The following is a 57,671-nucleotide window of genomic DNA, read 5'->3' as shown; positions in this document are numbered from 1 at the left end:
AGGCATAAACCCATTTATAAATAGCATTCCAAATTAATGTTCCGTCATCTCGGTAAGGGTAAATTGGTAGCTGGTTAGCATTATTAACACCCCGACTATTTAAAGTATCAGGAAATGCTACCTCATGAAAATTAAACAAATAACTTTGTGCTGCTTTAATTGCTAATTGTTGTTCAGATTCAATAGTACCAGCTAACAGTGAGTCTATAATCCCCTTTGGAGCTATTAAAGATTTATGAGCGCCATAATTTATGAGGACAGTACCCTGAAGATGAGGTTTGAGGAGTTGTTTGATTAAGTGATTATTGGGTAAATGATTAGTTGCAACAATAAAAGGCTCAATAACTAAATGTGTCCGGCCTAGATGACTTACCAACTCGTGATAGTTGCTATCTGCCATCTGCACAATGTTCTTAGCAGTCATCCAAGTTCCTGTTTCCAGAGGTGTAAATATAGACTGCTGACAACTAATTGCTATAGGTAGTAGATAACGAGATGAACTACTCACCGGCGGTACAGCAAATAGTGCAATGGGAGCAGCAGCATATTTTTGTGCTTGAGGAAAACTACCATCTACTAAGTTATTTAATAAATCATAGTCTGCTAAATAAAGCCGACCTTCTTTTATTGCTGCTTCTAGAGAATCGGTGAACCCTGCTATTTTGTTGACAATTTCTTGGTATTTTTCGCCAGTAATTGGTAAGCGCGGATCTAATTGTTTAATTTGCTTGAGCATAACTGGGTTAGGGCCAGCTACCTGCATATAAGCAAAAACTAAATCTTCTTGGAATTTATTAGCAATTTCTGGTTTGGATATAACTCTAAATTGGTTGTCGAAATCCTCAAGACCATTTTCAGAGTTTTTAGATGTTTCTACAGAAGTTTCTGCAATTGGAGTTTGATGTTCAGCTAATTCTAATAATTTGGCATTGTATTTGATAATTTCTTTAAAAAATGCTTTGGTAGATTCTTTATTCGATTTGGCTACTACTGGCTGAGGATTTTTATTTAATAAATCTGTAAACTGTTTTTCAACTTTTACTACTTTTATATCTTTATTGGCTTGTTCAAAAAGTCTTTGCTGGAGATAGGGATGAATTTGCTCATCAAGGTTTAAATTATCATCAATTTGTTTTAATGTTAATAATAAATCGGAAATATAACTATTTAAATAATCATCTGAATCTTCAAGATTGCTAATTGTACTGATGTTGTTGTTGATGTTTTTTAAAGAACTCAGCTTGCCATCTAAAAATAATTTATCAGTTTGGTTGTCACTATTAGGAGTATTTTTGGCGTTGCTATGAGTAGATTTAGAGGTGTTATTGAGATTAAGAATAGTGATGACAGTTAATAATAAACCCAGCCATTGAGCGCTGGGAAGTTCATCTTTAGGTAATAAAGGAAAATTGATTATTGGTAATTCAGGAATATCCGTCATAGCCAAAGGCTCTAGATAATTATAGTTATATTCATATCTGTTACATTGTGTAGGGATAAAACGATTTAATATTTTATAGAGAAATACAAGTGTATTCTTAAAAGTAAACATATTTTCTCCTCTCTTCAAGTGATAATCATTTATTTTTAGACAACCACCTAATTTGTCAAGAGTTTCTTAATTTTTGTAAATCAAGACTAGATTGTCCTGTCAGTATGTTTAGCATATTTAATTTTAATTACCATTTTATTTATGATGTTTTAATAATTACATTAATTTTTGTATAAAAATAAGACTTACGCATCAATTAGGAAATGTAGGGGTAATTCATGAATTACCCCTACGGTAAATCATGACTTTCACTACCTTTTGGGGTAAGTCCTGAAGAAGATATATTTGTCTCAGACTTTATTCAAAGCATATTGCTTAAACCGCTCCAAATCCGCTTGGATTGTGGACTCTACCACCTTTCCCAAAAACAAATTATCCATGAGTTTACCCAGAAATCCAGGAATAGCGTAGGCAACGGTCATTTTGACAACGCTGCTAGTATGGCGATCATAAAAGCGAATTGCACCCTGATTTGGTAAACCATCAACTGATTCCCATTGGATAATTTGGTTAGGAATAATTTTGAGAATGCGAGATTTCCAGGTAAAATCCCAACCACCAGTACTCAATTTCCACAGAGATATCTCTGGATCATCTGGTAAAATTTTCACCGAATCAATCCACTTCATCCAACGAGGCATTTGCTCTAAATCAGACCAGAGGCTCCATACTAATTCTATAGGAACCTCAACTTCTACCTGCACACTATGCTCTAACCATTCAGCCATTAGATTTTAGATTTTAGATTTTAGATTTTAGATTTTAGATTAATTGGTGATTGGTGATTGGTGAATAATTATTCTCTGTCACCTGTCACCTGTCACCTGTCACCTGTCACCTGTCAACTGTCACCTGTCAACTGTCACCTGTCACCTGTCACCTGTCACCTGTCAACTGTCACCTGTCAACTGTCACCTGTCAACTGTCAACTGTCACCTGTCACCTGTCAACTGTCAACTGTCACCTGTCACCTGTCACCTGTCACCTGTCACCTGTCAACTGTCACCTATTTCTTCACATTTTCCAGAATCACCTTAGCCGCACGTCCTCCAGAAATAGTTGCACCTTCCATGCTGTCAATATAATCTTGCTGAGTATAACTACCTGCTAGGAAGAAATTAGGTATAGGTGTTTTTTGGTCTGGACGGTAAGCGTCCATTCCTGGTGCTTCCCGGTAGAGAGACTGAGCCAGTTTTACCACGCTGTACCAAGTCATGTTTAAATCTCTGGAGGAAGGGAATAGTTCATGGACTTGTTTAAGGACGTGTTGTGCGATCGCATCATTACTTTGTTTAATAAAAGGATCTCCTGGTGTCAATACCAGTTGCAACAACGAACCTTCTCCAGGACGATAATAATCTGCGGGGCTAGTCAAAGCTAAATCAGCAAAACAGGAAAAATCTGCATCTGCGGTATATAACAAATTATCTATCCCAGCCGCATGATTTAATTGTTTCCGCTTGTGGTCATCTTCCAGTTCTGTCACCCAACCATCAAAGCGTAGCTGTACTGTAGCGACTGGGACAGCATCAAGTTTATAAATATTATCAAATTCTGACCATTTGCGCCATGCTTGGGGTAAAACGCGCTGAATTCCCGGTACATCACAAGCACAAAGATAAGCATCAGCGGTGATCACTTCTTCTGTCTCACCTTGGGCAACTAATATACCTGTAACGTGGGTTTCTTCATTGGACTCAGCAAACTGAATTTCCCGCACTTGCCGACGGGTATATATTTTAGTGCCTCTAGCTTCTAAATATTCAACAATTGGTTTGTGTAAATATTCATGTGGTGAACCTTCCAGCATCCGCAGAATTGAAGCCTCAGTTCTGACTGCGAAAAACTGGAAAATTGTCAACATACAACGGGCAGAAATATTGTCACAATCTATAAAACCAAGGGCGTAAGCGATGGGGTTCCATAGACGTTTGATGCTGCCTTTACTACCCCCATGACTATAAAACCAGTCGGAAAAGCTGATTTTGTCTAATTTGCGGATAGTTTTCATTGCCCCATCAAAGTCTATTAAACCTTGGACTATGGGGCTAGTTCCGAGTGCGATCGCATTTTGGAATTTATCCTGAAGTGAAAGTTGGGAAGTTGTAAAAAATGCCTTTAACCCATTAAAGGGCGCACCTGTAATAAAACGGAAATCTAAAGCCCCAGTACGCCCACCTTTATTGATAAAAGTATGACTATGTTCTTTTAGACGTAAATTGTCTCCGGCTCCCACCTTCTCCATTAACTCAAATAGATTGTAGTAGCAGCCGAAAAATACGTGTAACCCCATTTCAACATGGTTGCCATCACCATCTACCCAACTGCCGACTTTTCCACCTATAAATGGGCGAGATTCAAAAATTTGCACCTCACAACCAGCATCAGCTAAATCTACAGCAGCGGCCAGTCCAGCCAGTCCCGCACCTACAATTGCAACACGCATTCCCTCGTTCCTTTATGGCTTAAGCCACACGGCGCTATCAGTTTCTTTACAAATTGTAACTGCCTTGGTGTCGGAATTTGCTATTTAGCTGGAAACAAGAGGCAGGAGGCAGAAGACAGGAGACAGGAGAATTTTAGATTTTGGATTGAACAATCTAAAATAAAAATAGTCGCTACCCTGCGTCCGCTTCGCTAATGAAAACCCGAAATTAAACGGGCAGGAGCCAGAAGAAAGATCAATACCTTCTCCATTTTCTCCATTTTCTCCATCTTCCCTATCTACCCATCTCTCCTATTTCCTCAGCTTTTCTCCTTAGAGTCTTCAGAAAGAGGTAAACTTCTAATCAGTTCTCGAATGATATCAGTGGCTGGTCTACCTGTTTGTTGGCAATATTTTTCTAGCTTTTCTGCTTCCTGTGTTGCTAGGTTAACAGTTATACGTTTAACGGCCCATTTTTTATTTGTCATTATCATGCAGGTTGCTGTTTATTAATGGATTGATAAAGAATTCGATTGCAAAAGTAAAAAACGATAGTATCAGAATTTGCTTCCAGGAAATAGCAAAGTTCTTAATATCATTAAGAATTTTCGATAAAGAATTTTTGCTTCTTCAAGGTATAGATAATACACTACTAATTATTTTCAACTCTCCATTAATTATGCAGCAATAAACATCTTCGGTAATTGTAGAAAACCACAGATTAAACCTGGACTCATGAACTCAGTGCTAATGAGGTATTTACCTGTGGTAACTACATCAAGTATTATTCAAATTCCAGTTCCGGCATCAGTTGGAGAGTACCGATACCCAAATCTTCGGGAAGTAGCGATCGCGCTTCAAACAAAGCCATCATATCTTTTAACTGAGGATTCCCACGGGAAGCGCCTGTCAGTCCTTTAGAAATAATCAAACCGCAATAGCCTTGAGTATTTTTGCAGCGTTGATTCCATTTTTTCCTGGCTTCAACATGAATGGGATCATTATCTAGAAATTCCCCAAATAGGAATAATTCTTGATTATTCGTTTGTAACAAACCCAAGTCATAGCGATCGCCATCAAAGGGATCAGCCCCTGGATTAAAACAAATAGCTTTCAGTCCCTCAGCTGCCTCAATCTTTGCAATCACAGTTTTTGCCTTAGGACGAGAAGTTTGAATCAAAATCACGGGTAATCCATCCCCAACTTGATTGATCACATCTGTTGGATGATAATCTACTTCCCGACGCAAGGACTCTAAAATCTCCCAAGAAATCACACCTAAACTGAGGAAAGAGTCTTCTGGAATCAAGTCATCTCGCAAGGAATGGAAGGCTGTGGAATCAATATCATCTTCATCTGCGATATCAAAACCTGCCATTTCCTCCAACTCTGCTGCCAATTCTGGCATAGTAGAGACAGTCACAGAAACTGATTTAGTATCTTCATCTGGATGGGGTAAGGAAATGCGATAACGCCGATTAATGGCAGGAAAGTCATCTTCATAGAACTGGTGACGGTGATCACGAACAAAACGGAGCAAGCTTTCTAGAGCCACAAAAACTACAAGTGCTTCCTCGTCGTACAAAACAGACCGTAATCCTTCTAAAGGATGAATATTGCCAAAGGTAGGTTCAATTTCCGATAGCGCTAATTCTGCTAAATCTTCATCCTCATCTTCATCTTCGTCGGTTTGCTCAAAGGTAAGAAACAAACAATCTTGCTTCAGGAAAGCTTCTTCTAAACCTTGTCCAGATTCTTCATCTCTTAAAACATCTGCACGAAACCGTTTGAGAGAATCTTCTGAGCGATAAAACAAAATTCCATATTCCATCCCCAGCATTCCCATCACTGAAGCATAAATTGTCCCTACATCCCACTTATTAATCTCTATGGATAATATTTGTTGTTCTTCTATAAATTTCCAAGGTGCTGCTTCCCAAGTTGCAAAAGCCTTCTCTCTCAATATTTGTGCATACTGGGGAGGTAAATCGGGGATTTGGCTATCGAGAATATCCGCAAAGGAGCGAAATAGTTCATCAATTAAAGGTAATTCTGGTGTGTAGTCAATGGCAATATCCAAATCTTGCAATACCCCACGCAGATAAAATTGAATTTCCCGATCTTTCACCACAATTCTTTGCGGTCTAGCGGGTTTAGCTGGACTGTGTGGATGTTCCATGGCTCGCATTAAGGTACGAACTATAGCTTCTGGCCCTAGTTCTGGAGATACCACATCCATACCTCTGACAATACCTTGAGAACCATCTACCCAGAGAATGCATTCTCCCTTGGATTCGTCTGATTCACTGGGTTGGGTTTGTGATGACGATAACGGACGGCGATCGCCCTCCCATATAGAAGGAATTTGGGTTAATTTCTTCAACCGACGACTGGTAGAGCGATTAAAACTTGTCATAGAGTAAAGTTAATCAAAAAAGCTATTTATGAAGAAGTAAATTGTGGGTAGTGGTGAGTAAATAAGTGCTGAGTAACGAGTACTGAGTAAGGAGTCACTCCATAGTTAAAACTAGGAGAATAATTTTTTCTTTTTCCATCCCTGAAGGCAGGGACTTCACAGCCAGAGGATGAGTACAATTAATTTTCCTTTTTTACTCAGGACTCAGCACTCCTGAAAAGTGGTTGTTACTCAGACGGCTCCAAAACTGAAAAAATAAAAATACTCCAAATACACCGAATCTCTCAATTCTAGAATAAAAACCTTTCTCTGCTGTTGACGAAGTGTTGAGAATTTAACGTCTGTACTTGTTAATGCAGTTAGAATGGAATAATACTTGAAGGAGCAACCCAGGGGCTATTAACAGCATATACCTGGTAATCGTGATAATAATTAAGGAGTGACAATAGCAAATGACACAAGCAACTGATATTCAACAACGCGGCATTCTGTTGAGCGAGTCAGCATTGCGCCAGGTAAAATCGCTCCAAGGTAAGCAAGGGCAGGATTTATGTTTACGCGTAGGAGTCCGTCAAGGTGGTTGCTCTGGGATGTCTTACATGATGGATTTTGAAGACACTAGTAAGATCACCGCCCAGGATGATGTTTTTGATTATGATGGTTTCAAGATTGTGTGCGATCGCAAAAGTTTATTATATCTCTATGGGTTAATGCTCGATTATAGTGATGCCATGATTGGCGGTGGCTTCCAATTCACTAACCCCAATGCCTCCCAAACCTGTGGTTGCGGGAAATCTTTCGGGGTGTAATATAGTCAATGGTCAGATGTTAGAGGTCAATTGTCGTTTGTAAATGACTAATGACCAATAACCAATGACCAATCACCAATGACCAATGACCAATGACTATTAAAATTGAAGAACTGTTTGATACAGGTTTAGAACGTTATAAAGCTGGAGAATCGGTAGAATCGCTCATCCCTGTATTTAAAGAAGTGTGCGATCGCTCTCCCAAAGCTAGTTCCGCTTGGATTTGTCTTTCCTGGCTATACTTACTCGACAACAAAGCCAACTTAGCTTACAAAGCTGCAAATAAAGCAGTAAAGTTAAATCCCCAAGACCCACAAGCCAGAATTAATCTCGCTTTAGCCATGCTGGAAACAGGTCAAAAAGGTCTGCGCGAACACATTGACTTTGCACAACAGTTGATTTTTGTCAATGAAGAATGGCAAACGGAAGTTAAAAATAGCATTGAAGATGGCTTAACTAGAAAACCAGATTGGCAGAGTTTGGTAAAAGTCAAAAAATGGCTGTTTGAAGAATAATTTGTAATTTGTAATTCGTAATTCGTAATTCGTACTTAATGAGGAATTACGAATTATAATGATTAATTCTCAAAGCTTATAGAAGATGAAAGACAAACTATTAAATTGGCTCAACTTAGTTTTAGTCGCAGATGTATTCCTGGTAATTTTAGGTTTTATCTGGTTTGCCGTGGCAGTTATTGGTAATGCCTCTGGAATCAACCTCGGTTTAGATTTATGGCATAAACTGTGGATACCGCTATTTAACCCCGCTATTGGCATCCTCATGGGTGGTGCAATTCTCAGCGGAATAACCAGTTGGGTTTCTAAGAAATTTATGAAAAATGAGTCATAGCAGGGAATAGGGAATAGGGAATAGGGAATAGGGAATAGGGAATATGATTTAATTACCAATCACCAATCACCAATTACCCATTACCAATCTAAAATCCAAAATTGAATTACGAATTATTTGAGGATTTGCGTCAATGCTGATGGCAAATTCGGATATTGATACTCAAAACCTGCTGCTTGAGTGCGTTTAGGTAAGACTTTTTGACCCTCTAAAACCACAATTGCCCCGTCTCCCAACATCGCTTCTAAAGCAAAAGAAGGAACAGGCAACCATGACGGACGATTCATCACCTGTCCCATAGTTGCACTTAAATCTGTCATTCGCACAGGATTGGGAGCAGTTGCATTATATACACCGTCTATATTTGTCTTAGTTAAAGCTTGCAGAATTAAGTTAACAATATCATCTATGTGAATCCATGAAAACCACTGCCGACCACTACCAATAGGGCCACCTGCAAAAAGTTTGAAGGGAGTAATCATTTTCCCCAAAGCACCACCATGACCTAAAACAATACCAAAACGCAAAATTACCAAGCGCACACCAGCATTTGTTACCTTTTGTGCCTCTGCTTCCCATTCTTGGCAGACTTGAGCCAAAAAATCTTGACCTGAAGGGCTATTTTCGTCAAAAGTAGCAGTTTCACTAGTACCGTAATAGCCAATAGCCGAAGCATTCACTAACACACTTGGTTTAGGGTTAGCCTTAGCTATAGCTTCGACAATTTTTTGTGTACCCAGTTTGCGGCTATTGAGGATTTCCTGCTTACGTTGTGGTGTCCAACGTTCTTCAGCAATGGGTTCTCCTGCCAGATTAACCACACCATCACAACCAGCAATAGCATCTTGCCAAGCACCAGATACACCTGGTGTATAGCCCATAATTTCGAGATTTGGGAAAGTCTGAGCAGGAAAAACTTTGTGGGCAGAGTTAGTATTCCGACTTAACACCACTACTCTATGACCTTCATTATGCAGTCGTTCTACTAAACGACTACCGACAAATCCTGTTGCACCAGTAATTGCTACTTTCATGTTTGACTTAAGCTAAAGCACTATTGTACAGTCTTGGCTTTTACCTCAATTTAACGCTTTCTCAGCCTGTACTGTCTTCTGTTAAGTTAACCACTTAAATTTTACTCTTCCCTGTCACCTGTCACCTGTCAACTGTCACCTATTACCTGTATTTTGAGAATTAACTCGCGTGTTCCCAGTCGCTGAGTAATTCGCGATTTTGCTTTTTGGCATTGCTTTTGCGAACTGGCACTTTAGGAGTGCCAATATCAACAGCAGGAAAAGACTGTTTCATCTTCTTGGTAGATTTATTTTCTTGTGTGTTAGTCATGGCTAGATAGAGTTGATAAAAACTTCAGTTCTAATTTATAAGATCAATTTGCACAAACAATTTCCGGAAAAAAGATTGTGTTTTTAATGGAAAATTAATCAATCTCTAGAATGTGGAAAAATTGTAGGATTGACTACAGAAAAACCTTGCCGCTTGGGTTTTGTATTTGCTAACTCAACTTGAAAATTTATTTTGTCACTTACCTCCCCACTTCTGGCTTCCAGAGTCCAATTGCCGGGTTGTAAATGCCAAAATAATGCATTAGTTGATTGTGTAGATAACTGCCTACCATTTAGCCACCACTCTATAGGCAGATTAGATTTGCTAACCAGTTTAAATTCTAGTTTTTGCTGATATTTCTCATCAGGATAAACTACAAATAAATCCCCATTATGAGGAGATAAAATCCTAAATTTATCAGCATGAGAATTTGATTGTGGTTGTCTTGCTAACCATTCATCATACTCAGGTGGTAAATGGAAATCAGCAGGATTTTCGTAGGCAATTTTATCTGCTGGCGAAAAATATTCCTGCACTATCGAAGTACAGTCAGGTTTAGGTTTTAAACCAGAATTAGCACAAACGGGTAATTGGATTAACCCATCTGGCAGTGGAAAATCTGTCGGTGTTTGATATTGGTGCAGATGTAACATGATTCTGTTCCACAAAGGTGCAGCACCTGTCACACCTGAAACTTGACGCATCGGTTCGCCGTTGAAATTACCTACCCAAGTAGCAACAGTATAATCAGTGCTGAAGCCAACTGTCCAGGTATCACGATAATTTGATGAAGTGCCAGTTTTAACAGCCGCAGGGAAAGGCAAATTTAACACCGAGTCTACACCAAAAGCTGTAGCACGAGCATAGCGATCGCTCAACATATCAATAATTAACTGCCAATTTGCGGAATTGGGGACTGGGGACTGGGGACTGGGGACTGGGAAATTATTTAAAATAGTCACTAAAGGCGTGCTTTTCCCCAACCTTGCCATAGTCACATAAGCCCTAGCGAGTTCCCATAAACTCACCTCTGCACTACCCAAAGTCAAACCCAAACCGTAATATTCAGCACTTTGATTTAAATGTGCAAACCCCAACTCATGCAACCGGTTTAAGAAAGTTTCTACACCCACCTTTTCCAACACCTTTACCGCAGGTACATTTAAAGAATTTGCTAAAGCAACTCTTACCCGCACCGGACCGAGAAAACTGTTAGTATAATCTGTAGGGCTATATAATTTCGCCCCCGGAATCGCGTAATGAGAAGGAACATCTGCCAAAATCGAATTAGGTTTAATAACACCTTTTTCCAAAGCTAATTCATACACAAACGGCTTGAGAGTCGAACCAGGTTGACGCAACGCTTGTACTCCATCATTTCGTCCTAATTTCACTTCATTAAAATAATCAGGCGAACCGACGTAAGCTAAAACCTCCCCAGAGTAGTTGTCAATTATCACAGCAGCTGCATCATGGACATTGTTATCAGCAAGAGAATCAATAACCTGTTGTACCTGTGCTTCCACAAACTGCTGTAAAGGTCGATTTATCGTAGTCTGAATAGGAGAAGATTCCATTTCTCCTCCCTGTTTACCGTGATATAAATCCAGTCCCCCTCCTCGCTTGCGGGAAAATAAATTCACTCCCTGTTTACCGTGATATAAATCCAGTCCCCCTCCTCGCTTGCGGGGAGGGGTTAGGGGTGGGGTGTTCTGTGTTGCTAACCAAAACAAAAAATGCGGTGCAGCAATAATTCCCTGTTCACGAGATTGAAAAACCACCTTTTCCGTATATATGCGTTCTGCTACTGCTTCAGTAATATATTTATCCTGCACCATTTGATTTAAAACATATTTCTGCCTTTTCTTTAATCTTTCCCAATGTTCATAAGGATTAAAATAAGTAGGATTATTAGGAATTGCCGCTAAAAGAGAAGATTGGGCTAAATTTAAATCACTTGCAGAAATAGAAAAATAAGTCCGTGCTGCTGCTTCCACACCATAAATATTTCCTCCCATAGGTAGACGATTAATATAAGCAGAGAGAATTTCATCTTTATTCATTCCCGCAACTAATCGCCAAGATAGCCAAATTTCAGATAATTTACTTGATAAAGTCCGGGGAGAATTATCCAACATTCGCGCTAATTGCATGGTAATTGTGGAAGCACCAGAAACAATTTTTTTCGATTGAATAGCTTCCTTCATAGCGCGGATAATTGCTTTCATATCCAACGCCCCATGTTGATAAAAGCTGCCATCTTCAGCCGCTAAAATGGCTTTGATAAATTGAGGTGAAACTTGATTTAATGATATAACTGCGGTATGTTCTTGATCATGAGTGAGTAATGTTCCCAATGGCAAACCATTACGATCTGTAAACTGCATCGCTAAATGCTTTTGGGCAATATCTATACTATGAATTGGCGCAAAATAAGGCAGTAATCTCACCATAAGACAGAAAATGATTACAGCCAGAATAATTTTAATAGTTTTGGATTTGCGCTTTAGCTTTAATTTATATCTATCGAGATAACGAAAATAGGATTTTGTCTCACGCAGAGGAGGACACTTGTTTGGGCGGGTTTCCCGACTTGTGCAAAGTGTCCGTAACGCAGAGACACAGAGAGTAAGAGTTTTGAGGATACGAGTGTTGAATTTCATAATTTGAGGTTTCAAGTTATGTAAAAGAGATTTCGTAAAAAAATCAATATTTCAGAAATGTTAAGAATTGTATGGTTTGTTGGAAATAATTACACCAGATTAGGTATCTATGTAAACAAGCAAGGTGGGCATTTGAATTTATTTAATATGATGATTAGAACATTCTTTAAATTCTTATTTATCATTACCTTTATATTAGGTATAGCTGGCTGTAATTTTGTGGGTATCACACCCGGTAAGGAAAAATTACCTACTGTTGCGTCACTTACACCACCAAAATTACCCGAATGGATAGAACAAATCAGTCCTTTGGGAGATGCAAATACTCTTAGTCAAATTCGTATTCGTTTTAAAGATGCTTTAATTCCCGTTGAGAGTCTTGATAGTCCAGAACAAGAAAATTTATTAACTAAATTTGCCATTTGGCCTCCTTTACCGGGGAAGTTTCGCTTTTTAACACCGCGCATGGTAGGATTTCAAGCTGATAAAGCATTACCCAAAGCCATAAGATTACAAGTTACTCTCAAAGCTGGGTTAGGAGATTTAAAAAATCATCGTTTAGATCAAGATTTAGCTTGGACTTTCAATACTGAATCAATTAAACTCACCAATTTACCAGGTGTTAACCCCATTGAAAAAGCAGAAATTGAACCAATTGATTTAAAACCTAAATTACAATTTACATCCAATTTGGAATTAGATTTAGATTCTGTTCAAAAGCATTTACAGTTAATTCCTAATGGTAAAAATCAAGGGGTAAGGCTAAAGGTAGAATTAGCAAAATCAGAAAAACCAGAAAATTTAGATCCTTTAGAAAAATTTGACCCTTCAGCTAAAAATTGGATTTATGATATTACTCCCCAGGGAAATTTAGAAAAAGCCACATCTTACCTTTTAACATTTTCTCCTGGTATCCTTCCAGCTTATGGAAATATTCCCAGTGATAAAGAGTTTGTTAGTAAGTTAGCGACTTATTCACCATTAGCATTTCAGGGAATTAAACCCTACGGACTACCAGACTCAGGAGGAACCTATGGTAGATTTGTTAAAGGTAGTCCCCAGATAGAATTTAATAACATCTTGTTACCAGATTCTGCCAAAGAGAATATTAAAATCAATCCAGCACCCAAAGACATTGATAGAGTTTTGCAAATCTATGATGAAGATAGAATTGTTAGTGTTAATCCCTACGCTTTAGAACCGGATACTAATTATACAATTACTATTAACAAAAATGTCAAAGATAAATTTGGGCAAACTTTAGGTAAACCTGTTTCTATTAAATATGATTCTGGTGATTTAGCCGGAGATATTTGGGTTCCTTCTGATTTACATATTTTCCCTAAAGATAAAGATTTACAGTTAAATATTAATACAGTCAATCTACCAGAATCTAAATATCAAGCAAATTATCGTGTAATTAAACCCACAGATTTAGTTTATACGAATAATGCCAATGATTTATTACCCAAACCTGACAAATGGGAAAGCTTCAAAGTATCTGGTAGAAAAAATCAGTCAGTTAATGTCACTGTTCCCCTGAAAGCAAGATTAGGTGATAATCAGGGAATGTTAGCTTATGGAGTGCAAGCACGTACTAATAAATATCAAGAAAATAATAAACAATTATGGAGAGAAGCAACGACTTATGGAATGGTGCAATTAACTAACTTAGGTGTATTTTCTCAATGGTTTCCAGAGTCGGGGTTAATTCGGGTTCATCATCTTAGTAATGGTTCACCAGTTAAAGCGGCAAATATTGAAATTTATCAATCAAAATTATATGAAAAAACTGGTACTCAACCGGTACCTTGTGCAACGGGTGAAACTGATGTAAATGGGACTTTTAAAATTGATAATGATGAATTAAAAGATTGCTATTCTCAGGATGAAAAATTACCAAAATTATTAGTAATTGCCCGTGAAAATAAAGATTGGGCTTTTGCAAGAACTCAAGAGTATAGCGGTAGTTACGGTTATGGTATTGATGCTGGTTGGGAAGATGGTAAACCGATATCACGAGGGGTAATTTTTTCCGATAGACAGTTATATCAACCTGGAGAAAAAGCGGCATTTACTGCTTTTGCAGATTATTTAAAAACAGGTGAAATTCAGCAAGATAAAAATGCTGAATACAAATTAACTTTGGTAAGTCCCAATGGACAAAAATCTGATTTAGGTACACAAAACACAAATGAATTTGGTACATTTTCTCTAGAATTACCTATTCAAAAAACTCAACCTTTAGGCTATTACAAAATCGAAGCTAAAGGGAAAAATGGACGAGAAATATCTGGTGAATTTCGAGTAGCTGAGTTTAAACCACCTAATTTCAAAGTTGATTTGCAGCTTAATAAAGAATTTGCCCTTATTAATGACAAAATAGCAGCGAAGGTAGCTAGTAATTATTTATTTGGTTCACCTGTGGAAGGGGGAGAAGCTAAATATTTTATTACTCGTCAGCAGACTAATTTTATTCCCAAAGGTTGGGAGGAGTTTAGTTTTGGGAGACAGTGGTTTTGGCCTGAAGAAACTCCAACTCTCTCTAGCGATGTTTTACAAACTAATACTCAGTTAGATGCTAATGGTAAAAGTAGTCAAACAGTAACAATAGCCAAAGATTTACCTTACCCAATGACTTATCGGGTAGATGTTCAAATCGCTGATGTTTCTAATTTATCAGTTGCTAATTCTCAAACTTTTACAGCTTTACCTAGTAATAGACTTATTGGTTTGAAAAGTAATTTTGTAGCTGACGCTGGTAAGATTTTTCCGGTAGAAATTATTGTTACTGACGCGACAGGAAAACCTTTAGAAAATGAACGGGTAAATTTGGAGTTACAACAAATAAAATATAGTAGTGTTACTCAAATAGTTGAAGGTAGCCGAACTTCGAAAAATCAAGTTGAATATAAAACAGTTTCCAAAACAGAAATTAAATCTGCTAATATTCCGCAAACAGTAAATTTACAACCAACCGAATCAGGTTCATACCGTATTCGGGCTAATTTTAGCGATAGTAGAGATGAAATCACAGCTACAGATTTACAAATTTGGGTAACTGGTGTAAATCCCGTGTTCTGGGGTGAAAGAGAAAAAGATAAGTTGGAAGTTAAATTAAATAAGCAAGAGTTTAAAGTTGGAGAAACTGCTACTGCTTTAATCCAATCTCCCTACCCAGAAGGAGAATTATATTTTGCAGTAATTAAAGATAAACCTCTCTATCAGCAAGTTACCAAAATTAAGGGAGGTGCGCCACAAATTCAATTTATAATTACACCAGAAATGTTACCCAATGCTGCTGTGGAAGCGGTGTTAGTCAGACAAGGTAAATCACTCAATCAAGTGGAACCAGAAAATTTAGAAAATTTGGCAAGAATTGGTTTTTCACCTTTTAAAGTTAACTTGGGAGATAAGTATTTAAAGGTGGAAGTTAAGCCAAATCAAACTTCTTTAGAACCTGGAAATGAAGAAACTGTAGGACTAGAATTAAAAGATCATCAAGGAAACGCTACGCAAGGACAATTTACTGTCATGGTGGTGAATGAAGCAGTGTTACAACTTGCTGGTTATCGTCCACCAAATTTGATAGATACTGTTTATGCAGAACAACCAATTTCTACCCGTTTTAGTGATAATCGTCCAGATGTTGTTTTACAAAATCAAAGTTTAGATAAACCTAAAGGTTGGGGTTATGGTGGTGGGTTATCTAGTGCTTTAGCAAATACTCGCATTCGCCAAGATTTTCAAGCTTTAGCTTATTACAATGGTTCTGTAATTACTGATGTTAATGGTCAGGCTAAAATCACTTTTAAATTACCAGATGATTTGACTACGTGGCGGGTTATGGTGGTGGCTACGGACGGAAATCTGCGTTTTGGTAACGGAGAAGCGACATTTATCACCACAAAGCCATTAATAACTAATGCTATTCTCCCACAATTTGCTCGGTCAGGCGATCGCATTCTGGGAGGTTTATCCGTCACTAATACCACCGGAAACACTGGAAATTTAAGCATAAACGGTGAACTTAGCGGTTCTCTCCAATTCGCAGAAAATGACCCTAAAACTAAAACCTTGCAAACACCAGTCGAGTCAGCAACCCAAGCATATCGTTTTCCAATGGTTGTGGGTAGTGCAAGTGATGGAAATGTGACATTTAGAACGCAGTTGAATAATACCACAGATGCTTTTTTAGTTCCTTTAGAAATTAAGCCGTTAGAAATTACAGAACAAGTTGTAGAAACTGGTGTTAGTGAAAAACAGGTAAAAATTCCTCTGAATGTTGATAAAAATACCCTCTCGGAAACAGGAGGTTTAGATATTCAATTAGCTAGTACCTTAATTCCCGAAATTAAAGCACCCGTAAAACAAGTTTTAACCGACAATGATTTACCATTTGCAGAACCAGCAGCGAGTCAGTTATTAATTGCTGCAAATCTGCAAACTCTCACACAACAATATAATCAAACATTTGCAGAATTTAATCCCCAACAACAAGCTAACTTAGCAATTGAACAACTGCAAAAACTGCAAATTGCTGATGGTGGTTTTGCGGCTTTTCCAGGACAAGAAAAATCTGATCCTTGGGTTTCTGCTTATGCTGCGGAATCTCTAACAAAAGCTAATCAGGCTTACCCAGGGTTAATTATTTCTAAAATCCTCTCTCAACTAAAAACTTATTTACAGAAAGTTCTTGTCAACCCTGGACAATATGAGTTTTGTAAATCAAAACTCTGTAAATCTCAACTGCAACTTAATTCCTTAATCGCCTTATCACAATTAGGAGACAAACGCAATAGCTTCTTATCAGATATTTATCAACAACGTGATGCTTTTGATGTTGTCACCCAAATCAAATTAGCACGATATTTATACCAGTTTCCTGAATGGGAAAATGAAGCACAAATCATCCGAGTTCAGTTACAAAAAAATATTTATGAAACTGGACGTAATGCAGTTGTGAATTTACCCCCTAGCTGGAGTTGGATGAATTCACAGACCACAACACAAGCCCAAGCTTTACGCTTATTTATTGACCAAAAAGCCAATGTAGAAATCATTGATAAATTATTTCAAAGTCTGCTGAATCTTCGTAGAGAAGGAACATGGCAAACAACTTATAACAATGCCCAAGCCTTAACCGCTTTAGTAGAATATATTCAGCTACAATCAACACCACCTGATTTTTTAACTACCGTAAAATTAGCAGGTAAGAAGTTAGGCGAAACCAGATTTAATGGTTATGAAAATCCTAGCTTACAAGTAAATGTAGCAATGGATAAATTACCTCGTGGTCGTCATGATTTAATTTTGCAAAAATCTGGAAAAGGTAACTTACATTATTTAGTTACTTACAGTTATCGCTTGCAAGGAAATCAACCAGGAAGATTTAACGGTTTACGAGTAACGCGAGAAATTAGCAAAGTCAATGAAGAAAAAGTTATTCAAAAAACAGGAATGTATGCTATTGATAAACCCTTGACCTTAAAACCAGGAGAAGTATTTGATATTGGTTTAGAAATAATTACAGATCATCCTGTAGATCATCTCGTCATTAAAGATCCATTACCCGCAGGTTTTGAAGCAGTAGATGAGAGTTTCCAAACTGCGACACCAGCATTACAAGCAAAAGCCGATAACTGGCAATTAGGATATAAAACCATCTATAAAGATAGAATTATTTCCTATGCAGATCATCTCGAAGCAGGAGTTTACAGTTTACATTATTTAGTCCGTTCTGTTACCCCCGGAACATTCATTTGGCCAGGTGCAGAAGCACAACTTCAATATGCACCAGAAGAGTTTGGACGTAGTGCAGATTCGATTTTGGTGTTGGAGGAGAATAAATAATTATTTGTAGCTCTAGCTTTAAGTAAAATTATTAACTGGTCTATTGTTCTTACTGTTGAAATCGCTAAGAGTATTTATATACAAAGATTTTTGCCCAGGCAAAAGTCTAGCAATCATCCATTTTTAGTATAAGTTGCTCGAATACGAATAATTGTTGTACGCGATTGCGTAAATCCTGCAAAGAAGAAAAATGTTTGTGAAGTTTTATTTAAGAAATTGTTTTAACAAAAAAATTAGGTAAGAATTATTACACTTTAAATTGTAAAAAGGCACTTTTATTAAGTGATTATTCTTAATAGTACCTGAAATTAGGCATCTTTTAATACAAATTAAATACGTAAATAAAGAACTTAATTAAATTCTACACTATTGCACTTGACTGTAATTTTGTTATTATAGGTATTAAGTATATGTAAGTAAGAACTGTTGTGCAGGTTTATTAATTTGACGTTAAGTTGGTAATTGCTAATGAAAAATGAAGATAAAGTTAATCAAACAGCTATAGGCGGCAATAATGTTAAACAAGTAGGTGGTAACAATACAGAAACTAATGGGAATATTTTCATAGGAATCTTTTTTGTAGTAATTTTAGCTCTTGGTGGTTTAGCTTTTGCACTTACTATTGGATTAAATCAGGGCGGGCAAACGCCTAAAACAGAACAAAAATCTCCAACACCTTAATAATAAAAATTTAACACATAGCGGTGTGCAGTTCTGTGATAGCCATTTACATGGCTGGAATCCAGTATAGAAAAGGTTTTATCTGTTTCTCAATCAAGCGAACACCACTACAAGTATATCTTAAATTAAAAATAGTTTTAGGTAGTGTTATGGATCAGAGAAGTATAGCTGGTAGGTCTTCTGTACAAGTTGGACAAGATTTCATTCAAAAAATTTTTGATTTGAGCGTATCAAATCAAAATTTTTCACAATTTAATATATTAAATCAAGATGATTCTGAAATAAAATCATATTTGTCTTACTGGGAAAAATTAAATTCAGAGCAGAAAATCAATCTAGTGTTACACTGTAGACAGTATATTAAAGAAACCTATAAGCCCAAAACTCTCAAAAAAGATAAAGAAATTTCTCTTTCAAGTAACATATCCCTTGCTTTATTTATACTCTTGTTTTTACTTACTCAGTACCGAGGTTATAGAGATTTATTACTAAAAAATGAATATATAGTTTCTAGTAATATTGTATCTACTTATTGCAAAGTAAGTAAAGATATGTTATTACCATTACCCACTTGCATCACCTTGAATAAAGAAAACAAGCCATCACAAGACTTAGAAAAAAGGTTTAAAAATGATTTTGGAAAATATAAAAGCTCTTGGATTGAATTCACTGTATCTTGTTTAATAATTCCGTGGATAATAAGTACATTAGTATTTAAAATACTAAATTATCCTTTTAGTATTTTAGAACAGTCTAGACAAAAGAAAGAAAAAGAGAGATTAGAACAAGAAAATGATTTGTTAATCAGAGAGAAAAGAGCCAAAGAACAGACGTATAATATATTATTTAATCTTCTAAACGAAACTGAAAAAAATTATCTTAATAATTTAGAATCATATTTGAAATTAGAAAAAATAAAAGATCAATCATTGAAAATTTCTGGAATCATAAGGAAATTTAATCCTTATATGCTTGATAGTTTTGACATAAAACATATAATACGGTTTATTCCACTGATCTATCCTGAAGCGACCGAAGAGTCAAAAATAGAGATAATCGCTTGCATATTTCCAGATATAGACCATAAAAGTGTATTAAAAGCTGTAAAAGAATGTGATGAGATAAACAATATGACTAAATTTATTATGCAGATTATGGGTATAAAAAACATTGCACAAATTAAAGGTGAAAATAACAAGAAGTAAAAAAATAAAAAAGGTATTTTATTATACATAGCACTGGAAAAAGCCTATTGCAAGATATTGTGTGCTGGAGTTATACCGAGAGTCAGAATATATTTTTACCGACATTCACCAAGCATTACTGCTGCAATTGTATGGTTAAAATAAAGTTATCTTTTGACAAATGATGCTACTAAACGCTAAAAGTACATTTTTACTATTTTCAGAAAAATTTACTGATAAATAAAAATTAATCGCACACAAAAATCACAATACAAAATTATTACTTCCACAAGAGAACAGGGAAAAAAAGCACTTTCTGTATTAACCGAGGTATTTCTGAGAACTATGTAGCAAAAGTATCATAAAAAAATTACAAAATCTTCTATAAAAAATCAGCAAATGCGTGCTAAGGTTTTAATCTCGTTGTCTTCCCTTAGTGCCTCTCACCATGCATCTGCATTATTTACACCCCCAACATCTTGAAGAATTAGTCAAGAGTAGTAGTATAGATTTACACCTGGCGCGACTAAATTTTAGATCGCTTCAAGGTGTCAATGCCTATGATTACTTACTAATTTCAGAACAACTCCCCCGCACCAATACTGGCATGATCAAAAGCGGTTGGTTACAGCGTTACAACCATATTACAGAAGGTGGTTGGTGGTGTTCTGGACGAGATCCTCTAAATAATTGGCAAATGATGGAATGGGGATGTTTTAAACCAACCCAACCCCGACAAAATCAAAATGGTAAGTCGATTAAATATGAACATCCTCCCAGCACACCAACGCGGGTTTTTTGTCTGCGGGTGAATTTGCAAATTTGGCAGCAAGTTTCCCAACGTTACAATTTAGCTATGCCCAACAATATCACCATTGCTGCTGATGGGGAAGCAGAAGGTTTTTGGCAATGGGTGATGGAATGTAATATATCTATAATTATTTGTGAAGGTGTCAAAAAAGCAGCCGCTTTGTTAACACAAGGTTATGCAGCTATTGCTATTCCTGGAATTACTAGCGGTTATCGAGTTGTTAAAGATAACTTTGGCAAAGTTACCCGTCGTCAATTAATACCTGATTTAGCACTTTTTGCTACAACAAAGCGCAGTTTTTATATATGCTTTGATTTTGAAACCCAAGCTAAAAAAATTGCTGCTGTCAATAATGCTATTGCCCAACTTGGTGGTTTATTGCAACAACAAGAATGTCCTGTAAAAGTTGTGGAACTTCCAGGTAGGGAAAAAGGTGTTGATGAGTTTATTGTTGCTAAAGGTGCAGCTAATTTTGAAAGAATTTATCGTCAAAGCTTAGATTTAGAAGTTTATCTTGCTCAAACTAAACCCCACACTGAGTTAACAATTCCCGCTGCACTTACTGTCAACCTTCCTTATTTAGGAGAACTACCTTTTCCTACTTCTGGCTTGGTGGGAGTGAAGTCAGCGAAAGGTACAGGTAAAACAACAGGACTGCAAACTATTGTCAATCAAGCTAAAAGTCGTAATCAATCTGTTTTATTAATTACACACCGCATTCTTTTAGGGCGGTTTTTATGTGAAAGAATTGGGATTCAATGGGGAATTAGCCATGAAGCATGGAATCTAGAAGAAGAACCAAAATTACCAATTATAAATTATCCTTTACCAATAAATAAATCTTTTGGCTTATGCGTTGATTCTATTTGGAAACTTAATCCAGAAGATTGGCATGGCGCGATAGTAATTTTAGATGAGGTTGAGCAATCTTTATGGCATTTACTAAACAGTAATACTTGTAAACAAAAACGGGTTAAAATTCTCAGAATATTTCAACAATTAATTTCTACAGTTCTCACTACTGGGGGGTTAGTAATTGCCCAAGATGCAGATTTATCAGATGTTTCGCTAGAATATTTACAAGTTCTCTCAGGAACTAAAATCACGCCTTGGGTAGTTGTTAATCAGTGGAAACCATATAAAGGTTGGGATGTAACTTTTTATGATTCACCGAACCCTACACCGTTAATTCATCAATTGGAATTAGATTTAATTGCTGGACGTAAATGCTATGTAACTACTGATAGCCGCACTGGACGTTATAGTTGTGAAACGATTGAAGGTTATCTAAAACAGCGTTTACAGAAATTAAGAAAGCAATTTCCTGAGACTTTGGTAGTGAGTAGCCATACGACTAATACACCTGGTCATGCAGCAGTTGATTTTATTGGTGCTATTAATCAAAAAATTACTGATTATGGAACTGTTTTTGTTACTCCTAGTTTAGGAACAGGAATTAGTATTGATGTTCAACATTTTGATCGTGTTTATGGGATTTTTCAAGGAGTGATTCCTGATTCAGAAGCACGTCAAGCATTAGCAAGAGTGCGTGATGATGTTCCCCGTGTTGTCTGGTGTGCTAAACGTGGGATTGGTTTAATTGGTAGTGGGAGTACAAATTATCGGTTGCTATCTCATTGGTATCAGGAAAATCAGAAAGAAAATTTAGCTTTGCTGAGTCCTTTACATAAAATAGATGTAGATTTACCTTTGGTTTATGACCCGATTCATTTACGAACTTGGGCTAAATTATCTGCCAGGGTAAATGCGTCTATTCGTCTCTATCGTCAATCTATGCAAGAAGGTTTGATTGATGATGGGCATAAAATTATGATGCGGAGTAATGCTGTTCAAAATAATATTCTGCGGGATTTGCGGTTAGCTTTCTTTGCAACTGATGCTAGTGATGTGGAGAACCGGAAGAGGTTGATTATAGAAATTGTGAAGGTACAGAAAGATTGGTCAAATAGTCGTCAAAAGGCTAAAGATATTAAACGCAAAATTAAGGAAATTAAGCAGCAGAATCAATTATTAGCAGCAAATGCTGTTGCAACAGCCAGGGATATTGATTATGTAGAATATGAGCAGTTATTAACTAAACATTCTCTCAGTAATGAGGAACGACACCAAATCAATAAATATATTCTCAGACATAGGTATGGGATTGAAGTGACTCCTTTGTTGAAGTTGCTGGATGATAAAGGATACTATGGACAGTTGTTAACGCATTATTATTTGACTCATGAAAGTGAATATTTTCATGTGAAAGATAAGCAAGAATGGCATCAACAATTATCTTGGGGTGAGGGCAAGGTTTTTTTACCAGATTTAAGGACTTATACTCTCAAAGTTGAAGCAATGCGAGCTTTAGGTATGCTTGAGTTTCTGGAAGGTGAAAGAGTTTTTGATGAAAATGATGCTGATATTATTTGGTTAAAAACTGTAGCTGTTCAGAATAGTAAACATATTAAGAGGGCTTTGGGTATTGACTTATCAAGTAATCAGGAAATGGTTTCTGGGATTAAAATAATTGGTAAGCTTTTAGGTTTGTTGGGTTTAAAGTTGCAGCAGGTAAATGATGTTTATAAAATTGATTTAGAAACTCTGAATGATGGTAGGCAAAGAATTTTTGCGGTTTGGCAGCAACGAGATGAATTGATGTTAAATCATGTGAAAGGGGTTGATTTTGTTTTAGAATCTAAATCGTTGGCTCTACAAATGTAGAGTTTTGGTAGTTTCTCTGTTCTAGACCTGAATCATTAGGAATTAGGACTAAGGCTGCGTGTCACACCAAACATCTATTTTATGGTGCGTCAGATATCCAATATTTGTTTATTTGCAAAATTTATGAGGTCTGACGCACCCTACAAAGCCATATAATTTCTAAAAATCGTTAATTAATCATAGATAGGACTGACGCAAAAACTGACGCAAAATATCTCTCAAACTCTCATTTCTCCGTGTCCTCTGCGCCTCTGTGGTATGCCTAACAGCACGCTGCGCGAACGTTATTCCGTAATTCTTGCGTAAATCCTAATAGAGTGAAAAAAGAGGCTTAATAACCAAAAAAATTATATGAATGCTGAAGAGTTGATCAAAGAAGGAATAAAGAAAAATTTATCTGGGGATTATCAAGGTGCGATAGCTGCGCTAACTGAAGGTATCGCTCTTTTTAACCAAGCAATACAGCTAAATCCCCACCTGGATATAGCTTATCACTATCGGGGTCATGCCTATTTGGGGTTAGAAGAGTTTGATTTAGCGATCGCAGATTATCAACAAGCCAGAGATAATAGTACTGGGGTAGAAAATCTCAATTTCGATATTGCAAAAGCTTACCATAACCGGGGTTTAGCACGTTTTCAGCGGGGAGATAATCAAGCTGCTATTGCAGATATCAACCAAGCTTTAGAGTACTATCATGATTTTGTCGCCGCTTATAGTAATCGGGGTAATATTTTTTATATTCTCGGTCAATACACAGAAGCAATTTCTGATTACAACCAAGCCATACAGCTAGATCCTCACTTAGACGCAGTTTACCATAACCGAGGTAATAGCCGCTATGCTCTCAAAGATTATCAAGGTGCTATCGCAGATTATAATCAAGCATTAGCGATTAATCCCCAGTTTGGTGAAGCTTACTATAACCGAGGTTTGATCATGTCTCACCTCCAAGACTATCAAAGTGCGATCGCTGATTTCAACCAAGCTATCCAACTCAATCCTGATGATGACCAAGCATACCATCAGCGGGGTTTAGTCTATAGCAACCTAGAAGACTACGAAAACGCCATTCAAGACTATAACCAAGCATTGCAAATTAATCCCACACTGCCCATAGTTTACGGCTTGCGGGCTAATGCACTCCGCCACCTGGGAGACTACCAAAGCGCAATTGCCGATAGTAATAGATTACTACAACTAAATCCCACTTTAGTAGCAGGATATTGCGATCGCGCTAATTTTCATCGCTTGTTAGGAAACTATCAAGCAGCTATTGAAGACTATAATCGAGCCTTACAACTCCAACCTAATTATGCAACAGCTTACTTCCTGCGGGCAAATATCCATCTACACTTAGGAGATAATCAAGCAGCTATTGACGATTTCCAAAAATCTGCTAATTTCTTTTACCAAGAAGGAAACACCACATACTACCAAAATGTCATCAATCTAATTACAGTTTTACTCCAGAATCCAGAATCTTGACTCCGAACTCCTTGCTTTAATTGTAACGTTTTCCTAAAACAATGTATTAATCAAATACAGTACACTACCTTAGAAAAGTAATAAACTTAACTTTAATATCATGAATCAACAAAAATATATTCAGTATCTAGGAAAACTAGCAATCGGAATTTCTCCAACTCTGTTAACTGCACACATCTTTCCTTCACAGTTGCTGGCACAGCCATTACCAATCAAAATCAGTCTAGAATTTCCATCAGGAGATTCCAGAGGCAAGCCAGAATCCACGATTGGCGGCGGAAGAAGAGGATTTTCCTGTATCCATCTTGAGAAAGGAAAACCCACTCTCACCGCCTTAACACCTAGACGAGATAATCAGATCAAAACAAGCTTAAATAATCCCACACTATATTTTTATGTTCCTAAAACTACCGCGACTACAGGTGAATTTGTACTGAGATCAGAAGAAGATAACGATATTTATCAGACAAATTTTAAACTACCCAGTACTTCGGGAATAGTCCAACTCAACATTCCCTCCACCGCAGGCATCAAAACAGGCAAAAAATATCAATGGTACTTCTCCCTAATTTGCAATTCTGAAGACAGAAGTGGAGATGAATATACCCAAGGGGATATCCAACAAACAACTATCAGTTCATCATTGAATAAAGACCTCCAGCAAGCAACACCCTTAAAACAGGCAGAGATTTATGCCAACAGTGATTTGTGGCCAGAAACCTTAAACAATATTGCTCAATTACGCACTCAAAAGCCAGATGAATGGCAAGAACTTTTAAAATCAGTAGGTCTAGAGGTCATAGCCGAAGAACCTCTCCTTAAATGTTGTCAACAAAACCCGGAACCTTAGTACAGATGGATTTGGACAAACTTAAACATCTTCTATGGCAAGGACGCGGTTTGTGGATTACCACCCCTGTAATCACCATGTTTATTATTCTCATCCGCTTTGCAGGGTTATTACAGTCCTGGGAGTGGGGAGTTTTTGATCAATATATGCGTTGGCGACCTCAAGAAGCTCAAGATCAGCGCATTGTCATAGTGGGTATTGATGAAACAGACCTGGATAATCTCAAACAGGCAAGCATTTCCGATCGCATTTTAGCCCAATTACTCAACAAACTCAAAGCCAGACAACCAAGAGCTATTGGACTTGATGTTTACCGGAATTTACCTTTACCACCAGGGACTTCAGAATTAGAACAAGTATTTAGATCTACACCTAATCTGGTAGGTATTCAGAAAGTAGTTGGAAACAGGAAAAACGAGATAGTAGACCCACCCCCAGTACTTAAATCATTGGGTCAAGTTGGTGCAAATGACCTGATTATTGATGCCGACAACAAAGTACGACGCGGCTTAATGTATGTGAAGACCGAGACAGAGGAAACAGTCTACAGTTTCAGCTTACATTTAGCTTTGCATTATCTAGCAAAAGAAGGAATCACCGCCAGCAAAGATTTCCGACTAGGGAAAACCAAATTTATTCCCTTTGAAAGTTATGATGGTGGCTATATACGTGCTGATGCTCGTGGTTATCAGATATTAATCAACTATCGGGGGAAAAGCGATTCCTTTGATACCGTTTCCATGACGGATATTCTAGAAGACAAATTACCAGCAAATTGGGGGCGCGATCGCATTATTTTCATTGGTTACATTGGGGAGAGTTTTCGAGATTCATTTTTTACCCCCCACAGCAGCGGACTTCTTAGCCTGCCAAAACCAATGAGTGGAGTAGAAATTCATGCCAATCTCACCAGCCAAATCATCAGTGCAGCCATCGAAAAGCGATCGCTATTTAGAACTTGGTCAGAACCATTAGAATGGCTATGGATTTTACTCTGGAGTGGAGTTGGTGCTACCCTAACCTGGAAATTGCGATTACAAAACCTACTCACACTACAGAGAATAATCAGCGCTGTACTAGCAGGGGGGGCTTTGCTAGGCAGCACCTATGTAGCTTTCCTTTCCGGCTTATGGCTGCCTGTCGTCCCCGCATTCTTAGCATTAACAGGGTCTGTAATTGCCATCACAGCTTACATCGCTCGTACAGCTGGAGACATCCGCAAAGTATTTGGACGTTACCTCACAGATGAAGTCGTAGCCAATTTACTAGAAAGTCCAGAAGGATTGAAACTCGGTGGTGAACGACGAAAAATTACCATCTTCACATCCGATTTAAGAGGATTTACTGCCACATCCGAACGCTTACAACCAGAAGAAGTAGTTAAAATTCTCAACTTTTACCTGGAATGTATGGCAGATGAAATTACTAAATATCAGGGAACCATTGATGAATTCATGGGTGATGGTATTTTAGTACTCTTTGGCGCTCCCACAGCCAGAGAAGACGATGCTACTAGGGCTGTAGCCTGCGGTATCGCCATGCAGTTGGCAATGGTCAAAGTTAACGCCCAAATGAAAGAATGGGGCTTACCACCGTTAGAAATGGGCATCGGCATTAATACAGGCGTTGTGGTAGTGGGAAATATTGGTTCTGAAAAACGCACCAAATACGGTATCGTCGGTAGTCAAGTCAACTTAACCTACCGTATTGAAGGCTATACAACCGGCGGCGAAATTATTATTTCTGAATCCACTTTTCACGAAGTAGAGTCAGTAGTCATCATCGCTAGTCAAACTCAAGTAACACCAAAAGGTGTTAAAGAACCTATTAACGTCTATAAAATAGCTGGTATCATCGGCGAATACAATCTTTTTCTCTCTGAACATCAAGAAGAATTATGCACTCTTCCTGAACCTATTCCCATTAAATATGTATTGGTAGATGGGAAAGATATTGGAAATTCATCTTACCAAGGATTTTTAGTCAGACTTTCAATTCATGAAGCAGAGATTTCTTTAGCCAATAAAGAAATTCAAGCTCTACCATCTTGCCTTTGTAATATAAAACTCAATTTATTAACACCAAATAACTCAGGAGAAACAGAAGATATGTATGCCAAAGTTTTAGAAAAATCTACAAAAATAGGAGATTTTTCCATTCGTTTTACAGCCAAGCCCCCAGCAATTATCACAAAATTTAACACTTTAATTGATCACATAAATTCCCAGAATATTCCATAATTTACAGTAGATTATAGGTAAATTAGGTATAAAGTTGCAAAACAAATCCATATACCAACATACTTATAAGCATTTTTCCTGTTCTATATAGCAGGTGACAGGGAACAGGTGACAGGTGACGATGCTCAAAGCCTTTTGGTGTCTAAATTGTATCATCGTTTAATGTCCTCATCACCTTGTCTACTGCTATAACATCCAACATCCAATTACTGAAATACTAGTAAAATGACAAGGTTAATATTTTTAGGTTCGGGTTCAGCTTTTACAGTTGGTGCCAATAATTTTCAGTCTAATATGCTTTTAGTAACTGAACAAAACCATAAACTATTAATTGATTGTGGGACAGATATTAGATTTTCTCTCCATGCCGCTGGTTTATCATATAGTGATATCACCGATATTTATATTAGTCATCTCCATTCTGATCATGTTGGAGGACTTGAATATATAGCTTTTAGCAGCTTATTTGATCCCAGATGCAAAAAGCCAAATCTTTATTTAAGCAAAGATGTATCCAGTAATCTGTGGGATAGAACTTTATCCGGTGGACTCAGGTCTCTTGATGGAGATATTGCCAATCTAGAAACATTTTTTGAAGAACATAAAGTTGACCGACAAGGTTATTTTATGTGGCAAAATATTAGGTTTAATCTAGTCAGAGTTATTCATGTTAATAATGGCTTTTATCTCATGCCCAGCTATGGGTTATTTTTTACCTTAGAAGGGGTAAAAATATTTTTATCCACAGATACCCAATTATGTTTTGATAGAAATGGAGATATATATGAACAGGCTGATATAATTTTTCATGATTGTGAAACCTCACTTTATCAAACTCCTGTTCATGCAAATTATGATCAATTAGCACAGTTGCCAGAAAAAATTAAAAATAAAATGTGGCTCTATGGTTATCAGCCAGGATTGCTTCCTGATGCCAAAAAAGACGGATTTTGCGGGTTTGTAGAGTGCGGGCAGATTTTTGAATTTTCATCCCTACATAGTCAAGAGCTAAAAGTGGGGTTTGGGGTGTAGGATCTCCCTATTTACATTTCCATATATCTACCACTGAGCGCAGCCGAAGTCCTAAATTCTGTTGTATTTAAGAACTAACAGAAAATTGACTTTTGGTTAGTAAATCCAGAGCCACTGTCACCATACAACCACACGCAACAAGGGCGATTATAACCACAGGAGATAATTTACTTCCCGTGATCGCTAAAAATAAAACAAAACTTCCTGCTCCCAGACGATAAGCACTCAAAATTCTCCCTTTTTGCATTTTATCCAAAATACAAGTTGTGAAATTAATGATCGACAATACCATTAAGCAGAGCGCTACCCCACCACAAAAAAGCCAACGTTCATTTGCTGGTAAGATATTAACTCCACTTTTGTCGATTATATGCTCAACTCCTACCCCTATTGCCGCTAAACTTATAGCCAAGAGCAAGTGAGAATAAAGCCAAGTCAGAAAGATTTTGATTTTACCAACTTTCATAGTTTCTAATGGTGAAGTATCTACGCTATCGAAATAAAGCCACCAGAAACTAAAAGCTATACTCACACCAGAAATAGCAGTTAATAATGATGAAGTATCCCATTGCTTTTCTGCTACCCCTCTGACTACTGCCGCAACTGATTCACCTAAAACAATGATCGTAAATAGTCCCATTCGTTCTGGAACATGAGACATATTTGGTGGGATTTGAACCGCTAATTGACCTGTACCTAACGGAGTCAGAAATTCGATAATCAAACCTAACGTCCAGAATCCAAAACGCCAGGGAATTGGCAATAACAGCGAAACCAACCAAAATACAGCACCTATGCTACAGCCTTTAACATACCAATTGGTTAAGGGACGGGCTTTTGGTACATGATATCCAGCAATCAGGTATTGCAGAATGAGAATACAGCGAGCAGCTATGTATGAAATTGCAAACCCATAAGAAGATGTACTCAACCCATGATGCAAATTTACCGTCAAAGCGATTATTATCGACATTTGTAGCAGAGTCAGCAAGCGATCGCCCAAATCATCAGTGTCAAAAAGAGTGGCATAAAAAGTAGCCCCTATCCAGCACCACCAAATCGGTATAAAGAGGGCAACAAAGCCAACAAATCCACCCAGAGAAACATCCTTACTCAAATTGTGAGATAATTCAGCGATCGCAACTACAAACACTAAATCATAGAAAAGTTCCAGCCAAGTTGCACGTCTTTCTTCATGCTCCTCACCAATGCGTAATCTAGGCGGTTGCCACAAACCTTTTTTCATCCGTTCAGGTACTAAAAACTACTAACCGAACACCATTTTAGAGGTTTTAGGAACTTTTATCACAAAAAATTTATCCTTCATCACTAGGGCTGCTTCTTGCAAAAATAGTCAATTTAACAACATCATTGACTCAGCACGAGATGCTCTCTGCATTACTTCATCTTGTTGCCATAAATCATATTGTTACATTAGTTTAATGTTAAAAAAATGACACACATTTTTACATCAATTGCTGTATCATATTCAAGAGAACCAATATAAGCTACATAAAAAATCAAAAGTCAGATGAATTATATTCATAAACTTCAAAAAATGTTGGCTTAATTTTATAAGGTTCCGCCTAAATACATGAAATCCAATATCGCTTGATCATGAAAAGATTCGACACGCAAAGTTTGAAACAGTCTTCTCATATTGATGCGATTGTGAATTGTGATTCAAGCCTCTTATTAAAAAAAAATGAGGGATCTGTACAACCAATATCTAGCAGCAGAATAAGTCAGTACAGAAGATTACAGGTAAACAGCCTGGAATAGTAGATCAATTCATGGAAACTTTTTTTAAAACACATGGAGATGCAACCAGTATGACTACGAATGCCCCTTATATTTATGTAAGCAAAAACTTAAACGACATTATTGATGCTGATTTTCTCCGCAATCCCTTTATCCTAGCTGATGTAGAATCTGGCTCTGATAAACTAAATCCCAATAGTCTTCAGATAAAAACTCCAAGTTTTTTGGCCACGGGGTTTAGTAAAAATGGAGAAGTTTTATTCCAAGAGAAAACCACAGCTACATTTCAACCATCTCAAGGCTTATATTTTGATATTGTCACAGGAGAACAAACAAACAATAAGCTTGATGTCTTTGAGTTTTTAATTCCTCCCGAAGCAACTACAGTTTTCCATTCTCACCGTCAAGGTGTTGAATTTTTCTATGTTTTAGGGGGTGATCCAGACAATGATGATAACCCCAATGTTGAAAATAATGACCAGGTTGAATTTGAGCTAAATGCTGATATTGATGGTGTTTTTAATGCCGATCCTAACAATCCATTTACCATACACAAAGACGATGAGATTGAAATCAATAGCGTTAAACTAACTACGGGATCATTTGTCGGTTTAGCAACTGGAAAAATTCATACCTGGTCAAATACGGGCAAAATTCCCGCCAGAATTATTGCATTATTAACACCTTCAGGAATTGGGGAAGGATTTGCTAGAGTTGGTGCTGCCGCAGGATTATATGATACTGCCCCTAACCCTAACCCTGTTTTGGCCGCTAATGGCACTAATAATCTGGTTCCAACGGGAGTAACCCTGACACAGGTAGAAGGATTAGTCCCTAATGATCCAGAATTTTATAACTTTTTTAAGCAAGTAGAAGCCCAGCCCGAAGTCCTTGATTATCTGGGTTTTAATGCTTATCCTATGACAATTCAAGGAGTGGGTTCCCACACTTTATATGGAGTTAAAACCGATGGTAGTGGTGCTTTTCAACTCAGTCCTCCAGATGAAAGTCCGACAGGTCTAGTGCTGGGAGAAACACCTGGATCAGCAGTGGTAGGAGATAATTCCCCGACTCTTGATGATATTGTTTCTGCACCCCTAGATCCCTTCTTAGGAACTTCCTATACAAAACCTTTTTCCTTAATGCGGTTTGGGCAAAATGATGGTTCTTTTAATCCTGTTCCTATGGCAGTAAACTTATTTACTGTCTCCGCTGGGCAAGGAAAATATAGTGATGTTACTGACAATTACGAAGTCTTTGGGGTTTTAAGTGGTCAATTAGTGTTTGAGTTTGGAGAAAATGGTAATTCTCACCGTCAGGAGGTTTCTGCGGGAGATTATATTTACATTGAGCCGAACAACTCTTTCGATTTTTGGGCATCGGATCAGTTGTCATCCAACAGTGCTAATTTAATCCGATACTCTGGACTGAATCCTACTGATCCCCGTTTAGTGGTAAGCACAGCAGAAGATGATGTTTTTAGACTCAGAGGTGGTGATAGTAGTGGCAAAGTCAAATTAAAAGTCACCCTTGCAGAATACAGTTCCAGTTTCGTCAATGAAATAGGTGCATTTGCTGTTGATGGTGATGATGGCAATATTGACGGTATAGCTCCGGGGGCATCTGGTTACACTGAAGCTGCTTTAGCTCGTGCTAAAGTCCTGTTCTCAGCTATTTCCAATTCCCCTCAAGGCTTTAATCAAACTGATGTGTCCAGCCTATTAGAATTTAACTCTGGACAAAGAGTGAGATTCTTCTTGATTAACAACAGCACTTTAGACGCTGTAACATCTGGAGTTACCTCTCAATCAGAAGTGCTGTTTTCCGAAACATACCAAGATATCGAAGCTTTAACTGGAGATGCATTTTCCTTAAAGTGGAACGATAAATCTGGCAACAGTAACTATAAGGTCAAAATTAACGCCACCAATGAAAGTTCATTTCAGGGTACAAGTTTCCAAGGTAGCTCGGCAGGAGAAATTCTTGATTTTAGAACTGCTACTACTGATATCACGGCTGAGTTTAAGGTCTACCGAGAAGCAGCATTTAACAACTTTATCGGTTTTTATCCCATCTTAGATGCAGAGGGTAAAATTGATATCAACAATGATGGTCAAGCCGATTTTTCCCCAGGTGATGCAGGTTATCTCCAAGCCGCTGTTAACTTATACCTGCGAGATATACGCCTGACTGTCAGCAACCAAGGAGAAGCAACCTACCAAGGAAACTTCACCAAAGGCTCAATCTTTGCACCATTCATTATTGCTGATGGCACACCAGAGGCAGTTTTAGGAAATTCTACTAACATTCCCGCAGTTTACTTCCCATTCTTAGGCGCTAACCCCGGTCAAGCGGATCATATTCGTCTACTAGGCAATAACATCTTTGGCTTTGAAGATTTACCAAATGGTGAAAGTGACAACGATTACAATGACGTGATTGTGACGGTTAATATCTCAGTCAATGTCTAGTTTGTTGAACAGCTTTTTTTAATTTAGTTGGGGCGAACAGGAGGCTCACCCCAACTGATTTCTCAATCCTCCTGTATGTACTTGGGTGGGTATGGCAATTACAGCAGAATTCGGGAGTCAGGAGTAAAACTAGCTTGGTGTCTAGCTTTGAATTTAGATTTTGTCCCTCATTGATCTGCAATCATCTGTAAGAGATAGAAAGTTTTGATATCTTCGGTATTTTGAGTACGTGGTGTGAGATTAAGAAAATGTTGGCATTAATAAAATTACTCGCTAGTCCAATGGTAATAGTGGGGGCGATCGCAACTTCCACATTTATCGGTAATATTGCATCTGCTCAGGTAGTATTAACAGATAATTCATCTCTATCCGAATCAAAGTCAACTACCCCATCAAATTCAGCTGATCATCTCCTGGATAGTTCCTCTATTATTAACTCTGATCCAGAGCAAATTGACAGCAGTGCCGATGAAAGTATGGCACAGATTAATAGTGTGGCTCAGTTTTCTGATGTCCAGCCCACAGACTGGGCTTTTGGTGCTTTACAATCTCTAGTTGAACGCTATGGCTGTATAGCAGGTTATCCCAATGGGACATTCCGGGGTAATCGTGCTATGACTCGTTATGAATTTGCCGCAGGTTTAAATGCTTGTTTAGACAGGATTAACGAACTCATCACCACAGCTACTACTGATTTAGTCAAACAAGAAGACCTGTCTACATTACAGCGATTACAAACAGAATTCACTGCTGAACTGACATCTCTGCGCGATCGCGTAGACACAATAGAAGCACGCGCTACTCAGCTAGAAACAAATCAGTTTTCCACCACTACCAAATTATTAGGGGATATCCGAGTTCAAACCAATGCTTATTTCTCCGGAGATGACAGAACTCAAACTAGCTCTCAATATTTAGCTTTTCTTGGTTTACTGACTAGCTTTACAGGTCGAGATTTATTAGTCACCGGTTTAGCTACAACAAATACTACTTTTCCAGAAATAATCACCACCAACAATGGTAGCAATGTGGGTGGAACTAGAGAAGGTGCTAGTGAAGCTTCCTCTGCTGGTGATCTCTTCGGTGATCTCCGCATCATCACCTTGGGCTATCAATTTCCCGTTGGCGAAAAATTAAACGTAGATATCATCGCTATCAACCGTTATCGTTTTAGCCCTGTTTTTCTGACTCAATTTGCTCCTTACTATGTCAGAGGACTTGGCCCTGTCGGTAGCTTTGCGATCGCTCCCCCTATGTATCTCATCGGTGCAGGTTCGGGGATGTCTTTGAGCTATAAATTATTTGATTCGACAGTACTCAAAATGAGCTACTTAGCCAACTTTGCTAACGACTCAAATTTAGGAGGTTTGTTCAATAGTGACTATGTAGCCGCAGGAGAAATCAACTACAATCCCAATCCTCGATTGTTCCTACAATTTGCCTATCAACACGGTTACTTTAGTCCTGGCAACTTTGGCTTTAATAACGGTCAAGGTTTTAGAGGTAATGGTTTTGTTGGTACTGCTTTAGCAAACCGTTTTGATGATGCAGGTGTTTTATTTTCAGATGCAACCGCAGTCACCACCAATGGTTATCTCTTAGGTGGTTACTTTGCACTTAGCCCTAAATTCGCAATAGGTGGTTGGGCTAACCTGATCAAAGCTCGACTACTAGATAAGGGAGACGCTGATATTTGGAATTACTCATTTCAACTAGCTTTTCCCGATTTGTTTAAAAATGGCAATCATGGCGGTTTAGTTGTAGGCATGGAGCCTACCCTTACAGGTTTAGAAAGTGATGTTCCCTATGCACAATTTAAAAATGATACATCATTACATCTTGAAGCATATTATGTGCATCGGATTTCAGACAGAATTTCCATCACTCCTTCTCTCACATGGATTACAGCACCAAATCAAGATGCTAACAACAACGATATTGTCATTGGTGGTTTAAGGACTACATTTAGTTTTTAGCATTCATATCAATTTGGTATTAAAACATTTCCAAGCATTAATAGAACTAAAGCTACGTGTCACATAAAAAATCTATTTTAGGGTGCGTCAGACTGCATAAATCTAGTAAATAAACAGATTTTTGATATCTGACGCACCTTACCAATGTGCCAGTTGCGTCAGCCCTAATTAAAAATCTTTAAAAGCCTTGTTCATTCAATAAAAGTTTCAGATTTTACTCTGCCGAAAGTGATAAAAAAAGCTATGCAGGGTTCATTGTGGTAAACCATTCTTCATCTTGGGTAAAGAGAATATCCAAGGTAACATTAGGAAATTGTTGTTTCACTATATTTGTAATCTGTCCGCGCATTTCATCTACTGCTTCTAGACTAGTTAGGGCTTGCTGATTAGGTAATAGCCAGTAAAGATGGAGATATAAAGCCTCTCCTACCTCCGTGATTCTTAAATAATGTTTAGCACAAGGGAATTGGTTGGTTGCAACATCAATGACATCATTGATGCGTTTTTGTAAATCAGCCCCAGGAGCGCCTAACAGGAGTTGATTGAGACTTTCTAATACTACTTTAACCGGAATAGGGGAGGCAAGCAGTACTAAGACAACAACAATACTGGGATCGGCGTAATCGACAAACCAATTCAAAGGAGTGTTTTTAATTAATGTAATGACAGTAAAAACAATTCCCACAGACAGACTAATTCCTCCATTAATCAGCCAATTTTTTGCGTCTACACGCACCAATGGAGAGCCTGTTTTGTTGGCAATAATATTATGGACTAAGGCAATGCTCAGACAAGTGGATGCGGCGATGGCTGTATAAATTACTGCTACACCAGCCTCAACCTTTCTACCACCATGCAACAATGCTGCGATCGCAGAAATAAAAGCAAACATGGATAGTCCCATAATCATTAGTCCCTTACACAGGTTGAGTAAGGGAGCAAAACCTTTATAACCAAATTGGAACTTTCGACCCTCTGGACGTTTCAAAATTCGAGAAATCCACAAGGTAGCTAATGCCATGATCAGACTAATGATGTTAAAAAAACCATCAAGCATCACTGCTGCCGATTCAATCGCTAATCCGAAGGAGATACCTAAAATCGACAGAAACGAAGTACCACCAATAGATAAGTAGATACTGGTCTGTTCAAGACGCTCAAGACGTGAATTATTCATAGAAAATGTCAAGTGAAGCATTATGTGTATAATATAGTCGGATTATTCCAGGTTTTTAACAACTGCGTTTATATGAGCGCCCATAACTCGCTTGCATTCAAAAAAAAATAAACGTTAATACCTAAGAATTTCCGTCTCATATCTGACTATTCCAGAACTTACGAAAATCTTAGTGTATTGAGATCAAGCATTCAAACTTTATTTTTTGAATATGTAAAAAGTTATTAAAATCCCCCTCAGAGAAAATAGGTTCATGCAATTGTATGGTAGGAAATATACATACTTGAGGAAATTGCAATTATAATATTCCGAGTTTATGCTGTATATTGGCTAGAGGTTAGTTATACCTGAGTTAAAAATAGAATTAGAAATCCAGAAGTGGAAATTTTGATAGGGGGTTAACAAATCTTGATTTCTGACTACGGAAGACTAATTTTAACTCTCAATCGTTACATAGTTAATAGCTACTAAGTTAATGAGTGAAAAAGACCAGCTATGAAGTATGAAAATGCCGTTTTAGATGATTTAGAACTTCAAGAGAGTTTAAAACAGATAAATCCCAAATTTGGTGATTTTGTCACGCGAGTAGCAGGTGAAGCTTGGGGATTACCATTAATTGACCAAAAAACTAAAGCCCTGATCACAATTGCTGTTGATGTAGTCAACCAAGGGCAAACAGGACCAGGAAGCCCCTTTGGCGCTCACGTAAGTATGGCTCTTAAACAGGGCGCAACTCCTGAAGAAATTGAAGAACTGTTGTTATTCCTTTGTGCTTACGCAGGATTCAATAAAGTCGCAGGTTGTTTTGGCGCTTTAAATGAAATAATGGCAAAATAATCTCAAGCGCGATTCCGGAATCTATTAAGCTTGATTTGTAGTTGAAAGGAGTGAAATTACTGAGGTACAGAAATACAGGTATTTTAGGAAAAATCAACTTCTGTTTTGCGATAAAGATCCGGTGTCTGCAACCGTAGGAGTTAATATAGCAATCACAAATATTGACCTCAATAAACAGACACACTAAACTTATTGTAAGTTTGAGACAATTGTATTAAATAAGTTGAACTTTGACGCTGAATAATCTTTTTCAAAACTTCTACATCTATTCAGATAGTAGAAAATAAACTTGTGAAAAGATAGGCGATCGCTTGATTTAAAAACCTTGATTGTCCTCAACTTTGAGCATTTATTTTCATCAAAGTGACATCAACCAAAATTTAAGTAGTGGTGGAAAAAGGACAGCAGTAATGCTTTCAGTAATTAATAACGCAACCAAAACCGATTATTCAGCACGGGATCAGAAAGGAAAAGTAGCCTTTTATGTACTCCTGTGGAAAAGACAAGGAATCTCTCTAGAGCTTTTTGATGACTATTGGAGAGACGTACATGGCCCAGTTTGTGCCAGATTACCAGGACAGTATCAATACTGGCAATTCCATGTAGCTCATAACGAAGGAGGCCTCTGTCCACAGATTCCTGGTTTAGACTACAGCTGGGACTCAGAAGATAACTTCGATGGCATTGCAGAGTTAACATTTGCAAGTGTTGCCGATCGTCAGACATGGTTTACAGCATCTGCCATCCTCATGGATGACGAACATAATTTATTCCGCAAAGCGATCGGTTACAACAGCAACCCCGGCAATTCTATTACATACATAGATAGAATTCCCAGTGGCGATCCCAACGGCGAAGTTGCTGCCATCAAATTTCACGTCATGGTGAAAAAAGCCAATGGTGCTAGTACAGAAGCTTTTCGTCATTATCTGACAGAAACATTTGCCCCCAAAGTCAGCAGTAGTGATTCTGTCCTCAAATTCCGACTGCATCTGTTTGAAGAAGTAGACAACTCCCGTCCCGATGCAGCCGGAGTTAGCCATTATGAACCAGCAGAAAAGCAATATCATGCAGCTTATGAAATTGCCTTTGCTAATCATCTAGAACGAGAGAAGTTTTTCGCATCTTCCGAGTATTTAACAGCAATCCAAGATGCCGCTAAATACATTAAACAAATTCAACCATTTCCAGAAAGAACAGCTTACACCTTTGTTTACGATGGTCAGATGACTCTTGCTGGTCAACGGAGTTCCTCAGTAGCAGAACTGATCACAGAAATCGGTGCAGTGAATCAACTTCAACAAGACATAGAATCTCTCATGCTAAATCAAAATCTCTACAGTCAAAATCCCTACAGTCTGCAAACCAACGGATCTTCCTCTTCCCAAGCCAGCCAAAGCCAGCCCAAAGCAGCGAAAAAGCGGACTAATTATTATACTGGCTTATCAGCTGATTATTCTCGCCCCGGTTTAGTTACTCCTTACGTGGCTAAAAAACTGATCGAGGATGCAGAAAGAATTGTCGCCATGAAAGAACCAAAACTACCAGAAATTGGTCCTTATTACACCCTCGCACAAATAGAGCAAGAAAACAGAGATTGGTGGCCTACACATTGTGAAGCATTAAGACAAGGAAGAGGTGATATCTTAACTGGAGAATATCGCGACGATCTAGTCTATTTTTGTCAGGATGGACCATACCAAGGTTTAGAACAACAAAAAGAAAGAGAAAAACATTGGTGGGCATTAATTGCTCAACCAGGAGTGACAATGTGCTGGCCTATTGTCATGTTTTTTGGTGAACATACTTACTTTGAATGGAAGTGTGTAGATGATGAAACCAACGAAACTCTAGCCAAAGGTAATGTAACTTGGGTGCGTCGTGGTCATAGAGGTGCTTGTTATCTAAAAACAGAGCAACTAACTTTCTATCGTGATGTTTTTGCTGCTAATGAATTATTGACTTTGATCACTACAGCCTGAAATGAAAGAGGAGCAAGTATACAAAAATGCTGTTTTGGATGACTCTGAACTTCAAAAGGGCTTAAAACCAATTAATCCCAAGTTTGGTGATTTTGTCATTCGGGTAGCAGGAGAAGCTTGGGGTTTGCCGTTAATTAACCAAAAAGCTAAGGCTCTGATTGCGATCGCTATTGATGTTGTCAATCAGGATCATAGAGGTTCTGGCAACCCTTTCGCTACTCATGTAAAAATGGCTCTACAGCAAGGCGCAACCCGCGAAGAAATTGAAGAACTACTCTTGTTTCTCTGTGTTTATGCGGGATTTAATAAAGTAGCTGCTTGCTTTGCTACCCTGAATTGGATTTTTGATCATGCCAATAGCACAACACCAAGGATAGCAGAAATGCTGGCAACGAGTAAAAAGGCACCCATAGACGATTATTCAGCACGGGATCAGAAAGGAAAAGTAGCCTTTTATGTACTCCTGTGGAAAAGACAAGGAATCTCTCTAGAGCTTTTTGATGACTATTGGAGAGACGTACATGGCCCAGTTTGTGCCAGATTACCAGGACAGTATCAATACTGGCAATTCCATGTAGCTCATAACGAAGGAGGCCTCTGTCCACAGATTCCTGGTTTAGATTACAGATGGGACTCAGAAGATAACTTCGATGGCATTGCAGAGTTAACATTTGCAAGTGTTGCCGATCGTCAGACATGGTTTACAGCATCTGCCATCCTCATGGATGACGAACATAATTTATTCCGCAAAGCGATCGGTTACAACAGCAACCCCGGCAATTCTATTACATACATAGATAGAATTCCCAGTGGCGATCCCAACGGCGAAGTTGCTGCCATCAAATTTCACGTCATGGTGAAAAAAGCCAATGGTGCTAGTACAGAAGCTTTTCGTCATTATCTGACAGAAACATTTGCCCCCAAAGTCAGCAGTAGTGATTCTGTCCTCAAATTCCGACTGCATCTGTTTGAAGAAGTAGACAACTCCCGTCCCGATGCAGCCGGAGTTAGCCATTATGAACCAGCGGAAAAGCAATATCATGCAGCTTATGAAATTGCCTTTGCTAATCATCTAGAACGGGAGAAGTTTTTCGCATCTTCCGAGTATTTAACAGCAATCCAAGATGCCGCTAAATACATTAAACAAATTCAACCATTTCCAGAAAGAACAGCTTACACCTTCGTTTACGATGGTCAGATGACTCTCGCCGGTCAGCGTAGTGCCAAAGTAGCATCTCTTATCCAAAGGGTAGGAGCAAATAATCAACTTCAAGAAGGCATAGTATCTCTTATGTCTAATTATGCAAGTGAAAAATCGGGCAGTTTAGGTCATTATCTGCAAGGTCTACAACACGTTGGCATAACTGTCAATGATATGACAAAAGCCCTAGAATTTTACATTGAAGTCTTGGGTGGAAAACTAGCAATAGGGGGAGATGGATTTATTGGGGATGAGTTGCACAATCTCCTTTTCCAGAAAGAAGACTTAGAAGCATGGAAACAAGGTATTAACCCCAAATCATTAGGTGTACCTGATATCAGAGATGGTTCCCAAGAAGCATTGGATGTAAGATTTATTTCCTTTGGTAATACTTGCGTAGAACTTATCCATTTTCGAGATGCTCATTTAACCCCTAAAGCACCTGGTATTTTTGACAAAATTCCTTCTGGCATTGGTCATGTCAACGCGCCGCACCTTTCTTTTCATGTAAAAGATGATGTGGATCTTGATCAGTTTGCCAAGATGTTAGAAGATGAATGTAAAAAGCGAGGAATTGACAACGTTGTTGCTAACCGAATTATTCATATTGATTCGGAAAGTGCCAGAAAAAAAGCACCATTGAAATATGCCAAATTGGATTTGATTGGTGATTTTGATGGTTGGTTATTATTCTACTGTAAAGGGCCTAATGGGGAACAGTTAGAATTTAACCAAGTTAAAAGAAGAGCCAAAGAAATGTTTGGCAAAGCCCAAAAAGAATATAACTTAAGCAACGGCACAAATTACTGGTTTTATGATAACGTTGCACCTGTAGAAAATAACAACGGCAAAAGCCGAATTTTTAACACATTTAGTGCTAATGTTAATGCCCCAGTTGAAAAAATTTGGGAAGCATGGATAAATCAAGCTTACAGCGATAAATTTCCCATTTTAGAGCATTATCACAATGGTGTTTTACGGGAAGCCAAAATGCCCGGAATGGAGATGAAACAGAAGGTGAGTCTTGATAAAGAAGCCGGAACTTTGACAATTGAAATTATAGATCACCCTTTATTTACCGGACGCTTTATTAACCACTTACATCCATCTTCTGGAGAACCAGGTTCTTTACCAATAGTCACATATACCTTAGATTTACAAGCTAAAAGCGATCTTGCTTTCACACACCAAGATGGTCAGGGATTTTTGGAAGCAGCCAAACTAGAAAATGTAAAACAGGCTGTGTACCAGTTTAAAAAAATTGTTGAAGCTTCGACAACAAATGAGGAAAAAACTATGACTCAATCATTAGTACGTTCTAGCTCTAAGTCTGACATCGTGAGACGAATGTTTGAAGCAGGGGAGTCAATGAACGTAGAAAATTTTGTCAAATTCTACACTGAAGATGCTCACTACCAATTTAGTAACTTCCCAGTGGCTTATGGACCTCAAGGTATTAAAGATACTTCTGTTGGATTCCTGCAAACAGTAGCTAAAGTCTACCACCACATCACTAATATCTGGGAGCAGGGAGACACAGTTATCTGTGAAATGGAAGTTACCTACATCCGTCATGATGGTAAGGTATTTAAGCTTCCTTGCTGTGACACTATTGTCTTCAAAGGCGATAAAGTTCAAGAACTAAGAATTTACATGGACATCAGTCCTGTATTTGAAACCGAAGAAGTCAAACCTCAAGCATCAGTTTCTAGCGATTTCCTCTTACAAAGAATCGGTAAAATGTATGCGGCTTTACACGCTGAAAATTGGGAAGAATTTAAGACATTCTTTACCCCTGACTTACTCTACAAAGTTGGTGCTAACGAACCTGTAATTGGTCCAGATGCTTGTTGTAACTTGTTGCAGCATATCTATAAAGTATTAAAATTAACAACCCACAATTCTAGAGGTACTTGGGTTGTAGATAATACTGTAATTTTGGAAATGGATGCTAACTATGTCAACAAAATTGACAAGCGGTTTGTACAGGTTCCCTGCACAGATATCTATCGGTTTGACGGCGATCGCATTTATGAATGGCGTGTATATCCCGATCCTTCTCAGCTAAATATCCAACTTTAACTGCACTGGCAAATCACATCTAAATTAAGCAGAGCCGAGTTTAAACTAGCTAATTGATTATTAACTCACTCTGCTTTTATTACAAAAGTCAACACCATTGACAAAAACAAGAATGTCATTGTAGTTATTTTTGTATTGACAGTATAACCATCAAAACAGCAGGAATTGCTGGCTAAATAATATTTAGGCTTAAGGATTCGAGACAATATGGCAACTGAGTCAAAAGGCAAAATAGGTGTACTTATTGAAGAACATTTTGACGGCACAGAATTCCGTCGCTTCAATGAGTATTTCCCTGAACAAGGTTATGAAGTAGAGTACATTTCTCATCTATGGGGTAATAAAGAACTACATTTTGGTTCTAATCCCGAAAATGATCAAGTAGAATATCATGTCACTGTAAGTACAGAAGTAAAAGATATAGATCCCAGTGACTATAAAGGCATCATTTGTATCGGAGCTTATGCAATGGATAGGCTTAGATATGAAGTCAATGTGAAAAAAGGTCAAAAAAATCAAGCTCCCGCAGTTGTTTTTCTCCGAAAAGCAGCAAATACAGATAATTTAAAATTAGGTACTATTTGCCATAGTTTGTGGTTGTTTTGTGCAGATCCAGACTTAATAAAAGGCAAAAAAGTAACCTGCGCTCATAACATTATCTGTGATGTAGAAAATGCCGGAGCAGACGTTATCTATGAAGGCGATGTAACTACAGATTTAGTCATTGATGGTAATCTAATTACAGGTAAACATCCCGGTATGGTAGACCAATTCATGGAAACTTTTGTCAAAGAAATAGAAAAAAATTAGTAATTTCCATACATCTTTAACTCAGTGAATCTGAATTAATCAATTCTTAACAAAACGAGGAAATATTATGACGACAAAGGTAGATTTTACCTTTTCAGACCTAATCGCTGGCTATGTGACTGAATATGACGGTAACAGCGACACTTTTGGATTGAAAACTTCTGATGGCAGAGAGTTCCAAGTTAAGATTAGTCCGATGGCCTTTGCCAAACTAATTCAGAACTTTGATGAAGGCTATCCTGATGCTACTGGTAACATGAGATCCATGCTGTTACCTGGACGGTATTTATTTACTTATGGGGTATTTTATCCAGATAGTAATCTATTCGATGCTAAACAGATAGTTTTTGCTGGTCGGCAAAAAAATGATTACGTTTTCGAGAAACAAGATTGGTGGGTGAAGCAAATTAACGCTTTGGGGAAATTTTATCTCAAAGCCCAATTTGGAGAAGGTGAATACGACTATCGCAACTATCGCACCACCCTCAATCTGAGTGGTATACAATCAACTACCAATTTCCGTCAAGAAACCGATACTATTTCCCGTCTAGTATATGGTTTTGCCACCGCTTTTATGATGACAGGTAATGACAGTTTCCTCAAAGCCGCTGAAAGAGGTACTGAGTACCTGCGGGAACATATGAGGTTTGTAGACTTAGATGAAGGTATCGTTTATTGGTATCACGGGATTGATGTGAAGGGAGAAAAAGAAGATAAAATCTTTGCTTCCGAATTTGGGGATGATTATTACGCTATCCCAGCTTATGAACAAATTTACGCCCTAGCTGGTCCCATCCAAACCTACCGTTGTACTGGTGATCCACGGATTATGGATGACACCGAGAAAACAATTAAGCTTTTTAACGAGTTTTTGCTCGATAAAAGCGAATATGGGGGATATTTCTCGCACCTCGATCCCTTGACATTAGATCCCTTAAGCGACACCTTAGGACAAAATAAAGGGACAAAGAACTGGAATTCTGTCGGTGATCATGCTCCAGCTTACCTAATTAACCTCTGGTTGGCTACAGGTAAACAAGAATATGCGGATATGTTGGAGTATACCTTCGACACCATTGCAAAGCGTTTTCCTGACTACGAAAATAGCCCATTTGTCCAAGAACGCTTTTTCCAAGATTGGTCTAAAGATACAACTTGGGGGTGGCAACAAAACCGCGCTGTAGTTGGTCACAACCTCAAAATTGCATGGAATCTGATGCGGATGCAAAGCCTCAAAGCTAAGGATGGCTATGTCAATCTAGCCCAAAAAATTGCTGACATTATGCCAGATGTGGGTAGTGATCAGCAACGTGGCGGTTGGTACGACGTTGTAGAACGAACCCTGGCTGAAGGAGAAGAGCATTATCGCTTTGTTTGGCACGATCGCAAAGCTTGGTGGCAACAAGAACAAGCAATCCTAGCGTACCAGATTCTTGCAGGCATTCTCGACAATAAAGAATATCACCGTTTAGCTCGTGAATCCGCAGCATTTTACAATGCTTGGTTCCTAGATTTAGAAGAAGGTGGCGTTTACTTTAACGTTCTCGCTAACGGTATCCCCTATCTGGCCGGAGGTAACGAACGAGGTAAAGGTTCCCACTCTATGAGCGGTTATCACTCCTTTGAACTATGCTATTTAGCAGCAGTTTATACCAACTTGCTCATTACCAAACAGCCAATGGACTTTTACTTTAAGCCCATCCCCGGAGGATTCCCCGACAATATTCTGAGAGTATCGCCAGATATTCTGCCTCCTGGAAGTATCAAAATTGGTAAGTGTGAAATCGACGGAGAGCCTTATACTAACTTCGATGCCGAGGCTTTAACTGTCACCTTACCCAAAACTAGCGATCGCGTCAAAGTTAAGGTGCAGATTGTGCCTGTGTAACTATAGATGGAACAATACGGTGAGGGGTGTTTTCCCCTCATCTCTAATTATGAATTCAGTGAAACTTACCAATAAATATGGAAATTAGCATCACGACAATTGAAGACGTAAAGGTAGCAGTACTTGTGGGCGATATAGATGCCAACACAGCATCATCTGTCACCAAAGAAGTTTTGCCTTTAGCAGAACCAGGCAGTAAAATTATCCTCGATATGACTGGTGTACCTTATATGTCCAGTGCTGGCTTGCGAATGCTGCTGTCTCTGTATCGGCAAACAACCGCCAAAGAAGGGAAGTTATTATTGGTCGGTTTAACTGAAGAAATTATAGACACCATGACCGTAACTGGATTCCTAGACTTTTTTGCAACTAGTGAAACTCTCGAAAAAGGCATAGAAGCACTGAGCTTCTAAGTAACGAGTACTGAGTGCTGAGTGAGGAGTGCTGCTGTTACAGCTATAACTGGGAAATAAGGACAAGTCTCATGGAAAGAATTGATATTCATCCAACGCATACTTACGAAGGTTTTAAATTACGCAACGGAAAACCATTTCCCTTCGGTGCAACTCTAGTACCAGGAGGGGTTAACTTTTCTATTTTTTCGAGTCAAGCCATATCCTGTACTTTAGTCCTGTTTAAGAAGCACGCCAAGGAACCTTTAGTAGAAATTCCTTTTCCTGAAGAGTTTAGGATTGGTAATGTTTATTGCATGACCGTCTTTGACCTTGATTATGAAAATCTAGAATATGGCTATCGCATGGATGGGCCAAATAATTTCCAGGCAGGTCATTGGTTTGATACAAGTAAAGTATTGATGGACCCTTACGCCAAAATTATTGGTGGTCGGGATGTTTGGGGTGTCACCCCAGACTGGAATGATATCTATCACCATCGAGCCAGAATAGGTTTTGATGATTTTGACTGGGAAAATGACCGTCCTTTGGAAATTCCTCCAGAGGATCAAATCATCTATGAAATGCACGTCCGCAGTTTTACCCGTCATCCCTCCTCTGGTGTTAAAGAAAAGCATCAGGGGACATTTGCAGGTATCAGGGACAAAATTTCTTACCTGAAAGAGTTGGGTATCAATGCTGTAGAGTTGATGCCCATTTATGAATTTGATGAATTTGAAAACAGTCGCCCTAACCCACAAACCGGGGAAACCCTTTATAATTACTGGGGTTACAGTACCGTTGGTTTCTTCGCTCCCAAAGCTGGTTATGCAGCTACAGGCAAATTTGGGATGCAGGTTGATGAATTGAAGACACTGGTGAAAGAATTACATAAAAACGGGATTGAGGTAATTCTAGATGTAGTTTTCAATCACACAGCGGAAGGTAATGAGCATGGCCCAACAATTTCCTTCCGAGGCATTGACAATAAGACATATTATATGCTAACCCCGGAAGGGTATTATTACAACTTTAGTGGTACTGGTAATACTCTCAATTGCAATAACCCAGTCGTCAGGGGGATAGTGCTAGATTGTCTGCGTTACTGGGCATCAGAATATCATATTGATGGGTTCCGGTTTGACTTGGCAGCGATTTTAGGACGAGATCCTTGGGGCGCACCTTTAGCAAATCCACCGTTGCTAGAATCTTTGGCCTTTGACCCAATTCTGGCTAAATGTAAACTGATTGCGGAAGCTTGGGATGCGGGTGGTTTATACCAAGTGGGTTCTTTCCCTGCTTATGGACGTTGGGCAGAATGGAATGGTAAGTACCGTGATGGTATTCGTAAGTTTTTGAAAGGAGATGGTACTGTTGGGGATGCTGCCCAACGTTTGCAAGGTTCTCCTGATCTCTATGCTTGGTCTGGTCGTGCGCCGGCAACATCAATTAATTTCATTACTGCCCACGATGGTTTCACTATGATGGATTTGGTTTCCTATGATGGGAAACATAATGAAGCCAATGGCGAAAATAATAATGATGGCACTAATGATAATGATAGCTGGAACTGTGGCTGGGAAGGGCCAACAGATGATCCAGGGATTAATGCTTTGCGCCGTCGTCAGATTAAAAATGCTTTGGCAATGCTGATGGTGAGTCAGGGTGTGCCAATGATTCTCATGGGTGATGAATTGGGACGGACTCAATATGGGAATAATAATACTTATTGCCACGATAATGATTTGAACTGGTTAGACTGGAATTTGCTAAAAACTAATGCAGATTTGTTTAAGTTTGTGAGACATTGCATTGTTTTCCGCAACGTTCATCCAGTTTTGAGAAATCAATGGCACTTCCAAAATCGTGATTATGTCGGCAGTGGCTATGCAGATATTACATGGCATGGCACACAAGCATGGAACGCTGATTGGTCTGATTCTAGCCGGACTCTGGCTTTTATGCTCTGCGGTAAACACGCAAAACAAGGAACTGTGGAAGATAATTATATCTACGTAGCCATGAATATGCACTGGCAAGCTCAGTGGTTTGAGATTCCCAGTTTGCCAGTAGGAATGAATTGGCATATCTTTGCTAATACTGGTGCTATGTCACCGCATGATAGTTGGGAACCTGGTACAGAACCTAGACTAGAAGATCAATCAGGATTACTCATGGGCGATCGCTCTGTGGCAATCTTAGTAGGTAAATAAATTCCCATTTGCTCCCTAGCAATTATCAACTTTTACATCGTTGTTCACAATTCAACTACTAACAGGAAATCATGGCTTTCAAGGCAACTTTAGAAACAAGTGATGACATCGCTAAAATTACCTTATCTGGAGAACTGGATGCGAGTACAGCATCAGAGTTAAAGGCAAAGGTGGAAGAGGCTGCTGCCCAAAATCCCAAAAGTTTGGTTTTTATGATGGCTGACCTAGAATATATGGCCAGTGCCGGACTACGGGTACTGATCTTCGCTAAACAACAAAAGATGCCTGGTGTAGATATTTACGTAGTCGGCGCTCAAAAAGATACAGTTTTGGAGACGATTATCAAAACTGGCTTCCACCACAGTGTCATTTTGCTAGATGAGTATGACGAGAAAAAAATAGGAAAGGCGTAGAAATTTAAATAGACATCAGGTGAAAAAGTAGAGACGTTCCATGCAACGTCTCTACAAAGGTTATGGAAAACGCATATTTAACTTCGGTCGATGTCTATATAGATACCAATCCAATACTGTTCGGTTAGGCAAATTCGTAAACCGAAAACCCTTGTAGAGACGTTCCATGGAACGTCTCTACACTCCTTAAGCGAAAAGTATTGGATACCAATCTGCGTTTCTGAGCCGAGCGCAGAGATTCAACTTGATTATCCCAGGATACCAACACCACCTTATGTTATGGAAACTTTAACCGTATCGGGAACACTAGACTCTTTAGGAGCGATCGCTAAATATGTGATGACAGCAGCCGAGTCAGCTGGCTTGGATAAAAAATCCACCTATAAACTGCGTCTGGCAGTAGATGAAATTGCCACCAACATCATTATGCATGGCTATGAAGAAGCAGGATTGACTGGTAAATTAGATATATCTAGCGATCGCCAAGAATCAACCTTAACTATCTGCATAGAAGATACTGGCGCTAGATACGATCCTTACGAAATGGTGACTGTCGAATCTGAAGAATTAAATAAGCCTTTGGAAGAACGCCGCATAGGCGGACTAGGAGTATATTTGGCAATTCAGGGTGTGGATCAATATTTTTATGAACGAGTCGGAGAAAAGAATCGTAATATCTTTGTAGTCAATTGCTAATAGTCAAGTTATGGATGTTTCTTTAGGCTATGATATTGAGGTAATTCAGCCCCCATTAATCTAAGTTAACGTCGGTTAAGCAATTGAAAAATATCTACACATACAGGTTTTCAGCATCTATCTTTTCAAAAAAGTCACTTTACATTGACAGCTTAAATCATTTGCTTAGGGGAATATGAATTCTAACCATCAATCTCAACAACAAGTAGATTACCAAGAACTAGAAGCACTACGTCGAGAAGTAGCAGAACTCAGAAATGAAGAAGCTGCTTTTAATGCCCAAAGTAAGTTGCTAGAAAAATTAGTATCAATGGCACGCTCCTCCACAGAAGGAGAGGTATTAAAAGCAGCATTACAGACCACATTAGATGTCGCTACCGATCAAACCAAATCTGAAAAAGGCAGTCTATTTTTACTTGAACCTTCTGGGAAGGTAGCTGATGCAATTCTCTCACGCACAGAAGTAACAGCAGAAAAGCGAAAAAACCTCATTGGTAGTGTCTTAGATCAGGGACTTGCTGGTTGGGTGATCCGTAACCGTCAAATCGGATTAATTGCAGATACTGAGCATGATGACCGCTGGTTCACCTTTTCCGATCAGCCCTACATTGTCCGTTCTGCCTTAGCTGTTCCCATTATCAGAGGTGAAGAGTTACTAGGAATTATTACCCTATTGCACTCTCAACCAGGACATTTTAGCCAAGAAACAGCCAATCTCATGCTACTCACAGCGGACCAAATGGCTTTAGTCTTGGAAAATGCTCGTCTCTATTCAAAACTTGATAAATATTCCAAAGCTCTTGATGCTGAATTAGAAAAGGGAAGGCAAATTCAAATTGATTTTCTCCCCTATGAACTGGTTAAACTTCCCAATTGGGAAATTGCATCCTGTTTTCACCCAGCCCGTCAGGTAGCTGGAGACTTCTACGACACTTTTGAACTTCCTAATAACCAGGTAGGATTGGTAATTGCGGATGTATGTGATAAAGGGGTGGGAGCCGCATTATTTATGGCTCTAATGCGAAGCTTAATCCGGGTTTTTTCTTCAGAAACTCAATTGCGTGGTATTGCTAATCAAGTTCTGCAAGAAAATCAGCCCAGTGGTGGTTGGATTGGGAAGTCTATTGCTACAAACTTAGCTCATGTCAAGGCGCTGCAAGCAGTTTCTAGAACTAATGAATATGTTGCTAAAAATCATTGGCAAATGAGTATGTTTGCCACTATGTTTTTTGGTATTCTCGAAGCAGAAACAGGTATACTGACTTATATTAATGGTGGACATGAATCGCTGTTTGTTATTGATAAATCTGGCATTAAAAAAACTCTTAAATCTACTGGACCGGCAGTGGGAATGATGCCGGGAATGAAATTTAAAATCGAGCAAATTCAGCTTGAACCTAGTGATATATTGATTGGCTATACTGATGGAGTCACTGAAGGTAAAAACCCTGAAGGTAAGTTATTTACAGACAAGCGACTAAGAGATATTCTAGAGCAACCATCCACTTCTGCTATTGATTTGCTGAATGCGATTAAAACTAATTTATTTGATTTTATTGCTGATGCACCACAGTTTGATGATATTACAATGCTCTGTGTCCGAAGGAAATGATTAAGAAGGTTGTGGAGTATGGAGTTTAGGGTATACCCTATAAGGGTATCATCCAGAATATAGCCTGAAATTTTAGATGAAAGTAGCAGTTTTCAGTACAAAAACTTACGATAGGCAGTTTTTAGAAGCTGCAAATTCTCCGATTCTACATGAGTTGGTATTTTTTGAACCACTTCTGAATCGAGATACAGCCATTTTAGCGGCAGGATTTCCCTGTGTTTGTGTATTTGTTCATGATCAAGTTGATGCTGCCACTTTAGAAATTCTCGCTGCTGGGGGAACTCATTTAATTGCTCTACGTTGTGCAGGTTTCAATAATGTAGATTTAGCAACCGCAGCCAAGTTAGGAATTACTGTTGTCCGTGTACCAGCTTATTCACCCTATGGGGTAGCTGAACACGCGGTAGGCTTAATTTTAAGCTTAAATCGCAAAATTCACCGTGCTTATAACCGTGTGCGGGAAGGTAATTTTTCACTGCATGGGTTGTTAGGATTTAATTTGAATGAGCGCACAGTGGGAATTATTGGGACAGGTAAAATCGGTCTGATTTTGGGACAGATTATGAAAGGGTTTGGTTGTCATCTACTAGCTTATGATGTTTATCGCAACCCAGAATTAGAGGAATTAGGTGGGAAGTATGTAGAGTTGCCAGAAATCTTCGCCAATTCTGATATTATCTCTTTGCATTGTCCTCTGATGCCGGAAACTCACCACTTGATTAATAGTGAAGCGATCGCTCAAATGAAACCGGGTATGATGATTATTAACACTAGTCGCGGTGCTTTGATTGATACCCAAGCAGTGATTGAGGGGTTGAAATCAGGTCAAATTGGTTATCTCGGTGTAGATGTTTACGAACAAGAATCAGAATTATTTTTTGAAGATTTATCTGGAGAAATCATTCAAGATGATGTTTTCCAACATTTGACGACATTTCCCAATGTCTTGATTACAGGACATCAAGCTTTCTTCACAGCAGAGGCTTTACGGAATATTGCTGATACCACTTTTGCTAATATAGCTGACGTTGAACAAGGGCGTTCTTGTGCTAATGAAATCCGTCATCAACAGTAAAAAGCTTTCATTGGTTGATATGGGTTGTTAGGATTTAAGGTTCAAAAAATCTTTAATTATTTTAGATCTTTGATACTTACTTGCAGATCCAGAACTATAAACATGAGTTAAAGGTAAAATTTTACCTGAATTAAATGCAAAAACAACTCGATAAATAAAGCCTTCTTCGCCATCAGTACGTTCCACTGTCACATCAACAAGTTCATCTAGTTTATGCTGAGTAACTTCTTTCCCAAAAATTCCTAGCCATCTACTACGAGTTAAAGTCATGAGATTGGCTTCTTTATCGAAAAAGCAGATTATAGACGAACCACTAGTTATAATTAATAGAGATAGCATCCCTAAGAAAAGACTTATTTTCATACCAGCGTAGCCAACATTTCTATTATCCTCTTGAAATACTAAGGATGTCTGTAACGAGTTAGATAAAAAGCTTTCTATTGTAGAGATGACAAATTGATATTTTTTAGATTCATATTTACTGTAGTTATGAGTTCTAAAAGGGATATTATCTGTATTAGTTAAAAGCATAACTTGATATTTATAAGATACTTTACCATCTTTATCAGTCTCGATTTTACTTTCTAACTCAACTCCGTGTAGATTAGTAACTAACTTTTTAAAATTTTCATGACCAAACCAGTTCAATTCGACTAATTCACAAACAGGTTGTGGAATGTTATCCTCCATGTTTATAAAATACTTATCTGGTATTGAACGATTACAATTTAGTTGAATAATAGGTGGATACAAGCAGATAACAATAAAAAATATAGTTGCAATTCCTATAAAAATTAGCCCAATAACTTGAGATATTTTAGGCGTAACTGTGAATATGAGTTTAGTAGAAGATTGCTCAGAACAGGTTGAATTTTGACGCTTGATCGAATAAGCTCCCATTCCGCAAATTATTAAGAATAAAAATGTTTCTAACGAAAGGTTTAAATCAATTTGCATAGATATAAGAATTCGGTTTGATTATTGAAATTACCCGTAGAGGCAGGGAACTCTTAACAGGGTAAAGAGGGAACATTTTGTAATAATGTTAAAAACTATCCCTAATTTCTCATACATAGTCGGCTCTCTGAGATTTTTTAGCCTCATATTCGCATATTAGGTACTCAAGAACCGATTTTTATTACCCATCATTTTGAACGATAGGCAACCTGTAAACTGCGGACTAAAATTACCAAAGAAGCCACAGCCATTAACCCACCCCAAAACCAATACGGTAACAACAAATACCTCTGCATTTGTGCTGTATCGGAAAGACCCAAAGGGCCAGCAGTATAACTAAATAGATAATCTAATTGATGGTATGTACTTACACAAGCTTGCACACCCAAAAACTGAATTGTAAAACCTTGTACCCAAGGAGGAGTTTTTAAACCTACTCCCAAAATAATTAAACCTAATACAGGAATTGCTATTAAACCAAACCAAGAACGTACCCAAACTAATGTAGAAAATAATAAGAATCCCCCTAAAATTTTTAAACTCAGGGAAGCTGTTTTAAAATGGCGGGAAGCGAGAATTAACGCTGCACCGGCAATAGGTGGCCCCATTGGCCCTGCGGCTGCAACCAAACCAGGGCCAATTGGCCCCAATGCAGAACTGATAGAGTAACTTGCGACACCAGAACCATTGCTGAAAATTTGTAATTTATGAAAATTACCCCCCAACATTAGAGCCATTAAGCCGTGACCCATTTCGTGAAACCATGTTGCGAGGATGGTAAAAGGGTATAAAATATAATCCCCCCCAGGAAATTGCCATAAAATAGCGGTAGCGATCGCAGCCCCCACCAGCCAGGTTAACCCCATCCGTTCTACTTCTGAAGGAGCTTCTTGACTCAGGAAAGGTGGAAAATCTTTTGGTTGTGGCATAAATTCTCAATTTATATTCGTAATTCGTAATTTGTAACTACATATTATTCATTACGAATTACGAATTATCAATTACCCATTATGCTGCTAAGAGTTCTCCAATTAAAAAATATCCCAAAATTTCTTGTGGTGCGGGCATCTTGCCCGCTAATAATACAAGGACGGGCAAGATGCCCATCCCACAAGATTGGATCATCTTTTTTGTGGAGTTCTCTAAGAGAGTTGAAATAAGAAAGTCACCAAATCTCCTTTACCCAAGCTGATGCGATCGCCTGGACGTAAACGATGTCTGTTCCCTGGTAACAGCGGCAAATTGTTAATATAAGTGCCGTTGGAACTACCCACATCTTCTATATAATGAGCATCTCCCTCAACACGGATATCTGCATGAATCCGGGAGACAATTTCTGAATTAGAAAATCCAGCAACATCAATATCTGGAGGAATCCGGTCATTAGGCTTACCGATATGAACCACAGATAGATTTTGTGGTAATTCAATTTCTTGATTACTTTGAACGTGGAATAGCCGGGCGATTACCTGCTGTAATTGAGTTCTAGAGGCATTTACAGCGATCGCTTCTGGTGGTGGAACTGCTGCGGGTGCTGGTGCAGGTTCTGGCTCAGGTGGTGGAACTGGGGCAGGTTCTGGTGCAGGTGGAGCGATTGCTTCCGGTGGTGGAACTGGTGCAGGTGCTTGTACGGGTTCTGGCTCAGGTGGTGCAATTGCTTCTGGTGGTGGAACTGGTGCAGGTACTTGTACGGGTTCTGGTGCAGGTGCTTGTACGGGTTCTGGTGCTACTGCGACTACCGTTGGTGGTAGGTTAGAAAGGGCAGGAGGTTGAGCAGGAACATTAAGTCCTAGAGCGTCTGGTTGTAAAAGTTCTAACATTGGGTCAGGAGACACCAATGGTGGTAATTCCACAGGCATATCAGGGGCTATAGTTGATCCTACTATTGTTGGCTCCGGTACAGCAGCATTAGAGTGCAGGTTATAGCCACACTGACCACAAAAAGCAGCATCTGCCTGTACAGTTGCCCCACAACTGGGACAGTTAGTAGTTGCTGGTAAAGGCGTGTAGCAAGCTTCACACTGAACAGCGCCGTCTGGGTTGGGATGATTGCAATTCGGGCAGACGATCATGAATTTAAGCCTTTGTCAAGGTCATAGTAAAATATAGTACTGGCAAGCAGTTATCAGTTGTCAGTGGAAAAAGGCAATAGGTAATAAGGTTATCGAACAGAATTCAGGAGTCAGGAGTCAGGAGTCAGGAGTCAGAATTCAGAATGAATTGTGTCTGACTGGCGGATGAATAATCCCCGCCACTGATTGCATTCTGACGGATGTATTCTTCTTCAATTTTCCTCGTTTCCCTGTTCCCTGTCATCTACTGAATTTAAGGCTTGATTTCCAAACCTGCTGCTGCATCTAGCAGCCATAATAATTCCCCTTGGGGTTTAATTAAGCGAGATGGATAGGCAAAATCATCGGCTACAGGGGCAAAAATTTGGGCTAAAGCTGGACGTTTATTAGCACCAGCAACCGCGAAAATCACGCTCCGCGCCGCGTTGATGAATGGGTATGTAAAGGTGATCCGGGGATTACCATCTTTGTTACCTACAGTAATCAAGCGATCGCTCACCTTCAAAGCTTCTGTATGTGGAAACAAAGATGCAGTGTGAGCATCATCACCCATTCCCAATAAAACTACATCCAATGCGGGAAAATTTCCTGGCGCAGAATTAAAAAATTCTTGCAGGTGCTTTTCATACTTAGCCGCATCCACCGCTGGATTAGCCGATAAAGTGGGCATAGCATGAATATTAGCTGCCGGCATAGGAACCCGATCTAACCAGGCTTGACGCGCCATCAATTCATTGCTATCAGGGTGATCTGATGGGACATAACGCTCATCTCCCCAAAAAACATGAATTTTATCCCAAGGTAGATTTTGATTGCCTATTGCTTCATACAAAGGCTTAGGTGTACTACCACCAGATAAAGCAATAGTAAATTGCCCCCGTTCCTTGATGGCAGTTGCCAATTTAGACAAAATTAAATCTAGCGCCCGTGCTACCAGCGCTGGCAGATCCGGTAAAACTTCAACCGTTTTGTTCATGGCTTTATCATTACATAGCCGGCTTCCAGCAATACAATACCTAACTTATGACAGTTTCCCATTTTAACTTTTGAAACTTTTAACATCATCAAGTCAGGTCAGAAATAATCAACCTAAAATTTCTTTATCACTATTTATGGTAATTTATCAGTAGTCAGTGGTACTAACCATCAATTAGCTTCCGCTCTGAAAAATCTGGAAGGTCTGACTTACACAGTACCGAGAACTTTTTAAAGTGTTGGCTTCTCAAACAGTAGCAATGCCAAAACAAAATCCATAATAAAAATTGCTACCCAAGTAGTCACAACTGCCGTTGTCGCCGATTCTCCTACTTCCTTAGCTCCTCCTTTAGTAGTTAGTCCCCAGCTACACCCATTAACTGCAACTATAAGCCCAAAAATCAACCCCTTCAGCAAAACAATCAACATATCTGAAGGTTCTAAAAAATCTCGCACTGATTCTAAAAATGTCTCTGGCTCAACGTGATAAAACTGGAATGCAGCAAAAGCACCTCCACTGATGCCCATTACTAAAGCAAAAATCATCATTAAAGGCATCATCAAACAGCAAGCAATCACTCTCGGTAGTACGAGATAATCAATAGGGTCAGTTTTGAGCATATAAAGGGCATCAATCTGTTCTGTGACTCGCATTGCCCCTATTTCTGCTGCAAATGCTGAACCTACTTGTCCGGCAATAATACTAGCAGTTAAAATTGGTGCTAATTCTCTGCAAAAGGCTAAAGCAAAAGCACCTCCCACAGACTCAACAGCACCAAATCTAACTAATTCTCTCGCTGTTTGAATGGTGAAAATCATGCCAGCAAATCCACTGACTAGGAGAACTGGTGCGAGGGCAGCAGGCCCAGCAGTCACCATATGCTCCAAAATTTTTCGGCAGTATGTTTTTCCTTGAATTATGTGTAACGAAATTTGACCAAAGAGCAGCACTGTAGCAAAACAGCGGATAACCCACCATTGCTTTTGATTTCTTGTTGGTTGCAAATTTACCGCCATAAGTATTAACTTTTTATTTAGTCAGTATTCACCAAAACTGACCATTGACGGGAAATATTGCATCTCAATTTCCTCGAAACAGAGTTTTCCAGTCAGGTATTGCATTCCGTTGGGCAATTAATAATTCCTGAATCCCTTTTTCTGCAACATCTAGCAACTGGTTTAACTGCTGACGGTTAAAGCTGCCTTCTTCTGCTGTTCCCTGGATTTCGATAATTTCCAGGTTTTGATTCATGACTACATTAAAGTCTACAGATGCGGCGACATCTTCAATATAATTAAGATCCAAAAACGCTTCTTTCTCCAATAAGCCGACAGAAACAGCCGCTATTTGTCCGCAAAAAGGCGATCGCTCTAACACCCCCTGCTGCAACAATTGAGAAATGGCATGAGCTAAAGCTATAAAACCCCCTGTAATCGCCGTTGTCCTTGTCCCCGCATCTGCTTGTAACACATCAGCATCTACAGTCAGCGTCCGTTCTCCCAACACCTCAAAATCCAAAGCAGCCCTTAAACTCCTGCCAATTAAACGTTGAATTTCTTGTGTCCGTCCTGATAATTTCAACAATTCCCTATCATTTCGCTGTTGTGTAGCAGATGGCAACATCCGATACTCAGCCGTTAACCACCCTTTACCAGTCCCATTTAAAAATCTAGGCACGCCCTCAGCAATGCTAACAGTACAAAGTACCTGCGTATCACCACATTTTGCCAGAACCGAACCAGGTGCAAAGCGGGTAAAATTGGGAGAAAAACTCAGTGGACGGAGTTCGTAGGGGTTTCGACCATCTGGACGCTGCCAAGTCATTGAAGTTGCCTCAAAATTTTTCTATTCTGCCTTTTACATTACCGCAGGATCACGGAAGATTGGTGATTTTCTTCCCTGCCCCCTGCCTCACAGGACTAGGAAGACAAGGAGGTATTGTAGACAAGGAAGATTTTCTACAAAAAATGGTCTGTTGAGCCTCAGTTCTTGTTACTAATCGTACATCGTTTGTACCGTTTTCCTACCTTGTCACCTTGTCTGCCTTGTCCTCCAAGTCTTGCCTTCACGACAATGTAAAATACATACCCTTGTGATCTGCCCCCTGCCTCCTCCTGTCATCCAAGTAAAGTTAGAATATTTTGCTGTACCTGTTCTGG

General features: G+C 38.7%; 41 protein-coding genes (2 of these 41 running past the window's edge). 24 read left to right on the top strand and 17 right to left on the bottom strand.

From position 1 onward, the window contains the following. From AC012T_RS13585 to AC012T_RS13565, 5 genes are all read right to left on the bottom strand, one after another. Positions 1 to 1,552 carry the 5' portion of a lipoxygenase family protein gene (locus tag AC012T_RS13585; RefSeq protein WP_487059072.1) on the bottom strand. 557 nt of this gene lie to the left of the window's left edge, so only the first 1,552 of its 2,109 coding nucleotides appear in the window; the start codon lies at positions 1,550 to 1,552; its stop codon lies beyond the left edge, outside the window. A 290-nt stretch (positions 1,553 to 1,842) separates the two neighbouring features. Next, a complete protein-coding gene (locus AC012T_RS13580) occupies positions 1,843 to 2,280 on the bottom strand; it encodes an SRPBCC family protein (protein WP_487059070.1) in 438 nt (145 codons plus the stop codon). Positions 2,281 to 2,558: 278 nt separating this feature from the next. Then, positions 2,559 to 3,998 carry a 9,9'-di-cis-zeta-carotene desaturase gene (gene zds / locus AC012T_RS13575; protein ID WP_487059069.1) on the bottom strand — a complete coding sequence of 480 codons (1,440 nt, stop codon included), beginning with the start codon at positions 3,996 to 3,998 and terminating at the stop codon, positions 2,559 to 2,561. Positions 3,999 to 4,297: 299 nt separating this feature from the next. Then, the gene (locus AC012T_RS13570; protein ID WP_015214428.1) at positions 4,298 to 4,471 is read right to left on the bottom strand and encodes a ribbon-helix-helix domain-containing protein; all 174 of its coding nucleotides are present in this window, start codon (positions 4,469 to 4,471) and stop codon (positions 4,298 to 4,300) included. 290 nt (positions 4,472 to 4,761) lie between these two features. After that, positions 4,762 to 6,393, bottom strand: a complete 1,632-nt coding sequence (locus AC012T_RS13565; RefSeq protein WP_487059067.1) for a DUF6930 domain-containing protein — start codon at positions 6,391 to 6,393, stop codon at positions 4,762 to 4,764. 452 nt (positions 6,394 to 6,845) lie between these two features. Between AC012T_RS13565 and AC012T_RS13560 the strand changes: the two genes are divergently transcribed. The 3 genes from AC012T_RS13560 to AC012T_RS13550 all read left to right on the top strand — a co-directional run bounded on the left by AC012T_RS13560 (position 6,846) and on the right by AC012T_RS13550 (position 8,051). After that, entirely contained in the window at positions 6,846 to 7,202 is a 357-nt protein-coding gene (locus tag AC012T_RS13560; protein WP_015214426.1) for an iron-sulfur cluster assembly accessory protein, read from the top strand. A gap of 92 nt (positions 7,203 to 7,294) precedes the next feature. Further along, a complete protein-coding gene (locus AC012T_RS13555) occupies positions 7,295 to 7,717 on the top strand; it encodes a tetratricopeptide repeat protein (RefSeq protein ID WP_487059065.1) in 423 nt (140 codons plus the stop codon). Positions 7,718 to 7,802: 85 nt separating this feature from the next. Next, positions 7,803 to 8,051 carry a hypothetical protein gene (locus AC012T_RS13550; RefSeq protein WP_487059063.1) on the top strand — a complete coding sequence of 83 codons (249 nt, stop codon included), beginning with the start codon at positions 7,803 to 7,805 and terminating at the stop codon, positions 8,049 to 8,051. A gap of 113 nt (positions 8,052 to 8,164) precedes the next feature. Here AC012T_RS13550 and thyD read toward each other — a convergent pair whose 3' ends face one another. The 3 genes from thyD to AC012T_RS13535 all read right to left on the bottom strand — a co-directional run bounded on the left by thyD (position 8,165) and on the right by AC012T_RS13535 (position 11,848). Next, the gene (gene thyD / locus AC012T_RS13545; protein ID WP_487059062.1) at positions 8,165 to 9,085 is read right to left on the bottom strand and encodes a thylakoid membrane protein ThyD; all 921 of its coding nucleotides are present in this window, start codon (positions 9,083 to 9,085) and stop codon (positions 8,165 to 8,167) included. A 160-nt stretch (positions 9,086 to 9,245) separates the two neighbouring features. Beyond that, the gene (locus tag AC012T_RS13540) at positions 9,246 to 9,395 is read right to left on the bottom strand and encodes a hypothetical protein (RefSeq protein WP_487059060.1); all 150 of its coding nucleotides are present in this window, start codon (positions 9,393 to 9,395) and stop codon (positions 9,246 to 9,248) included. 98 nt (positions 9,396 to 9,493) lie between these two features. Beyond that, positions 9,494 to 11,848, bottom strand: coding sequence for a penicillin-binding protein 1C (locus AC012T_RS13535; RefSeq protein WP_487059058.1), 2,355 nt, complete (start codon positions 11,846 to 11,848; stop codon positions 9,494 to 9,496). A gap of 357 nt (positions 11,849 to 12,205) precedes the next feature. On the opposite strand from AC012T_RS13535, the gene AC012T_RS13530 reads away from it, so the two are divergent. From AC012T_RS13530 to AC012T_RS13495, 8 genes are all read left to right on the top strand, one after another. Further along, complete coding sequence (locus tag AC012T_RS13530) at positions 12,206 to 17,911, top strand: alpha-2-macroglobulin family protein (protein WP_487059057.1); 5,706 nt, start codon at positions 12,206 to 12,208, stop codon at positions 17,909 to 17,911. A 468-nt stretch (positions 17,912 to 18,379) separates the two neighbouring features. After that, positions 18,380 to 18,592, top strand: a complete 213-nt coding sequence (locus AC012T_RS13525) for a hypothetical protein (protein WP_487059055.1) — start codon at positions 18,380 to 18,382, stop codon at positions 18,590 to 18,592. Between the two features lie 35 nt (positions 18,593 to 18,627). Further along, a complete protein-coding gene (locus AC012T_RS13520; protein ID WP_487059053.1) occupies positions 18,628 to 19,797 on the top strand; it encodes a hypothetical protein in 1,170 nt (389 codons plus the stop codon). A 427-nt stretch (positions 19,798 to 20,224) separates the two neighbouring features. Then, positions 20,225 to 23,311 carry a plasmid replication protein, CyRepA1 family gene (locus AC012T_RS13515; protein ID WP_487059052.1) on the top strand — a complete coding sequence of 1,029 codons (3,087 nt, stop codon included), beginning with the start codon at positions 20,225 to 20,227 and terminating at the stop codon, positions 23,309 to 23,311. Between the two features lie 351 nt (positions 23,312 to 23,662). Continuing rightward, a complete protein-coding gene (locus tag AC012T_RS13510; protein WP_487059050.1) occupies positions 23,663 to 24,799 on the top strand; it encodes a tetratricopeptide repeat protein in 1,137 nt (378 codons plus the stop codon). A gap of 100 nt (positions 24,800 to 24,899) precedes the next feature. Beyond that, complete coding sequence (locus AC012T_RS13505; protein ID WP_487059048.1) at positions 24,900 to 25,649, top strand: DUF928 domain-containing protein; 750 nt, start codon at positions 24,900 to 24,902, stop codon at positions 25,647 to 25,649. Next, entirely contained in the window at positions 25,622 to 27,889 is a 2,268-nt protein-coding gene (locus AC012T_RS13500) for a CHASE2 domain-containing protein (protein ID WP_487059046.1), read from the top strand. Before AC012T_RS13505 ends, AC012T_RS13500 begins: the two co-directional genes overlap by 28 nt. Positions 27,890 to 28,114: 225 nt before the next feature. Beyond that, a complete protein-coding gene (locus AC012T_RS13495; protein WP_487059045.1) occupies positions 28,115 to 28,921 on the top strand; it encodes an MBL fold metallo-hydrolase in 807 nt (268 codons plus the stop codon). 67 nt (positions 28,922 to 28,988) lie between these two features. Here the strand turns inward: AC012T_RS13495 and AC012T_RS13490 are convergent, their stop codons facing one another. Then, positions 28,989 to 30,167 (bottom strand): low temperature requirement protein A, encoded by a 1,179-nt coding sequence (locus AC012T_RS13490; RefSeq protein ID WP_487059043.1) that lies wholly within the window; start codon positions 30,165 to 30,167, stop codon positions 28,989 to 28,991. Positions 30,168 to 30,753: 586 nt separating this feature from the next. On the opposite strand from AC012T_RS13490, the gene AC012T_RS13485 reads away from it, so the two are divergent. After that, the gene (locus AC012T_RS13485; protein WP_487059042.1) at positions 30,754 to 33,153 is read left to right on the top strand and encodes a DUF4114 domain-containing protein; all 2,400 of its coding nucleotides are present in this window, start codon (positions 30,754 to 30,756) and stop codon (positions 33,151 to 33,153) included. A 248-nt stretch (positions 33,154 to 33,401) separates the two neighbouring features. Continuing rightward, the gene (locus AC012T_RS13480; protein WP_487059040.1) at positions 33,402 to 35,129 is read left to right on the top strand and encodes an iron uptake porin; all 1,728 of its coding nucleotides are present in this window, start codon (positions 33,402 to 33,404) and stop codon (positions 35,127 to 35,129) included. Between the two features lie 241 nt (positions 35,130 to 35,370). On the opposite strand, the gene AC012T_RS13475 is transcribed toward AC012T_RS13480, so the two are convergent. Next, a complete protein-coding gene (locus AC012T_RS13475) occupies positions 35,371 to 36,306 on the bottom strand; it encodes a cation diffusion facilitator family transporter (protein WP_487059038.1) in 936 nt (311 codons plus the stop codon). A 495-nt stretch (positions 36,307 to 36,801) separates the two neighbouring features. Here AC012T_RS13475 and AC012T_RS13470 point away from each other — a divergent pair, with 495 nt between their 5' ends. From AC012T_RS13470 to AC012T_RS13420, 11 genes are all read left to right on the top strand, one after another. Continuing rightward, positions 36,802 to 37,143 carry a carboxymuconolactone decarboxylase family protein gene (locus AC012T_RS13470; RefSeq protein ID WP_487059036.1) on the top strand — a complete coding sequence of 114 codons (342 nt, stop codon included), beginning with the start codon at positions 36,802 to 36,804 and terminating at the stop codon, positions 37,141 to 37,143. Positions 37,144 to 37,553: 410 nt separating this feature from the next. Continuing rightward, positions 37,554 to 39,125: an EthD domain-containing protein gene (locus AC012T_RS13465; protein ID WP_487059034.1), complete on the top strand. Its 1,572-nt coding sequence runs from the start codon at positions 37,554 to 37,556 to the stop codon at positions 39,123 to 39,125. Position 39,126: 1 nt separating this feature from the next. Further along, a complete protein-coding gene (locus AC012T_RS13460; protein ID WP_487059032.1) occupies positions 39,127 to 42,408 on the top strand; it encodes a nuclear transport factor 2 family protein in 3,282 nt (1,093 codons plus the stop codon). Positions 42,409 to 42,615: 207 nt separating this feature from the next. Continuing rightward, positions 42,616 to 43,218 carry a DJ-1/PfpI family protein gene (locus AC012T_RS13455; protein ID WP_487059030.1) on the top strand — a complete coding sequence of 201 codons (603 nt, stop codon included), beginning with the start codon at positions 42,616 to 42,618 and terminating at the stop codon, positions 43,216 to 43,218. A gap of 67 nt (positions 43,219 to 43,285) precedes the next feature. Continuing rightward, positions 43,286 to 45,106, top strand: coding sequence for an AGE family epimerase/isomerase (locus AC012T_RS13450; RefSeq protein ID WP_487059028.1), 1,821 nt, complete (start codon positions 43,286 to 43,288; stop codon positions 45,104 to 45,106). 77 nt (positions 45,107 to 45,183) lie between these two features. Further along, positions 45,184 to 45,519, top strand: a complete 336-nt coding sequence (locus AC012T_RS13445) for an anti-sigma factor antagonist (RefSeq protein WP_487059026.1) — start codon at positions 45,184 to 45,186, stop codon at positions 45,517 to 45,519. A 71-nt stretch (positions 45,520 to 45,590) separates the two neighbouring features. Continuing rightward, positions 45,591 to 47,711 carry a glycogen debranching protein GlgX gene (gene glgX, locus AC012T_RS13440; RefSeq protein WP_487059024.1) on the top strand — a complete coding sequence of 707 codons (2,121 nt, stop codon included), beginning with the start codon at positions 45,591 to 45,593 and terminating at the stop codon, positions 47,709 to 47,711. 71 nt (positions 47,712 to 47,782) lie between these two features. Beyond that, complete coding sequence (locus tag AC012T_RS13435; RefSeq protein ID WP_487059023.1) at positions 47,783 to 48,124, top strand: anti-sigma factor antagonist; 342 nt, start codon at positions 47,783 to 47,785, stop codon at positions 48,122 to 48,124. A gap of 279 nt (positions 48,125 to 48,403) precedes the next feature. Then, positions 48,404 to 48,820, top strand: coding sequence for an ATP-binding protein (locus tag AC012T_RS13430; RefSeq protein ID WP_487059021.1), 417 nt, complete (start codon positions 48,404 to 48,406; stop codon positions 48,818 to 48,820). Positions 48,821 to 48,995: 175 nt separating this feature from the next. After that, complete coding sequence (locus tag AC012T_RS13425) at positions 48,996 to 50,432, top strand: PP2C family protein-serine/threonine phosphatase (RefSeq protein ID WP_487059019.1); 1,437 nt, start codon at positions 48,996 to 48,998, stop codon at positions 50,430 to 50,432. 76 nt (positions 50,433 to 50,508) lie between these two features. Further along, positions 50,509 to 51,507: a 2-hydroxyacid dehydrogenase gene (locus AC012T_RS13420; RefSeq protein ID WP_487059017.1), complete on the top strand. Its 999-nt coding sequence runs from the start codon at positions 50,509 to 50,511 to the stop codon at positions 51,505 to 51,507. 27 nt (positions 51,508 to 51,534) lie between these two features. Here AC012T_RS13420 and AC012T_RS13415 read toward each other — a convergent pair whose 3' ends face one another. The 7 genes from AC012T_RS13415 to AC012T_RS13385 form a co-directional block, all read right to left on the bottom strand. After that, the gene (locus AC012T_RS13415) at positions 51,535 to 52,464 is read right to left on the bottom strand and encodes a hypothetical protein (RefSeq protein ID WP_487059015.1); all 930 of its coding nucleotides are present in this window, start codon (positions 52,462 to 52,464) and stop codon (positions 51,535 to 51,537) included. A gap of 188 nt (positions 52,465 to 52,652) precedes the next feature. Next, positions 52,653 to 53,393, bottom strand: a complete 741-nt coding sequence (locus AC012T_RS13410) for a M50 family metallopeptidase (protein WP_487059013.1) — start codon at positions 53,391 to 53,393, stop codon at positions 52,653 to 52,655. Between the two features lie 213 nt (positions 53,394 to 53,606). Then, positions 53,607 to 54,536: a double zinc ribbon and FHA domain-containing protein gene (locus AC012T_RS13405; protein ID WP_487059011.1), complete on the bottom strand. Its 930-nt coding sequence runs from the start codon at positions 54,534 to 54,536 to the stop codon at positions 53,607 to 53,609. A gap of 253 nt (positions 54,537 to 54,789) precedes the next feature. Further along, entirely contained in the window at positions 54,790 to 55,512 is a 723-nt protein-coding gene (pgl, locus tag AC012T_RS13400; protein WP_487059009.1) for a 6-phosphogluconolactonase, read from the bottom strand. A gap of 230 nt (positions 55,513 to 55,742) precedes the next feature. Continuing rightward, positions 55,743 to 56,528, bottom strand: coding sequence for an MlaE family ABC transporter permease (locus AC012T_RS13395; protein WP_487059007.1), 786 nt, complete (start codon positions 56,526 to 56,528; stop codon positions 55,743 to 55,745). 64 nt (positions 56,529 to 56,592) lie between these two features. Further along, on the bottom strand, positions 56,593 to 57,336 hold the full coding sequence (gene rph / locus AC012T_RS13390; RefSeq protein WP_487059005.1) for a ribonuclease PH: 744 nt from the start codon (positions 57,334 to 57,336) through the stop codon (positions 56,593 to 56,595). Between the two features lie 293 nt (positions 57,337 to 57,629). Next, positions 57,630 to 57,671, bottom strand: the 3' portion of a protein-coding gene (locus AC012T_RS13385) for an adenylate kinase family protein (protein ID WP_487066579.1). 534 nt of this gene lie beyond the right edge of the window; only the last 42 of its 576 coding nucleotides appear in the window; its start codon lies off the right edge, out of view; its stop codon occupies positions 57,630 to 57,632.

It is taken from the genome of Anabaena sp. EIM26 (assembly GCF_057568715.1).
The sequence above is the reverse complement of the archived record's forward strand: the minus strand, read 5'-3'. Positions and strand labels throughout refer to the sequence as shown.

Coding starts and splice junctions, on each gene's coding strand:
- AC012T_RS13565 (WP_487059067.1), bottom strand. CDS start 6,393: ATGACAAGTTTTAATCGCTCTACCAGTCGTCGGTTGAAGAAATTAACC.
- AC012T_RS13425 (WP_487059019.1), top strand. CDS start 48,996: ATGAATTCTAACCATCAATCTCAACAACAAGTAGATTACCAAGAACTA.
- AC012T_RS13525 (WP_487059055.1), top strand. CDS start 18,380: ATGAAAAATGAAGATAAAGTTAATCAAACAGCTATAGGCGGCAATAAT.
- AC012T_RS13460 (WP_487059032.1), top strand. CDS start 39,127: ATGAAAGAGGAGCAAGTATACAAAAATGCTGTTTTGGATGACTCTGAA.
- AC012T_RS13475 (WP_487059038.1), bottom strand. CDS start 36,306: ATGAATAATTCACGTCTTGAGCGTCTTGAACAGACCAGTATCTACTTA.
- AC012T_RS13555 (WP_487059065.1), top strand. CDS start 7,295: ATGACTATTAAAATTGAAGAACTGTTTGATACAGGTTTAGAACGTTAT.
- thyD (WP_487059062.1), bottom strand. CDS start 9,085: ATGAAAGTAGCAATTACTGGTGCAACAGGATTTGTCGGTAGTCGTTTA.
- AC012T_RS13570 (WP_015214428.1), bottom strand. CDS start 4,471: ATGATAATGACAAATAAAAAATGGGCCGTTAAACGTATAACTGTTAAC.
- AC012T_RS13580 (WP_487059070.1), bottom strand. CDS start 2,280: ATGGCTGAATGGTTAGAGCATAGTGTGCAGGTAGAAGTTGAGGTTCCT.
- AC012T_RS13480 (WP_487059040.1), top strand. CDS start 33,402: ATGTTGGCATTAATAAAATTACTCGCTAGTCCAATGGTAATAGTGGGG.
- AC012T_RS13465 (WP_487059034.1), top strand. CDS start 37,554: ATGCTTTCAGTAATTAATAACGCAACCAAAACCGATTATTCAGCACGG.
- glgX (WP_487059024.1), top strand. CDS start 45,591: ATGGAAAGAATTGATATTCATCCAACGCATACTTACGAAGGTTTTAAA.
- AC012T_RS13560 (WP_015214426.1), top strand. CDS start 6,846: ATGACACAAGCAACTGATATTCAACAACGCGGCATTCTGTTGAGCGAG.
- AC012T_RS13450 (WP_487059028.1), top strand. CDS start 43,286: ATGACGACAAAGGTAGATTTTACCTTTTCAGACCTAATCGCTGGCTAT.
- AC012T_RS13500 (WP_487059046.1), top strand. CDS start 25,622: ATGTTGTCAACAAAACCCGGAACCTTAGTACAGATGGATTTGGACAAA.
- pgl (WP_487059009.1), bottom strand. CDS start 55,512: ATGAACAAAACGGTTGAAGTTTTACCGGATCTGCCAGCGCTGGTAGCA.
- AC012T_RS13505 (WP_487059048.1), top strand. CDS start 24,900: ATGAATCAACAAAAATATATTCAGTATCTAGGAAAACTAGCAATCGGA.
- AC012T_RS13490 (WP_487059043.1), bottom strand. CDS start 30,167: ATGAAAAAAGGTTTGTGGCAACCGCCTAGATTACGCATTGGTGAGGAG.
- AC012T_RS13445 (WP_487059026.1), top strand. CDS start 45,184: ATGGAAATTAGCATCACGACAATTGAAGACGTAAAGGTAGCAGTACTT.
- AC012T_RS13395 (WP_487059007.1), bottom strand. CDS start 56,528: ATGGCGGTAAATTTGCAACCAACAAGAAATCAAAAGCAATGGTGGGTT.
- AC012T_RS13410 (WP_487059013.1), bottom strand. CDS start 53,393: ATGCCACAACCAAAAGATTTTCCACCTTTCCTGAGTCAAGAAGCTCCT.
- AC012T_RS13515 (WP_487059052.1), top strand. CDS start 20,225: ATGCATCTGCATTATTTACACCCCCAACATCTTGAAGAATTAGTCAAG.
- AC012T_RS13435 (WP_487059023.1), top strand. CDS start 47,783: ATGGCTTTCAAGGCAACTTTAGAAACAAGTGATGACATCGCTAAAATT.
- AC012T_RS13415 (WP_487059015.1), bottom strand. CDS start 52,464: ATGCAAATTGATTTAAACCTTTCGTTAGAAACATTTTTATTCTTAATA.
- AC012T_RS13405 (WP_487059011.1), bottom strand. CDS start 54,536: ATGATCGTCTGCCCGAATTGCAATCATCCCAACCCAGACGGCGCTGTT.
- AC012T_RS13550 (WP_487059063.1), top strand. CDS start 7,803: ATGAAAGACAAACTATTAAATTGGCTCAACTTAGTTTTAGTCGCAGAT.
- AC012T_RS13535 (WP_487059058.1), bottom strand. CDS start 11,848: ATGGTGAGATTACTGCCTTATTTTGCGCCAATTCATAGTATAGATATT.
- AC012T_RS13540 (WP_487059060.1), bottom strand. CDS start 9,395: ATGACTAACACACAAGAAAATAAATCTACCAAGAAGATGAAACAGTCT.
- AC012T_RS13495 (WP_487059045.1), top strand. CDS start 28,115: ATGACAAGGTTAATATTTTTAGGTTCGGGTTCAGCTTTTACAGTTGGT.
- rph (WP_487059005.1), bottom strand. CDS start 57,336: ATGACTTGGCAGCGTCCAGATGGTCGAAACCCCTACGAACTCCGTCCA.
- AC012T_RS13430 (WP_487059021.1), top strand. CDS start 48,404: ATGGAAACTTTAACCGTATCGGGAACACTAGACTCTTTAGGAGCGATC.
- zds (WP_487059069.1), bottom strand. CDS start 3,998: ATGCGTGTTGCAATTGTAGGTGCGGGACTGGCTGGACTGGCCGCTGCT.
- AC012T_RS13530 (WP_487059057.1), top strand. CDS start 12,206: ATGATGATTAGAACATTCTTTAAATTCTTATTTATCATTACCTTTATA.
- AC012T_RS13420 (WP_487059017.1), top strand. CDS start 50,509: ATGAAAGTAGCAGTTTTCAGTACAAAAACTTACGATAGGCAGTTTTTA.
- AC012T_RS13470 (WP_487059036.1), top strand. CDS start 36,802: ATGAAGTATGAAAATGCCGTTTTAGATGATTTAGAACTTCAAGAGAGT.
- AC012T_RS13455 (WP_487059030.1), top strand. CDS start 42,616: ATGGCAACTGAGTCAAAAGGCAAAATAGGTGTACTTATTGAAGAACAT.
- AC012T_RS13485 (WP_487059042.1), top strand. CDS start 30,754: ATGACTACGAATGCCCCTTATATTTATGTAAGCAAAAACTTAAACGAC.
- AC012T_RS13510 (WP_487059050.1), top strand. CDS start 23,663: ATGAATGCTGAAGAGTTGATCAAAGAAGGAATAAAGAAAAATTTATCT.